Below are 57,671 nucleotides of genomic sequence, written 5' to 3'. Positions count from 1 at the left end.
CCCGCCCAACCACCCAAAATCGTTATGAGTTTCAATGAACTACTGGCGCAGTTGTATCACGCTCCGTTGATTCGTTGATTCGTTGATTCGCTTAATATAGGGCATCGCAACACCCCTCGCCATTATTTTAACCAATGTCACCTTGACAAATCCCACATGCAAAAGTATATTCGTACTAAATCTTACAGGGTCGTGCCATGTCCCTGAAACGTACACCTAATCCCGAGGAGGCCACGTATGGCACGAGGAGTCAACAAAGTCATCTTGATCGGCAATGCAGGCGCCGATCCCGAGCTTCGATACACGCCAGGAGGCACAGCCGTATCGAACTTCAGCATCGCCACCAACGAAAGCTGGACCGACAGCGGTGGTGAAAGACAAGAACGCACCGAATGGCACCGCATTGTGGTATGGGGTCGTTTGGCTGAAATCTGCAACCAGTATCTGCGCAAAGGCAGCAAAGTCTATATCGAAGGCAAATTACAAACGCGCAGTTGGGAAGGGCAAGACGGGCTAAAGCGCTACACCACCGAAGTGGTTGCTCGCGACATGCAACTGCTCGATGCCCGCGGTGAAATGGGCGGTATGGATGGAGGCTATGGCGGCGCGCCTCAGGGTGACGGGTCTCAGGGAAGATCACAGCCAACAGATTCTGCATCGGACGACACCGCCGCTTCAGAACCCCCTCCTTATTCCGCAGACGACGACCTGCCATTTTAGTCGCGATACAAACGACAAAGCCCGCACAGAAATCATGCGGGCTTTTATTTTTTCAACTCTATTTTTTAACGCCTTCCATCCCCATAAATCTCCTGTATAGCCTCAACCAGAAAATCTTCGGCAATCTGAAAAATCTGCTCGCCCATCTCTGCCGTCGCAGGGCGCGGATCTCCCGCCCCCCCGTGCGCGGTATTCTGATCAAATCGCTTGTACAGACGCAACCCTGGAATACTCTCCATGCGACGTTGAGCATCCCTGTATAACGCATCTGTCTTTACCAGATCGGGGTCAATCGCCATAATCATAGCTGTCTCACACTCTCCTGCATGCCCGGATCCCGTTGCACCCAGAGTCAAAACCTCATTGATCTTTTTATCTGCTGGCCCGGCATACGGCGTCGTCGTATAGAGATTGACATCTTCATACCCCTCCATAACGCGCTGGCGCAAAACCGAAATATTTGGCTCATTGCCCCCGTGGCTATTAATCAAAAGAAACTGTGTAAAACCGTGTTCAACCATACAAGCGAGAACATCATACATAATCGCCAGATGCGTCTCGGACGACGCAGAAACCGTACCGGGATACTTCATATGATGCTGCGAATACCCCAGCCACATAACTGGAAGTATCAGCACATCCCGGGACAACCGCTTCTCAACGCGAGTGACCACCTCTTGAAGAATCATCGAATCGGTAAAAACGGGCAAATGCAGACTGTGTTGCTCAAGCGAAGCCACGGGTATAATAACCACCAGATCCCGCGACAAAGCATCGACATCGGGAGAAGTCATATTGGCGAGAAACATAAAAACTCCTTAAAAATGCGAGTTAGAATATAGGACAGCATTGTTTATTCAAATTACTTTTTTTATATTACACAGACAACAAAATATCCTGGAGGAATCTATGGAAATAGAAAAAGCATTAAAACTCACGTATCAGGGCGAACCCCTGGGCCACTCGTCGGACGACTTTGGCGGCTTACGCAAATCCAATGACGCGATAGATGATCGCGACGAACTCCACCGCCGAATGACAGAGAATGGCTACTTATTTCTCAAAAATTTACTGAACAAAGACGAAGTATTAGCCGCTCGCCAGGAAGTCATGAACCGGATGATGGGCGCGGGAGTCCTGGACGAACGCTATCCGGCAATCGACGGCATAGCAGCTTCAAAAGAGAAAATTGACGGACGCGCAACCGGATCGTTCATGCCCTTACTCGCACGCAACAACCCCCCCCTGGACAAAGTAATCCACGAAGGCCCGATCATGTCGTTTTTCGACTTCTTTTTCGGCGGACCTGCGCGCTACTTTGACTACACCTGGTTTCGAGCCAAACAGCCCGGATTGCACACCGCCACCAATCCGCACTGTGACATCGTCTATATGGGCCGCGGAACAAAAAACCTCTACACCGCCTGGATACCCTATGGCGATGTGCCCTCCTACATGGGCGGATTGATGCTACTCGAAAACTCACACAAACTGCACCACCTGAAATCGGGATACGGCTCAACAGACGTCGATCTGTACTGTGAAAACAAAGGCGACGCCCAGGAAATAGTAGAACGCGCACGCGCCGAAGGGCGAAACCTGACCAATCAAGAGCGGGCTTCTGTAAAATGGAACTCGACCGGATCTTATTCCTCTAATGCGATAGCCACCCGCAAAGAACTGGGTGGACGCTGGCTGGTATCGGAATACGAAATGGGAGACCTGCTGATATTCTCGATGTACACCCTGCACTCAAGCTCCGACAATCACTCCAAACAATACCGCATATCATCCGACACGCGATATCAACTCGCATCGGACCCCGTTGACGAACGCTGGATTGGCGACGACCCACCTGCCCATGGGATTCGCGCAAAACGCGGGATGATATGTTGAATGAAACTCGAAAACAACGACATCATCATCGACGACGACTTTCCGTGCAGCAGCGCCGGTGAGATGCGGATAATAGAATCCGGCATAAGCGAAATCGGATACAAAATAGAAGAAATCCCGCAATGGTTCCAGGACCTGTTGGACGAATTATTCGACGGTGCAGGCGTACCCAAAGAATACATGGCCCATGTGCGCGTACGTCACCTCGGCAACCGCGCAAAACGGGTAATACTGCGATTCCTACTAAGCAAAAAAGGCGCAAACTACATGTATCCACCCTGGTGGATCTGGCGAGAAAACACGGGATGGGCGTGGGTACCATCTGAAAACACGGACTTTCACCCCGCAGAACACATCGACATATCCGTACACATCCAACCCGGAGAAACCCTCCGCATCGCATCTGCCCCCTATGAAGACCCATCCGTCGTCTGCGAAAAAGCGCGGCAACTATCCGAACAATACGACATCTGGACCTACCGGGAAATAGGTCACTCTGCCCGGGGAAGACCCATCTGCGTATTGGAAACCCAACCGCGCGACCTGACGCTACTCGTCGATGCCACAATGCAATCGTGCGAACCCGTATCCTGGGGCATCCTCCACGTAGCCCACAGCTTGACCATCCCAACCGCACGCACACAGCGATTATTAGACCACGTACAATTCTGCCTCATGCCCATCACAAATCCCGACGGCATTTGCGAAGGACGCAGCGTAACCAACGCCATGGGCGAAGTCCCAAAATTCGGAATTAACCACCTCGTAGAAGGCAAAAGCGCACCCAGAGAAACCGCGGCACTGTGGCAGTATTTCCTGGAAAAAAAACCAGATGCATCCATAGAAGTCCACGCCCACTTTACGCGGCCAGACTTCACTCGAAGCATTGGCATGCACGACAAAGCGTCCATGCCCCACCATCTACGGGCAAAAGCGGAAATTCTCGAACAAGCCATCTTCGAAAACTATCACGTCAAACCATTAAAAAATCGAAAAGTACTCATCGACCCCCGACAACCCGAACACAACGTCTATGGCGACAAACACATCTGCGAACAAGCCGGCACAATCCGCACCTTTTTACAAGCCATCCCCGACAGCATTGACGCGCACAACGCCGACGTAAAAGAAATGGTAGAAACCGTCGCCCACGCACTCATCAAATGGCGAGAAACTGATTCAGCGTAGAGGTATAACCTATTTACGGAGGAAAACCAATGGCAACACACCTATCCCCAGAAGAACAAGCGGAAGGATTCGCGCCCTTATTCAACGGCAAAGACCTGAACGACTGGAAAATTATCGGACCGGAAGAAGGTTGGGAAGTCCAGAACGGATTAATGGTATGCAATGGCGAAGGCAGAGGATGGATTCGCCCCAAAGCCATGTACACAGACTTTGTACTGCGCCTGGACTATCGAAACAGCGCGGGAGGAAACAGCGGAATATTCCTGCGAACAAGCGAAGAAGGACGCCCCGCCTATCAGGGAATGGAAATACAAATTTACGACGTACCACACGACCCACTCAACAATAAATCAAACGGCGCCATCTACGATGCAGTCGCCCCCACCGTTGATCCATCTCACCCGGCGGGAGAGTGGAACGCCATTGAAGTATCCTGCCAGGGAACAATGGTAAACGTCATCATCAACGGACGCGAAGTCATATCCTGTGACACAAGCAAGCATCCAGACCTCAAAAACCGCTTAAAAACCGGATACATCGGCCTTCAAAACCACCGCAGCCCCATTGACTTTCGCAATGTACGCATTAAGGCATAATATTCATGCCTTAAACGCCTTAAGCACCCGATCAAAAGCCTGAGCTGTCTGATCGATATCCGCATCGCTGTGAACAGCGGAAATCACACCACCGGGCCAGGGCATCACATCGACCCCCTCTGCAATCAAACCGCAGCGAAGCTGGTGAATCTGCCTCATCGAAATCCCGCCCTTGAGAACCGAATGGGGCACTGTACCATCGTAAATATCCGAACATGTGTACGTCTGATCCTCGGACAACGGCAAAAATTGAAACCCCGAAAACTCGCCATACACGACCCAGTTCACCCCGCGTCTCTGAATCACATCATTGAGCGCACTTCTCAACACCTCGCCATTTTGATTGGCGCAGTCAGTAATATCATTCTTCTCAATAATCTTAAGCGTCGTCAACCCCGCACGCGCTGAAACCGGATTCGAATTAAACGTACCCTGGTGTGGCACGCGGTATCTATTATTCCACGAAGCATCGTCGCGATACGTCATCACATCGAGCAAATCCGCGCGCCCCGCAATCGCGCCACCGGGAAAACCACCCGCAACAATCTTCGCAAAAAGAGCCAAATCCGGCGTCACCCCATAATATTCCTGAGCACCCCCGGGCGCCACGCGAAAACCCGTAATCACTTCATCAAAAATGAGCAACACTCCGTGTTCTCGGGTCACGGCGCGAAGCTGGCGCAAAAACCTACCCTGCGTGGGCACCCGCCCAAAACTCGCCCCTGTCGGCTCCAGAATAACCGCGGCAACATCGTCCCGACTCTCAAGCGCCTGTGTAACCTGATCGATATTATTCGGCTCACACAACACGGCATTCTCGACATGATCCTCCGTAATACCGCTCGGAGGCGTACCGTCAAAACTCGTCGAAGCGCCAAAAGCCACCTGATCGTGCCAGCCGTGAAAATTCGTCGTAAAACGCAGAATCTTCGGCTTATTCTGAAAAGCGCGCGCAACGCGCAACCCCAAAAGACTCGCCTCTGTCCCCGACGACGTAAAACGCACCTTATCCGCACACGGCACCATCCGAATAATCTGCTCTGCCCATTCCAATTCCAACTCGTGTGACGCCCCGTAATGCGTCCCCCTGCTCAACTGCTCCCGCACCGCCTCGGTCACCTCCGGGTGATTGTGCCCCAAAATCAGCGCACCGTGACCCCCAAAATAATCGACATACTCACACCCATCCACATCCCACTTGCGTCCACCCTGTGCCCGGGCAATCGAAAGCGGATAGGGCTTCAAATAGCGCGTATCGTGCGTCACCCCACTGGGAAAAGTCTCCCGCGCCCGCTGGTATAACGCACGTGACTTTGGCGTCTTCGCCATATATTTTTCGATCAACAAATCGCTCATCTCTTGTCCTTTCAGTTTTTCAGTATCTACATAATCTCCCACTATCGGTAAAAGATACGGTTCTAAGCATGTGCATGCAACTGCCACTTTACTCACACTTGCGCGCATTTATAAACCTTATTACCTTATATAACTGTATTTGAATAGGTCCAATCTGAAGGAGAATCCCATGCATCACGCGCTGGAAAACAAAGTCGCCATAATCGTGGGAAGCAGTTCGGGAATGGGAAAAGCGACCGCGCGATCTTATGCCCAGGCAGGTGCCAGCGTGGTACTGGCAGCGCGAAGCAAAGACAAATTAGACAACCTATCAGCAGAAATAGGAAACCGCGCAATCGCCTGTCCCACAGACGCGCGATATGTAGAACAGGTAAACCACTTAATCCAGACAACACTGGATGAATTCGGACAAATCGATATTCTCGTGTACGCCACGGGAACGAACATCCCGGACCGCAGCCTCGAATTATTAACCCACGAAACGTGGGAAATGATGATCGGCACAAATCTGACCGGCGCATTCAACTGCACAAAAGCGGTCTTGCCCACCATGCGAAAACAGCAATCGGGCCTGATCATCTATCTATCTTCTGGATGCGTACAATCGCCCGATGTCTCCGGCGTATCTTATCAAGCATCCAAACACGGCATGTCTGGCCTGGCGCACGGAACATTCCAGGAAGAACAGGAAAACGGCATTCGCACCACCGTAATCTTCCCCGGATTGTGCGACACGCCCATCGTCTTAAAGCGCCCCGTACCCACACCCCCAGAAGTCATGGCCAAAGCACTAAAGCCAGAAGACGTAGCCGACGCATGCCTGTATGTAGCGACCACACCCTCGCGTGCCCGAATACCCGAACTCATTCTTTTACCCGCGGGATTGTAATACCAATCTTCAAAAACTCTGGATATTCCCATGTCTATCTCCAAGCCAGAAGGCACAGCGCACCTCACGCAGGCGCAGGTCGCACAATTTGTCAATGATGGATTTGTCATCGTCCCGGGACTGGTCGATCCAGACCGCGTGCGCACGGGACTAAAAGAACTGAAAAATAAAACCGGCATCGTGCCCGATGAGTCAAAAACATGGCCCAAAGACAAAAATGGCATGCATGTGACTCAGGAAGGCATTGCGATTGATCGGACCCTGTGTATCTCGCCCAAATTGAAAGCGATCGTGCGTGAACTCGCCGGACCAGCTATCACCAGTGAGCCGGGATTAAGCCCCATATTGCGATTTCCGCAGCCGGGACCCAAACAATTTGAACCGGGCGGCGCGCATATCGACGGCACGCGCCAGGGCAATGGCCTCACCGTATATCCCACCCACTTTCTCCTCCTCGTCATGGCCTATCTCACAGACACGGATGCACACGACGGCGCATTCACCGTATGGCCGGGCAGCCCGCGACAGGTATTTTCGTGGGCTTATACCAACAACATCGACCTCGGAGAAAAGTGGCGCACAACCGGCAGCACAGGCGCGCCGGACATCCCGCTCAACGATCCAATCCCCGTCGTCGCACGGGCGGGCGACGTGGCGATATGCCATTATCTAATGGTACACGCCTCCTCCGCCAACCGGGGCGACCACGTCCGCGTTGGGTTTCACGGATGGCTGAGGGCAACCCCCGAATATCAATACGTCCCAAAAACGGGACCACCCCAAACGGACTGGACCCCGTTGGACTGGATATTGAGAACGGATAATTTACACTGAGAAAGGAGGCCTTCAGGGAATGAGAGTCGATAGATTTTGAAGAAAACCAAGTCGTCAGGCGGGGAAGTCATCCTCGTCAAAACCACAAACAAAGGAGTTGACACATGAAGCGAATGTGTTTGCTGTGTATCATTTCCCTTTGCCTGGTATCCCAAGCCTTTGCAGGTACCACGGGGAAGGTTGCTGGCGTAATAAAAGACGCCAAATCGGGAGAAGTATTGCCCGGCGCAAACGTCGTCGTGCTTGGCACCCGTCTGGGCGCGACAACAGACGCCGATGGCAATTATTTTATCCTCAATGTCCCCCCTGGTGTGCGGGAAGTACAGGCATCAATGGTGGGATATACAAAGGTCACACAGACCGACGTCCGCGTAAAAATCGACCAAACCACAAAACTCAATTTTGAACTAACCGAAGAAACCCTCGAAGCAGCCGAGATACTGGTCATGGCCGAACGCCCACCCGTAGAACTCGACCTCACGGGGAGCAAGCAGGCGATGACGACGATGGACCTGGAATTGAGTTGGGCCAATTCCGTGGAAGAGGCCGTGGAAACCCAATCTGGAGTGGGGGTTCGGGGAAGTATCCGCGGAGGATACGGCTTCACCGCCGCCTATATTATAGATGGTGTGGATGTGCGGGACGGCAATACCCAATCCAGCTTTGTCGTGACCAATACCGCGGCCATCCAGGAAATGGAAATACTCACGGGTGGATACAACGCGGAATACGGCCGGGCCAACGATGGGATCATCAACATCGTAACGCGATCAGCGCGAGACCGCTGGCACACGACTGCCAAAGCGCGCATGCGCCCGCGCGGGAAATACCACTGGGGCCGCAATATTTACAGCGAGGAAAATGTCGAGAACCAGGTAATCACCAAAGAGTTCTTCGATAAAAACGACATGGGAGCCTCCTGGAATAACTACTGGACAGAGCAGGGCCAAAATCCTACACCTGAGTTCAACTGGCAGAAATATCAGGAATTCACAACGCCGCCGGAAGACATGGGTAATTACGCAGATCTGAACCAGTGGGAGTGGGAAGGCGCTGCTTTCGGTCCCATCTCCTCCAATATGGATCTGTTGTTAACCGGCAAGTATTTGCGAGGTGTAACCAGGTGGCCGAGTGTTTTCAAATACAGCCCCGAATGGAGCGCGCTCGCCAAATTGAATTACAACCTGACCCAGAACACCAAAATCACGGCATCGTTCAACCACCAGGGCACCGATAACAGCGGTCAGCCCAGATTGTCTTACATGTCGTCCGACGATATGGGTGGTTCAATGGGGAATCTTCCATCGGGTGGAATCCGAACGCCTTTTCAGAGAGAGAAATGGAATTCGAACGGCAACAGCGTAATTACCGGCAATAACTCGCGCGTGCCGCCTCCACAGTATATTCGGACGAATGCGGCAATGTTAAAACTGACGCACGTCTTCAGTCCGCGCACATTTATGGATTTCCGCATTCAGCACTACCGAATGGATTACGACGCGCATTACGAAAACCTGGATACGAATCCCGTCTTATTCCAGGATCAACTCGATCGAACCCCGGCATTTTTGGAACCCACCTGGTTCCCCACCAGTCCGGTCAGCACTGGCGGACGGCGGTGGCAATGGCCGAGAGATAACGCCAAACTGTTCGCCAATACCTGGCGAACATCAATCAATTTTGATCTGACCAGTCAGGTCAACGAACACAATCTGGTCAAGGCGGGCCTATCATTCGATCCGCAGTATATCGATACCTGGTACGGTGGGCAATTTGGATCGGCTTCACAACCGTTTAACAAGGTGCCAAACAGGGATTATAGCCCCTGGGATTTCACCGCTTATGTGCAGGATCAAATCGAAGCCGAAGGCATGATCGTAAACCTCGGCTTGCGCCTGGACATGTTCAACGCCAACCGGAACGTGAATTACATCCTTTGGGATCCCTACGCGCTGTCGAGTATTACCGATGGCAATATTGCGGGCGGAATTCTGTCCTTTGATCCGGACGGCCCCCATGCCGCCAAGACACCGCTACAGGTCGCGATTTCACCCCGCGTGGGCATCGCGCATCCCATTACCGCGAGCACCGTATTGCACTTTATGTACGGACATTTTAACCAGCGTCCGCCCTGGGTAAAAATTGCCGGGAATAAGGCCATCTGGAACCGCGGGGCACCCTCTGATCCGAGCGTTCAACTGCCACCCAACTACGATGCAAATCCCAACGAGGATTACAACTATATCCACTGGTGGGGCACAGGTGGCAACCCGGAGATCGGGTTCGAAAAGATGATCCAGTACGAAGTGGGCTTTGATCAGGACATTGCCGGGGTGCTCGGTCTGGATGTAACCATGTATTACAAAGACGCCAAGGATCTGACAAGGCGAGGTTTCCGACAGGGACGTGAGGAAGAAACCGGCAACAGTTCAACGCTTCAATTCACTTTGTTTATGGATCCCAACAATCCGCAGAAGCAAACGCCTCAGAGTGGGTTTACCAACCGGGGCGCTTTCTCGATGGCGGGAGCACGCCTGGATGCACGCGGTCTGGAACTGGAATTGAGTACCAAGCGCTGGCAAAATGTGCGCCTCCAGCTCAAATACGATCTGTCCTATTCCAGCACGGGTGCCTATGGTCCCACGAGCCTCTACATTCCCATCCAACAACCAGACGGTTCGATCAAGCAACTCGGAAGGGATCGCTATCACGGATCCGGCGAGAACAATCTGGAGTTGTGGAACCCGCACAACACGTTTAAGCTCAATGCATTGCTCAGCACACCCAACAACTACGGCCCGGTGATAGGGAACTGGTTCTTGAACATGCACTACACCTACGCTTCGGCGCAGCGATACACCTATCATCCGCCCGGCGATACGAGCACTGAGCCGCTGAACCGGTCGTGGAAGCCCTATCACCGCACCAATGCGCGCCTCTCCAAGCGTTTTGAACTGGTGGGTGGAATGAAGGGCGAATTCGCAATAGACATACACAATGTCTTCAACAACAAAATCCTGAAACTGTTCGGCGGACAAGATTTGTTCAACTACATTGAAAAGGGTGAAATGCCCGTGATAAAAGCTTCCTATCTGACGCCAGATGGTGCTTCAGCCGAATGGGTAGAGCCGAATCAGTGGACGATTTACCGCCCGGACCTGAATCCGAGAGAGTTGTTCTTCTCGCTGTCGATTGATTATTAGCCAAATAGCCGGGTGTCGAGAAGAACGAACGATACCCGGCCTGCAATTCCCTTCTCAAACAACAAAGGAGTTTTAGATGAATGCAATACGCAGGCTTCTCCCACTCTGGGTGATGTGCCTCGTGCTGATGTTGCCGGAGGTTGTAAATGCTCAGGTGCCCGAAAGCCAACTCGTGGGCAACAACCCAATCGAGTTTACCGCCGGAAGATTGTGGTGGGGCACGAGTACCGCGGCGAATTACGCAGAAACGGCGATTCCCAATGTCGTTTCATATCCCGGCTATTATCAAGCACCGGATCACATGGACATGATTGCGCCCTGGATCTGGGTCAACAATCAGGGGCGGCGGGTCAAGATCAACTTAACAGAACGGAGCATTGTGTCTTTTGGCGGTGCCGTAACGCCCATGGTCAACAATTACAATTACAATTTTGTGGGACCAGGCGGTACCAACGAGGCCGAGCAATGGGGCGAAGGGGTTTTCCAGACGTTCAAAATGAATCCAGCCAGCCCGGCCGATCCAATGGGAGCAATGCAGATCACCACCAAGACAATGGTGTGGAGTGTGCCTAAATACGACGATTTTGTCATCCACAAGATCAAGATCAAACATGTCGATGACGTACCCTTTGAAGATTTCTACATGTGTTTTCCCGCTCAGGTTCAGTACAACAACGGTCAGCTCGTGAACAACGCCTTCAAGTTCAAGAACGACATGCAATTCGACTGGGATCCGGAACGGAAAATTTTCATATTCTACGACGATGTGCAGTGGCCGACCACTGAAAGCGCGCCCATTTCGTTTAACATATTCGAGCCGCCGGGAGACGTGACCGGCGATGGGGGTGACCCCGGCAATATCACCGAAGCCGGGTCTCTGGACCGCAGACTCTACGAACCAGAAGCCCGGGCGTGGGGCATTCTAAATCTGACTTACAACGGTCAGCCCGAAGAACCCCATTACAATATCCTCGCTGCGGCTGAATCCGCAACACGGACGGGCAACTTCGCGGGCAGGATGAGCGATGCGCGCGTACCAGCGCGCGAATCCGGGCGTTTGTGGGCCGGACAAAGCTGGGAACAGGATTTGCTGGCATTTTCACACGATCAGGAGCGGGCGAGTTGGATTGACCTCTGGAACGACCCATCCCGTCCCAAAGACGGATCGGTGGATGGCAATCTCTTCGAGCGATCCCCCATGCTGTATTCCTATATTGGTCCCTACAATTTTCAGCCCGGCGATGAAATTGAACTGATCATCCTCTATTGTTTTGGCGAGATGGACCGCAATGTGTCGCAACGCGGCGGATTAGAAGCCGCACAACGATACCAGGCAGAAGGTATTGCCGCGTTGAAGCAAAACTGGGATTCGGCTCTGGAACTGATCGCCAATAACTACAAGCTACCCGCCGATCAGTATCCGCCCCCTCTTGTGGGAACCCAGCCATTTGTCGAAGACGGATACCCCAAGCTGGAGGCTGAGCCATTTGCCGACGCCAGTACCGGGACACAGGGTTTCACCCTGGCATGGCAAGCCGTTCCGGACAATTACCAGGACCCGGGCACAGGTGAAAATGACTTTGCCGGATATCGGGTTTACCGATCAGAAATTCACATCACCGGTCCCTGGGAACTGCTTGAGGATATTTCCGCTTCAGAAGCCGCAGCTTATAAGCAGGGCGATAAGATCGTTTATCAAGCCGAGACAGACCCCGGTATCCCCTTTCGCTTTGCGGTGACCTCCTACGATAGGCACGGACTGGAAAGCGGCATAACGGCCTATACGTTTTTTGCTACGGAAGCCCCCAAAGCACCATCAGATGATATGACCCAGATCCGCGTCGTGCCCAATCCCTTCCGCCAGCGAAGCGGGTTGCTGGATGCATCTCAGAACAACCGCCTGGCTTTTGTAAATATCCCGGCCAAATGCACCATCCGGATTTACACGCTTGCGGGCGATTTAATAAAAATTATTGAACACGACGGTTTTGGAGAAACCACCTGGGGCAGTCAAGCCGATGGCAATTATCTCCAAACGGACTTTTCCGAAAGCCCGGCCGCGGGACTTTACATCTATCACGTAACCTCTCACGTAGCGGGACAAGAAGGCCAGTCCCACGTTGGGAAGTTCATGATCATTCGATAAGCGGAGGCTATAATGAAACGTTGTACATTCAGATGGACAATAATCCCGACCCTTTTGCTCGTGCTGGGATTTGCAAGTGAGGGGTTCGCACAGCGGCGGTTCGAGGCAGAGGTAGGCCCAGGCGTCGAGGCTCTGCCCTATAGCCGCGTGGGGCGATCGGGCTGGCAATTTGCCAAACTGCCCTCCTCGGCGCGCATGGCGAGTTTGGGAGGTATTGCAACGGTATTGAGCAAAGCGGATGCCAACGCCGCATTGACCAATCCATCTACTATCTCAGACGTAACAAATATCAGCCTTTCGGGCAGCAACATGAACTGGATTGCCGACATCACCTATTATTCTGGCGCTGTGGTCAAAAATTTTGACCAGTGGGGTGTTTTCGGCCTCAGTATCAGTACCCTTGATTACGGGGATATGGTACGCACGGAAAACCAGGAACTATTTGGTTCCGGTGGAGAAACTCTGGGCCGCACCCAGCCTGTTATAGAAGGCCTGGGCACGTTTTCTGGCGGTGACCTCGCCGTGGGCATCAATTACGCCCGGCGCATCACAGATCGCTTGCAGGTAGGCGGTACGGCGAAGTACTTCCAGGAAACCTTAGACGATGCCACCACCGGCAACTGGGCCATTGATATCGGCACGTACTATCACACCGGCATCAAAAGCCTGCGTATAGCCATGCTCGGTCAGAATTTCGGTCCCGATACCGAGTTCACCAAATACGACGAACAGATCCAAATACCGCCATCGCAAGTGCGAATGCCCATGGTATTCAAACTCGGTGCGGCTTTTGACCTGGTCGAACAGTCAGAGGATCAGCCCCATCTCCTCACGGTGGCAACCGAGTTTACGCATCCCAATGACGGCGACGAAAAAATGCACGTAGGCGCCGAATACGGATTGCGAAACCTGGCCTATATCCGCGGCGGGTACCGCTTCAACTACGACGAAGAGGGCCTCACCGCTGGCGGTGGCCTCAATCTGAAGCGCGATGAATACGGGATCAGCGTGGATTACGCCTATATTGAATTTGGCCGTCTGGGTTCAGTACATGTCGTGACGGTCGGATTTGACTTTGGACAGTAAGACCGCGTTTGCATCCGTCGTACACAGGCGCCTGGCGGAGTACACTCATCCGTCGGCGCCTATTTTTTTCTAAAAAATGCACGAGGGAAACGCATAGGAATGAACGCAATGAACAACGAACTGGACGAATATGGTGGATGGACCGGTATTCAGGGTGAAAAAACCGGCTTTTTTCATCTGGAAAAAATCGATGGGCGAAACTGGTTTATAACGCCGCAGGGCAACGTCTTTTTTCCCGTGGCACTCAGCCATCTGTTGTCGGGAGAAAGCGATGTAGCCTGCGAAAATATCTATGGAGGCGATCGGGAAGCATGGGTACGCGGCTCCCTTGCCAATGCCCGTGCAATGGGCTTTAACTGCGCCCTGGGCGGAGCCACAAGCCCGGAACGCAACCTGAATGGATTTGTCGATATAGAAGAATCAGAAGCAATATTTCGGGAAGAAAATTTCCCCTTTGCAGCAGGCGTAATCTTGCTGAAACACCCCTGGGAATTTGTCGAAGGAGAAACACTCCCGGATATTTTTGATCCAGAGTTTGAACAACTGATTGAATCCAGAGCCAAAGCGGCTTGTCCAGCCGCTGCAGATGACCCGCTCGTAATGGGCTATTATTATGGCTTCGGCGCATTTAACCATTCAGAACACTGGGTGAACCACCACCTGTCCCTACCGCCAGAAAGCCCCGGACGAAATGCCATCATCGACCTGCTCGCGCAACGGTATGACAACGACGTTCAAAAATTCAACCGGACATACGGCATTTCTTTGAGCCAGATTACCGACCTGAAACAAACGGAAATACTGGTTTACGACCAGGCCTTTGAGAACCGCAATTATCCGGCAATACAAAAAACACTGGACCCACGGCAACTGGATGACTTCGAAGCCATCCTCTCCTACATGTGTGTCACACTCTACAAGATCGCCCATACCGCCATTCGACGATGGGACAGCAACCATCTCATCTTCGGCTCTTTTATCAAAGAATGGGCTTTGACCGGAAAATCGTGGAAAGCAGCGGCGCCCTACATCGACATGATCGCACCCCAACATGTTAACCGCACAATTTCAGTCAACAAATTGGCCGATACCGCGGAATTGCCCATCCTCATGTCAGATGACTATTTCGGATTCCACTACCCCGGCGAAAAAGGCAAGCGTCACGCTGGTGTATCATCTCACGACGCACGCGGTGAAATATACCGCGCAAGCCTGATGAGACATTACAAAGACCCGCAGGTTCTGGGCGTCACGTATTGCGCCTGTATGTATGATCAGGGCGGTGACACACTCGCAAAAAACAACCAGAATGGCTATTACGACCTGCAGGGGAACCCGCGCGAAAATCTGATCCAGGCAGTAACCGACATCAACCGGACTGTCTATACACACACCCCACACCCCGGTACAGCCGAGGAACTTCAAACATTGGAACAGACACTCTTTGCAACCTGGGACAAATACCAGCGCGGAGACTGGTAGATCCTTTATTAATTCATGGGCCAATTACAAAGCATTAAAACGCCAGAAACAGAGAGCCGGGTGCGCAAAACAGCCGTATTGGCGATGGTAGGCACGCTGGTATTTACGTGCGTGATGTCAACCTATGTAGAATTGAGCACCCGATCCGGTCTCCTGGCAATGTCCAACCTGCCAATGACCGTATTATTGCCCTTTGTATTCTGGCTCCTGGGCAATTCCATATTAAAGCGTTTTTGGCCCCGGTTATCCTTGTCCGCAACAGAGATGCGGGTGCTATTTTGTCTCCTGTGGGTCGGCGGCTTGTTCGCCGGCTTTAACTGGGCAACGCAATGGGCCGGCATGATGGCCGCACCACGCTATTTTGCATCGCCGGAGAACCGCTGGGAAGAACTGTACTTTGACGATTTGCCCAACTGGATGCTGCCATTGAACAGTCCGGGTGTGGTAAATGGCTTCTATCAGGGGCTATGGTCTACCGTACCCTGGGGCGCGTGGTTGGGACCAATCTTCTGGGCGGGATCCATCGCCCTTGCAATCACGGCCGTTGGCCTGGGATTGACCGCATTATTTCAAAAACAATGGGCGCAACACGAACGCCTGGTCTATCCCCTCGCCGAAGTATCCCTGGAACTCACCGAAGGATTTGATCAAAAACCGGGCTGGCCCGCCTTTATGCAAAGCAAGGCATTTTGGGCGGGATTTTTTATCGCAGCCATCCCCCTCTTGTGGAACATCGGAGAATACTTCATCCCCGATTTTCCCCGCATCTCAATTTTTGACCCCATGTTTGGACGCGGGGGACGACGCGGCGTCCAGCTATCGCGACACCTCTCACCCTTCGCCTTTTCCTACCGCATTTTGCCCACATTAATAGGCTTCACATTTTTATGCGACCTGAATATTCTATTCAGCATCTGGTCGATGTTTGTGCTGGGAATGGGCGCGCAGTACGGAATGAACCGCGTTGGATTTACAATCGGGTTAGAAGGCCAGACAGCGGATGGCAGTGCCATTCTCAGTTTGTTCTCAAACGGCGCAATGGCCGGTCTGGCAATTTGGGGCCTGTGGGTGGCGCGAGGACATTTGAGACAGGTCTGGCATCAGGTGCGAAAACCCGTTCAGAGAACGCCATCTGAGACGGTGATTCTATCGCCGCGAGGGACGGTATTGGCGCTGGGATGCGGATTATTGTACATGGCATTCTGGCTGTATCAGTCGGGCAATGGTCCAGTGACACTGGTACTGTGGATGACCGCGTTCTGGATCGGCATTTTTGTATCTATGAAATTGCTGGCGGCTGTTGGCTTTGCGTATTTATTTCCCTTTTGGGCAGGTGGAACAACCATACTGGGCGATATGTTTGTAGGCACGCGCAATATGTCAACCGCTACGCTGGTAAGCACGCATATGGTGAACCACCGCTTGCTGGCAGGCTGGCGCGTACCAACGGCATTGCCCAATATCGATCGGGTAATGGCGAGATCGACAAAAACCAATCGCTTGATCTGGGCGGGTGTACTCCTCGGGGTGATCATCGGCGCCTCTTATACGGTCTGGCTGTGTTATACCTGGGGCGGTGCCAGCTTTCATTCCTGGGCATTGGAGGGTTCGGCGCGTGAACGCTACAATATTATCGCCGGAGAGGTTGCCAATACAGATCGGACGGTTCCAGACACTGAAAAAATCGGCACATACTTATTGGGCACCGCAGGTGCGCTACTATTTGCCGCACTTCAATCGCGCATTCCCTGGTGGCCCATACATCCCATGGGATTGATGGTGATGTATAGCTGGCAGATGCGCATCTATATCTTTAATATCTTCCTCGTCTGGTTAGCCAAATTACTGGTCTTGAAATTCGGTGGAATCCTGCTCTACCGGCGGGTGCGCCCGTGCTGTTATGGATTAATCGTGGGATTTGTCTTCGCAATAGGAATCGCATTCCTCGTAGATGTAATCTGGTTTCCAGATCAAGGGCACGGGATTCATGGGTGGTAATTGGTCTAAGGGGACCGGATGACTGGTCCCCTTTTTTTATGACTTCAATGCAAAAGACGGAATCGAAGGTCCCGAAAAGCCGTGTTGCTTTCCCACACATTCAGCGCAATTGGTCCCGATTGATAACTAAAATCGGTCACTTGATTGACCAACTTACCGTCAATATATGAAGTAAGAGACGCGCCCCGGGCGGCGATTTGCACATCGTATTCCTGTCCGTGCTCAATGGGATAATTAACCACACTGAGCTTTGTCAGCCCCTCGGGACTAACCTTGCTAATGGCGACAGCCTGCCAGCCCAATAAGAAATCCAGCAAATACCAGCACCGTTCGTCCTCGGACATTCGGAAGAAAACCTGAGCATTGCCGCCTGAAATAGGCGTAATGAGAAGCGACAGTTCATAACTTCCCCAGGAAGAATCACCGATGATAAGCGGAGAATCGTTGTCACTTGAGGGTCCTGCTTCACCCAAGATACCATCTTCCGTGCGCGTCCAAACGCGATGCAAAGACGCTTCGGTATGTCCTTTTGCGGGACGCCAGTCCGTCAACCCATCGCTCTGGATCAACTTCTGCCAGTGGATAACCCCTCTCATTCCACCAATAACTCTGCGCCCGTAATCTTCCTGATTTTCATGATCTACATGTGTTTCATTTCCCATGACTAAAAGCCTCCTTTTCAGTTGTTTTCGCGATCTGTGTAACCGACTCTTGACAGTACCCACCGGAATACCGAGAATACTGGCAATCTGACTCTGATGTAATCCGACCAGATAAAACAGCGTAGTGACCATCCGATCCGCCGGAGAAAGCAATTTGAAAGCCCGCTTCAGAGCAGATGCGTACTGTAACTCCACCGCTTTCTCAGGATGCACAAACTCAAGCTGTTGATATTCCTGCACCCTTGATAATCCCCGTGCCTCAAGGGTTCGCTTTCTCACCCATTTGAGAGCCACGTTGCGCGCAATTGTATAAAGCCAGGATGAGAACTTGCCAACATCATCGAGCTGGTCGAGATTCCGATAGGCGAGAATAAATGTTTCTTGCGTGGCATCTTCGGTATCATCAGCATCTTGCAGCACAGCCCATATAACCCCAAACACCAGAGATCGGTGCTGGTTAATCAGGTCGGCAAATACTCTCTCATCGCCACCACAGGCTTTATCGACCAGGATCTTGTCGCCCGGTAATGAATCATTCATCAGAGTACTCCGATACGCGCGTTCATACAATAGATACAGTTTTTGGCATAAGGTTCACGAATTTTTCACAGCTAACGTTTCTCTACGATCAAGTGTCCATTTTCGGACACCACTGTATCAAAATCGGACACTTTATAAGACGCTAAATTCAGATAATTTTCATAACTTATTGTAATTCAAATATTTGACTTTTCTGGCATAGTTTTTGCTTAATATATCGTATAACCCATAGTACTTACCTCTCAATAGAGACGGAGGCCCGATATGCTCTGGAATTACCTCACCGTAGGATTCAGAAATCTGCGGCGGCACGCCTTCTATTCCCTGCTGAATATCCTGGGACTGGCTGTGGGCATTGCGTGCATGTTGCTGGCGGTATTGTATGTGGGTTATCAGTTTCGTTTTGACCAGCACCACGAAAAGAACGACCGCATTTACAGGGTCATCCGAAAAATCAAAGATGTCAGCGGCGAGCGCTACGACCTGGGAACAAAGCCCGTTGCCTCGCATCTGCGCGGTAAATTCCCCGAAGTTGAGGCAGTGACCCGAATGCTGGTCAGGGAAATGTGGGCATCTAACGAGGAGCACGGTTTCAATACGCGCGTTTGCATAACCGATGCGGAGATGTTCGATGTCTTCACGCTTCCAATGGTAGTCGGCGATCCCAAAACCGGACTCAACGATCCCCATACCGCGTTTCTCTCCCAGACATTGGCTCACAAGCTATTCGGCGAGGAAGACCCGATAGGTCGGACCGTCAACATTCACTACAAGTGGTTTAAGGGCGATTTCACAATCACCGGTATTCTGAAGAACCAACCAAAGACATCAAATGACAAGCTACAGTTCGATTTTCTCACCACCACATATCCACAACCATCGGAACAATATCCAGAAAACGGATGGCGACGACTGGTGTGGGACGAGTGGCCCTCAAATTGGTTTATCGGACCATTGCGGACTTATGTACTCGTGCATCAGGGAGCCGATGTTGCTGAACTGCAAGAAAAACTACACGCTTTTGCAGCCGACCACCAGCTTGCCGGACCTGAACGCTATGATTTCTATTTACAACCGCTCGACCGCATCCACCTGTACTCGATGCAGGATTACGGCACAGCGGAGATCAATGCCGGGGATATCACGCGCTGTTATACGCTGCTATTCATTGGACTACTCGTGCTGTTGATCGCCTGCATCAATTACATCAACCTGATAACGGCGCGGTCAGCCAGCCGGCTGCGCGAAGTTGGCATGCGCAAGGTCGTGGGCGCAACACGGCTGCAATTAATGGGTCAATTTTTGGGCGAGTCCTTGATCATCGTCTTATTAGCAGGCGTGCTGGCGGTATTATTTGCCTCCGATGCACTGCCCTTTTTTAATGACTTCATGGGCGTTGATCTGCATTTGATCGACGCTGGCTCAGTATTCGTCCTGGCGCTTTCATTATGCGTATTATTGGGCACGGGCCTGCTCGCCGGGAGCTACCCGGCATTTATCTTATCGGCATTTGAGCCGGTTCGCGCGTTAAAAGGCACGCTGCAATCTCGGCACATGAGTTTGAACCAACTGATGGTCGTGCTGCAATTCGGCATATCTGTGGTCTTGATTATCACGACACTGGTGGTGCATAACCAGCTTACATTCGTGCGTTCAAAAGAACTGGGATTTGAAAAGGAACACACCGTCATAATGCCGTTCTTCTTGCGAGATCGCGGACTGCGGCCAAAGGCAGAAACCATCGTCAATGAATTTCGCGCACAACCGGGTGTGTTGAAGGCGTCGGCATTTCACACGCCGCCTGGACAGATCGGTCCGGATAGACGCATTCTGCACGCCGAAGGGCATGGCGATGCGACATTCAAGCTGTACTGGAACGGTATTGATGACAACTATCTCGATCTGTTCGGATTGTCCATTGTATCAGGCAGGAGCCTTGTTGGTATGCCTCCCTTTCGCCAAATCGACGAAAACAAATGGGAAGTTTCCGCATTGATCAATGAGACAGCTGCACGGGAACTCGGATGGGACGATCCCGTGGGTAAGTCTCTTTTTTATGCCAATGGTCGGGTTCAGGTGCAGGTAATCGGCATGGTTAAGGATTACCACAACCAGTCGCTGCACCACGGCATTGCACCCCTGATATTGGAAAACTCACCCAGTTTGCATTGGGTCGCCGTACGCCTATCACCTGGGGACCTGAGGACACAACTCGCCACGCTGGAAAGCGTGTGGAAGCAGTTTTTGCCGGACCGGCCCTTTGAGTATAAATTCTTCGACGAAGTGCTCGATGCGTATTACCAGTCGGAGATAACGCTGCAAAAAGTGTGCGGAGTTTTTGCAGCGCTGTCCATCTTTATCAGTTGTTTGGGAATGCTCGGATTGATCGCGTTTGCCACACAACAGCGCACCAAAGAGATCGGCATACGCAAAGTACTCGGTGCATCAGAGGGCAAAATCATTCTATTGCTGACCCGCAAGTTCCTGTGGCTAACTGTCATAGCCAATGTGATCGGATGGCCAGTGGCGTACTATCTCATGTCCTCCTGGCTCAATGATTTCGCCTACCGCATCGAACTGGGACCACTCATGTTCATTGCCACAGGGCTATTGACACTGGGAATTGTAATTGTGACCGTGTGCGGACAAGCCTGGCGTGCGGCCTGCGCCAATCCAGTTGATGCGTTGCGGGATGATTAAGGAGATATAATGAAACACACATCACACCAGACCACTCTAAGAGACGATGCGACGTACGGACTTGGAGAAATCACGCTTCAACACCCTCCCGAAACGTCTCCTATTACCCCAGCCACTCGTATCTCAATCGAGGCAATCGGCGTACACAAACACCTGCTTCACGGCATTGGCATCGATTGGGGATGCGGCGGCGGATGTCTCTCCATCGCTGCCAGTCGGATTCCCGAAGTGAACCGCATAATTGGATTCGACATCACTGAAGACAATGTGGCGACAGCCAGCGAGAACGCGCGATTGAACAGGGTCGAAGCCAAGACCAAATTCATGCGCTCCAACTCCTTCGATCCATTTTCCGACACGGACCGCCGCGAACTGGAAAGCCTGAAAGGAAAAGTGAATTTTATCCTGGCCAACCCACCATCCAGCGAGAACGATGACGGATTCGAATACAGAAGAATCGTCCTGCGCGGTGCCAGAGAATTCCTGGTCAGCGGGGGTTGTGTATTCCTCAGCATCTCCTATCAGTACGGCATGCCGCGGATCACCAACCTGGAGAAAGATGTCCCGGGATTCCATCACGAAGGCGTTCTGGCGACCACGGATTGTGTTCCATTTGATCTTGCGCGACCAGACCTGATGCACTGTTTGGAATCATACGCGCTTGAAGAAGACAGAGGCGGACTCGAATACACCTTCTGCAACCCGTTGCAGCCATCTGAAAGCCTGGACGCTCGAGCTTCTTTGAAGCTGTTCAATCAAACGCAACACAGCCCCTTATCGAGATGGCAAACCCATCTATTCAGGTATTCCTGATCAACCTTTTACAGCAAGGAATAAATACCAATGAGCAGTAAAGACTATTTTGATCGCGTTGCCCAGGACTGGGACGAAATGCGCGAAAATTTCTTCTCCGATGAAGTCAGGGAAGAAGCACTTTCTACCGCTGCTGTCCAAAAAGGCAAAATTGCCGCTGATATCGGGGCGGGCACAGGCTTTATCTCTGAAGGCCTGATACAGGCGGGACTTCAGGTCATTGCGGTGGATCAGTCTGAAGCAATTCTAAAAGAAATGAAGAAAAAATTTGTGGACATTGAGACGATTGACTATCGCGTTGGACAAGCCCAAACCTTGCCCATTCCCGATGCAACAGTTGACTATGCTTTTGCCAACATGTATCTCCACCACGTTGAATCCCCGCCAGAAGCAATCGCAGAAATGGTCCGAATCCTGAAGCCCGTTGGTAAACTGGTGATCACAGACCTGGACGAACACGAATTTGACTTCTTGCGAGAAGAACACCACGACCGCTGGATGGGTTTCAAAAGAGCAGATATCGAGAAATGGTTTCAGAGCGCGGGACTGAGAGACATAGATATTGACAGCATCGGCACATGTTGCGAAGCGCAGTCGAGTTGTGGCAGCGAGTTTGCCAGCATCGGGATATTCATAGCTTCGGGTGGGAAATAATCATTGACTATATAGCGCGAAAAAAAAGCAATATTCTCACGCTTCAGGATGGGGGACAAAATGATCTTGAGTTATCTCCGCACATCTTTCCGCAATCTTTTTCGGCATCGCCTTTACACGCTCGTCAACATCCTTGGCCTTGCCGTGGGAATGGCCGCTTGTATCCTCGTCAGTCTGTTCTTGCAGCACGAATTCAGCTATGACGCCTATCATCGGGACATAGACCGCATTCATCGCGTAATGCGACTTGTACACCCATCAGGTGGCGGCCTTCCATACTATCCATTCGGCACTCAATATCGGGCTGGCCACACACTTGTCGATGAAATACCCGAAATTGAGGATATGACCCACTTTATCACGCGGCCCATGTGGGCTGGTCTCGAAGATCGCGGCTTTGATGTGCGCGGTACTGTGGCCGATCCCAATTTCCTGCGCTTTTTCACCTTTCCATTAATTGACGGAAGCCAGCCACCCGAATTAACACCTGGATCTGTCTATATCACAGAAAGTTTTGCACAAAAGCTCTTTGGCACCACAGACGTTATCGGGAGAACGCTCAAGATTTACTACAAGTGGGTGGAAGGCGACTTCTACATCGGCGGTATTCTCGGCGACCAGCCAGCTACCACATCGGGTGAGTTTGTGTTTGACATTTTAATCAATTATGAAGGGACCACGGGACCCATAACAGGTTCACCATGGAATCGAAGGCAATGGTCTCCCACAACAAGATTTCTCGTTCTAAAAACCTTTGTTCGACTCGCGCCTGATGCTTCCCTGTCATCTCTTCGCCCCAAGCTCCATGAATTTGCACGCCGTCATCTGGGCAATGGCGCAGACCCGCGTGACACCTACGACCTTATGCCCTTGCGTCGTCAGCATTTATATGCCCGACGCGATTTTCAATTACAGATGGATGTGTTGGACCAGCAGGACGGTCTTGTGCAGGGGGACATCAACCGCTGCTATACTTTTGGCCTTGTAGGAGCAATCATTTTGGCACTGGCATGTGTCAATTTCGTAAACCTATCCACAGCACGGGGAGCGAACCGCGCCCTGGAAGTGGGTGTGCGCAAGGCCGTGGGATCCACACGCGCTCAGCTTGTCACCCAGTTTCTCGGAGAGACGGTTCTCCTCGCCGGGATATCGGCTATTTTGGCACTTGCTATTGTCGAACTTGCCCTTCCTACAGTCAACAGCCTGCTAATTTCTTCTTTACAGCTAAACGCCTGGTACATCGTCGGTACTGCATTGCTCGCACTCTTTGTCGGCCTAACCGCCGGTGTCTATCCAGCGGTATTTCTATCATCTTTTGCTGCTGTGCAAGTTCTAAAGGGATCAGGACAGAAGATCGGCGGACGGTCCCAACTCCGTCGGAGTCTGATAACTTTCCAATTTGCCATTTCGGTGGTCCTCGTCATTGGTACGCTCGTTGTCTGGCAACAAACAAACTACATTCGCACACGCGACCTCGGATTTGTGAAAGAAGGCTTGATTACCATGCCCCTGCTCAAAGAAGACCGACGCTTGCGCGAGCACTTTGAAAGCATTCGAGACCGTTTTGAAGCAAGCCCCGACGTTTTGGGCGCGACTGTTTCTCTGGCTCCGCCCGGTTATGAAAATAATATTGATCGCTCGCTAATCAGACGGCTGGACCAGACGGATTCCGTGAATGTCCACTTCTTGTCGGTGGATCACAAATTTACCGAGGTCTATGACATCCCCATCCTTGAAGGCAGGCCATTGGCTTTAACTGACAAAGACCAATTCAAATTGCTCCTGAACGAAACAGCCGCTCAGGCACTGGGCGGTGTAAAACCGGGTACAGTTCTGAACTTCTTTTGGCTGAGGGATTTCAATTTCACTGTAGTAGGTATTTTCAAAGACTTTCACAACAGCAGTCTGCACAATCCCGTGCGACCCCTGATGCTTATATATCATCCATGGTACGATTATGTCACCGTCAAAGTGCGTATGGACAACCTGCCCAAAACACTGGACTTTCTCGCATCAGTCTGGAAGGATTTTGTACCGGCTCACGCCTTCAAATTCCTCTTCGTCGATGATTTTTTAAACAACTTCTACCAGAGCGAGATGCGTACCCAGAAAGCCTTCACCTATCTTTCTGGCCTGGCCATTTTTGTCGCCTGTCTGGGGCTTTTCGGCCTGATTGCCTATACCACAGAAGTTCGCACCAAAGAAATCGGTGTTCGCAAAGCCCTTGGGGCGTCGTCTGGCGATATTCTAATTCTCCTACTGAAAGAATTTGCGGTACTCATTACCATCGCAAGTTTGCTGGCATGGCCTGCCGCATATCTCTTCACCCGTTCCTGGCTAGATCGTTTTGCCTACCGAATTGATCTGGATCCGAGCGTATTTCTCGTCGGAAGCCTGCTGGTGCTTGTGATCGCATTTTGCACCATCAGCTTTCAAGCCATCCGCGCTGCACGCGCCAATCCAGTTGACGCGCTGCGTTACGAGTGATCGGAGATCGCTTCATGCTGAAGAATTATATCGCAGTCTTGATTCGATACCTGCTGAAAAACAAGCAATATGCTGTACTGAATATCGCGGGACTTGCCATAGGAATGACCACAGTGATGCTTATCGCGCTCTTTGTCCAGCATGAGTTTAGTTATGACCGCTCTCACAAAGATTCTCATCTGCTCTACCGCGTCTTACGGGAGACGCGATCCGAACAGGGTCAATCCACATACTCAGAGCGACTGTCTGGCGCGCTTGGCCTGGTTATTCGGGAAGAAATGCCAGAAGTAAATCAAGTCGTCCGTCTGCATCGGCGTGACGCCTGGATAAAATATCAAGACAGGGTGTTTGAGCAGATCTTATGTCTGGCCGATGAAGGGCTTATGGAGATGTTTCACTTTCCCGTACATACTGGGGGACCAGCCCAGCGAGTGCTCAGGGAACCGGGATCAATCCTGGTAACGCAATCCGCAGCTCAAAGATTCTTTGGAAGCGAGAACCCCATCGGTCAGGTCCTTTCAGTAGAAAACTACTTATTCGGAGGGGAATACCGTGTGGCAGGTGTTCTGAAGGATATCCCGAATACATCTACGATCTTTTTTGATTTTCTCGTCTCTCCGGAGAGTCTGAGGAATGAATTCAGATACTGGAACACATGGCTTCCACGGGGAGCCGCTCGTATTGAGATCTATTTGCGCCTTTCCGAAACCGCCTCTTTGAAGAGCCTTGAAGCAAAGCTGAATGACGCAATGCTGAGACATATGGGCGAGGAGATTGCGAGGACCAATGCCTATCATCTTCAGCGTGTGAACGACATTTACCTGCTCTCGGGAGACCAATTCGGCATTCTCAAACAGACATTCAGCTATATCATCAAACGGCCGTATGGGAGCCTGAGGACCGTGGAGCAAGCCTCGCTCATCGGAGTCCTTATTCTCGTCATTGCCGCAATGAATTTCGTGAATCTATCTACTGCTCTGTCGATCAGCCGAAACAGAGAGGTCGCACTGCGAAAGGTTGTAGGAGCAACCCGGGGCCAACTGATCAGGCAATTCTTAGGGGAGTCCCTGCTGCTGTCCCTGCTTGCGCTACTGGTCGCCTTTGTTCTAACTGTGCTCACGCTACCTGTATTCCGATCCTTTATCGACCGACCTCTGTTCATCAGTTCAGGAGACTTCCCCTCGATTGCAGTTTCGTCACTCGGACTGGCTTTGATTGTCGGCCTTACGGCGGGACTCTATCCGGCCATTTTCCTTTCTGGCTTCCAACCGGCGAGTACCCTCAAAGGCGGCTCTCAGCTTAGATCCAGCAGAAGGGGTCGATTTCGAAAAGTGCTGGTCATTCTTCAGTTCTCAATATCCAGTATTCTGATTGTGGGGACCCTGGTGATATCCAGCCAGCTATCTTTCATCCGCACGCAATTTGGGTTCAATAGAGACCATATTGTCCTGTTGCCAATTTTCCAGGTAGCCGGTAGCGTCGAAGAGCTTGGACCACTCGGAACCCAGTTAAAAAAACGGTTTCAGACGATAAAGCAGGGCTTCCTCGAGCATCCCAATGTTCTGAAGGCTTCAACGTCGCGATTTTATCTACAGGACTGGTCAGCACACTATAAATTCAGAACGCCAGAGATGGCTGAATTTTTGGAGATGCGGACATTTCCAGTGGATGAGGATTTTTTCGATTTATATGAAATTCCGTTCGTGGATGGGAAGACGTTTCCAAGGGAGTACACGGCCATCGCACATCGAGAACGAATCAGGACGGGACAAGAGGAGTACTTCATTCTCAACGAAGCCGCCGTAAAGCGTCTGGGATTGGCGCATCCCGTCGGACAGTTATTTGAATGGGCAGGACGAACGAGAGGAACGATCATCGGCGTTGTGAAAAACTTTCATTTACGCACGCTTCATGAGGAAATCGAGCCAGCCGTGTTCACAACAGAACACTGGAATATGAAAATCCTACATCTGAAGATCGCATCAGAAGGTGTGCCCGAAACCCTGGAATTCCTCAAAAAAACCTGGCATCGTTTTCTCCCTCAGCGTCCGTTCGACTATGAATTCCTCGATGCGCGTTTGGATTTTTACTATAGAGAAGAAATACGACTGGGCCAGATCTTCGGCACATTTTCTTTAATCGCCATCTTCGTTGCTTGTTTGGGACTCGTCGGTCTCTCATCCTTCATGATTCAACTTCGAACCCGAGAGATCGGCGTACGAAAGGTCCTGGGCGCCTCTGTATCAAACATCGTACTATTGCTCTTCAGCGAGTTTTCGAAGTTGGTCATCGCTTCAAATCTCATTGCTTTGCCGATCGCATTCTATCTCCTGGGCCGCTGGCTCGAGAGCTTTCCTTACCGGATTCAATTGGGCATCGAGCCGTTTCTTTTGAGTGGAATCATTACGATCATCGCTTCTCTCACGACAATCGGTTTCCAGACTTTCAGAGCAGCGACAACCAATCCGATAAACGCATTGCGGACAGAATAGATTTTGTAGTAGCTTATTTGATCATTTACTACTTGAAAGGGATAGAATGAAAAGAAAAAATAATGTCTATGATCAGCTACCATATTCAAATCGTTTTGATTGGGGGCTGAGAGGTGTAAGAAATGCCGTAGATCGTGGAGATATTGTTGTTATAGTTGATGTATTGAGTTTTTCTTCCACGGTTGTATCTGCTATTCAACATGGGGCGATAATTTATCCATTCCCAATGAAAGAAGGTGCTGACGAGTTTGGTCGACTCGTCAAGGCGAAGGTCTTGAAGGGAAGAGCAGAATCGTTGGTAAGTGGTGGAGCCTCTTTATCTCCTATTTCATTTAGTGAAAAGGATAAAGATTGTCGATATGTGTTGACATCATTGAATGGTGCTCTGTGTTCAAGACGAGGACGACAGGCACCCACTCTTTTGATTGGCTGTTTGCTTAACGCGCATGCGGTAGCCTCTGCTATTGAAGAAGAACGAAAAAAAAATTACTCCGCCGTTAGTGTGGTCGCTTGTGGGGAACACTGGTCGGATCCTGAAGAAGAAGAGAATTATTTGCGTCCTTGTATCGAAGATTATTTGGGGGCTGGTGCTATTTTAGCCGGGTTAGATGGATCAAAGTCCCCGGAAGCTCAGGTCTGCGAAAACGGATTCATAGCATCTAAATCACATATTCAACAGTTAATCGAGAAATCCAGTAGTGGGGTAGAATTGATCGAGAAAGGCTTTAAAGAGGATGTGGCATTCGCTTCACAACTTAACCAATTTTCCGAAGTACCAATCTTAGTTGATGAACATTTTAAAAAATGGACAAAAACTTGACAGCCTGCACCGTTTATGGAGGATGTGATGTTCAAGAATTACTTCACAACTGCGTTGCGTAATTTCTCGCGACAGAAGACGTATTCGCTTATCAACATGGCGGGACTTTCTGTAGGGCTGGCCTGTAGTTTTCTGACCTTTATGTGGGTAAAAAATGAGATTACGTATGACCGATTTCATGAACAGGGCACGCAGATTTATCGGGTGATGCGTAATTTCTCTACAAATGACAAAATTTATACCTGGTCTGCTATTCCCATGCCACTGGCCAACGTTTTAGTAGAAGAATACCCAGAGATTACCCACGCTATTTTAATAACCCCCCGGCAAAAACTTCTCCTATCTAAAGACAATCAATTATGCTGTCCAGAGAGTTTATCAAGTTGGTGGTGATTGCGTTTGTATTGGCCATACCTTTAGCCTATTACTTTACGACAATGTGGTTGAACGCGTTTGCCTATCGCATCAATATAGGGTTAGAAGTCTTTGTTTTCGCAGGCGGGGCATCATTTATTATTGCCTGGTTGACTGTGAGCTATAAAGCACTCAAAGTGGCCTCTGCCAATCCTGTCGATGTCCTACGCAATGAATGAAAAGAGAAATAACAAGAGACATTGTCAAATGTTATCGCTTCGTGATACCGAGTGTGCCAAGTTTCAAACCGCCACAAACTCAAAAGGAAATTTCTATGACTGGGCATTGGGACGTTAAGCTTATTATTCTTCTACGAAATGCAAAGCTTCTGCTTTTAATGCAGCACTGATATAGAACCCTGTATCATCCAGATTTTGAAGTACAGGCTTGACGGTGGACAGAATACCTCTTTGCTTGGCGAGAATCAAAATACCTACTGTTCCTATAACCCTGAGGCCCATATCTTGCCCCACACGACGCGCCTGACGATCATCCAGGATAATTCGACACTTCTGCTCTTGAGACAAAGTAATCGCCTCTGCCTCTCCATCATCAATCATCATTTTTAATGCAACAGCCAACGCCCGGTCAGAAAGTCTTTCTACCTTCAGCCAGGGTAAGGAGATTCCAAATTCTTGTGCCACAGCCGGTGGTATTAATACAGACTCAAAAAGGGCCGGCAGAATCTCGATTTGACCGATGCGTTCAAGCGCAATTAAGCATGTGCTATCCGCTACGACGCGCTCACTCACTGATTGATCTCCTGCCGCAACTCTTCAGGAGGATAATCAAAGACAGGAACCTGGTAGTGTCCAAGAATCTCCATAAAGGCGCGTTTGGAGTGTCCAGCAATTTTCGCTGCCTGACCAAGCGACACTTTACCAACTTCGTAGAGTTTTATGGCAAGAAAAGTTTTTGCCTCATCTCCGGAAAGACTTGAAGGAAGCTCGACTTTTAGATTAACTGCGCCCATAAAAAATATCCTTAGATTTTATAGAAGCACAAAACATAATAAGGCCCATATCCATCGCTGATTGGAAATATAAGAGACTTTTTCTTAAAACGCAAAAGGTTCGGGGGAGAGGCCAAAAAATCTGGCGCTCTGGCGGTGATCATGCGATCGTTTACGCGGCCATTCCGAAGAATGACAAACCTGTTGCTCAAGTGAACGAGGTTTTAGATGTTGGCTATTTCAATCCAGATCAGTTGCCCGAACCGTTTACGTGGTGGCATCGTCGAAGAATTGATGATGCCCTGCGTGGGATCACGGGCGTTTCTTGCGTACAGGACAGAGTCTGGACACTGGACCCAAACCTGAGTCGCCGAGAGATATACGACATGTTGACCCGTTCAGGTTTATCGCCCAGTGACTTTTATGAACAGTATTTCACTGAAATAGGACAACCCGGAGAGAAAATCGAAGTTGACGGTGTTTCAATTGGGTAATCAAACACTTTCGGGAGTGGCTAACTCTAAGTGTGAGAATCAGCAATTTTTAAGTTGACACGCTGCGTTATAAGTGAACGGAGAGGCTAAGACTTCTTTGAAGATTGAGTCCCGCTACCCCAGGCTAAAAGGGCTATTTACACATGGAAGAACACCAATGCTCAAAAACTATTTAACAATCGCCATCCGCATCTTGTTTCGGTACAAGGGATATTCGCTCATCAATATATCGGGATTGGCTATCGGCATGGCGTGTGCTGCGCTGATACTGCTTTACGTTCAAGATGAACTCAATTTTGACACACATCACATCAAACGCGACCGCATTTACAGAGTGCTCCGCGAGTTGAAAAGCGGAGATAACAGCATATTCAGCTATCGTACATCGGGTGCCCTGGCACCTGCTATTTTACAAGACATTCCTGCCGCTGAACAGGCCATTCGAACCTTCTGGTTTAAAACATTTGTTCGTTATGAAGACACACTGTTCGATCTCCAATATTGTATTGCCGACCCTGAAATTCTAAATGTATTCACCATTCCCTTTCTCAAAGGGGATCCAAAAACAGCTTTGCAAGGTGCAGGGACGGCGGTTTTGACAGCATCTGCCGCGGCCAGAATTTTCGGCAGGGTTGATCCCATCGGCAAGCAACTTCGGATCGATGGAGACCGAGACGGCACCATCTACACCATAACGGGCATTGTCTCAGATCCCCCCACAAATAGTTCATTGCATTTTGAATTGCTCACAACACATGTCTCGCGCATTATACCTAATTTTCTCAGGTATTGGACAGAGTGGCGCCCTATGTCACAGTATCGCGCTATTGAAACCTATGTTTTGTTACGTGAAAAAGCAGACCCAGTAGCATTTCAAATGCAACTTGCAGAAATTATGAAACGCTACATGGGCGATACAGTTGCGGAAAACAATGCGTATCACTTGCAGGCAATGAACCGGATGCATTTGTATTCAGCACAGGATTTTGGCATGCGCGATCACCTCTCGCAAGACGCTGGCAGGCCAGCCTATGGCGACATTAATCAAATTTATCTGCTATCCATTATTGCTCTGATCGTGCTCGTTATTGCCTGCGTTAATTTTATCAACCTGACGACATCGCGAGCGATTTCTCGGGCAACCGAAGTCGGCGTTCGCAAAGTAGTAGGCGCGCATCGAGGATTGTTAATATCTCAGTTCTTTTTTGAGATCATGCTCTTAACATTGATAGGCAGCATCATTGCTCTTTGTCTTCTGGAACTGATACTGCCCGGGTTTAATGCCTTTGTTGCCAAAGACCTCACCCTGAACCCACAACGCAATCCAATCCCCTATGTCATCGGACCTGTAGTCGTATTGATAATAGGCATCGTGGCCGGCGGCATCCCGGCGTTTTACCTGTCCGCCTTTCAACCGATCCAGGTACTTTCGGGAAAATCTCCAGCTGGACTAAATCAAAAATCCAGATTTCGACAAGGACTGGTGGTCTTTCAATTTGGATTAGCGGTAATTCTAATCGCATTTACCTTTATCGTTCACAAGCAACTCAAATACATGCAAATGAAAGACCTTGGATTTCTCAAAGAACAGGTGATTGAATTAGATATATTCTGGAAGGCGCGAGATGTACAGGGCAGGGATTTAGTGGCTCGCTACCAGGAAGTGAAACAGATCTTTTTGCAACATCCAAATGTCCTATCAGCCACAGCAACGCGGTTTCCACAGGACCGTCCTGCGCCCTTAAATGTATATCAGGCCGAAGGCTTGTCAGAAGAATGGCGATTTGGAGAGTTTGACATAGACGAATCGTATGTTGACTTTTTTGGGGTAGATATCGTTCAAGGCCGGAATTTGTTCATAGGGGATCGCTATCAAGACAGGGATTTACCAGTCAAATATTTGCTGAATGAAACCGCCGTGAAAATGATAGGCTGGGATCAACCTGTCGGCAAGCGATTTGGCCGTGCAGGCAGAATAGACGGTGTAATTGTGGGCGTAATCGATGACTTTCATTTGGGTAGCTTGCATCAGCAAATTCCGCCCCTGGTCTTCCGACAGGGTTCGATAAAATTTTTGTATCTCAAAATTACCCCTCAAAATATGCCAGAAACCCTTCAATTTATCGGACAAATGTGGAAGGAATTATTACCCGAACGACCTTTTACCTATGCATTTTTAGACGAAAAACTGGACCACACAAACTATGCGAAAGAAATTCAGTTGAGTCAGGTTTTCAGTGCATTCTCTGCACTGGCCATTCTCATCTCTTGTTTGGGGCTACTTGGCCTGGTCTCATTCATGGTTGAGCGACGCACAAAAGAAATTGGAATACGCAAGGTATTGGGTGCATCCGAGTACGATATTCTGCGCTTATTCTTAAAAGAATTTTTATTCCTGGTCGTTATATCAAATGCGATTGCGCTCCCCATCGCCTACTGGGGCATTCACCAATGGTTAGAATCATTTGCCTATCGAACACAAGCGGAAATCACCATCTTCGCAGGCACGGGATTGTTAACCCTGTTCATTACCGGGATCACCGTAGGATTTCTCATCTTAAAAAATGCGCGCAGAAATCCGGTTGACGCGCTGCGTTTTGAATGAACGGAGCGACAAAGACTTTGAGGACACTTTTTCCCACATGCTCGAACAATAAAAATTATGCGTGATGCACCTGCCCACTTAAGAGTAATTCTCATCGGCGGCTCATCCCACTCCGGAAAGTCGGCTCTGTCCGAGTCGATAGCTACAAACCTGGGATGGAACCGAATCTCCACAGACACACTTGCCCGGCATCCTGGCCGACCATGGCGGTCCGCACCAGAAAAGGTCCCAGACCATGTGGCGGAACACTATCTCTCCCTATCAGTTGATGAACTGATCGTGGATGTACTCCACCACTACAGGGTCAATTTATGGCCAAAAGTTGAGAAAATTGTCGCGTCTCACATCAATGATCTTTCCCGAGGGGGATTAATCATAGAAGGATCAGCACTATGGCCCGAACTTGTAGCAACCCTTGACTCCGAAAATATTGCTACATTATGGCTTACAGCGAGTGAGGAAGTTTTTCGGCAGAGGATTCGCGATGAAAGCCTGTATCATTCAAAGTCGCTTCGGGAACGAAGAATGATCGATAAGTTTCTGGAACGCACGCTCGTCTATAACGCACAGATGATCGAGATTGTCAACCGGCATGGTTTCATTCTCGTAGATGTTCAACAATCCAATTTAGCAGAGCTAACCCAAAGGTGCTTATCAATACTCAGGAGTTCCCGCTGGATAGTCTTTTTAGCGGGAATCTTTTATTATTAAGAGACCTGTCGGCTAACATCTCAACAAACAAAAGGAACAGAAAATGATTTTAGAAGTTGCAATATTGGACGTTAAGCCAGGGCGCGAGAAGGAATTTGAAACTGCTTTTGGCGAGGCGCAAAAAATTATATTGCGTAAGGAGAAAGGTCATGTATTCAAGATTCATCCTGAGAACTCTGGGAAGTTTTTCAATTCTCTTTTTTTGTAATACACAAAATATAATGGGGAGTGAGTTGAATATAGCGGCAGAGATCGGAGATACCACAAAAGTAAAAAACTTACTTAAAAAAGGCGTAGATACAAATGAGCGGGATAGATTTGGACGAACACCTCTCATTTATGCAGCTCTGAATGGTCATGAGCACATCATAAACATGCTGCTCGAATCTCATGCTGATATTCATGCCAAAGATCATTTCGACCAAACGGCATTGATTGCAGCAGTCAATAAAGGACATGTGAACAGTGCTAAAATTTTGCTAAAAAATGGGGCTAATCCATCGGCTCCCAATGGTGAGGACATGCTTCCTATATTTATAGCCTTTGAACGGGAAGACTTCGAAATGGTAGATTTATTATTAAAGTACGGAATCAAAATCAACACTATAGACAAAAAAGATAGGACCGTTCTCCAGAAAATTATTGAATCAAATCAGGTAGAACTCGTGCGAACAGTTTTAAGACGTGGTGTGGATGAAAGATATATCGTACATCTGGCTGCCAGTGTAGGCGACACAACATTGTTAAAGACATTCTTAAAAAATAAAATAGATATTAATCAAAAGGATCCATTGGGAAGGACGCCCTTGCTATTTGCGCTATTATATGATCGCACGCAATGCGCTGAAATGCTATTGGATCATGGCGCAGACCTTTCGCTTGTCGAAATCAACACTATAGATGAAAGAGGAAAGACCGTTCTTCAGAAAATTATTGAATCAAATGATGCAGAACTCGTGCAAAAAATCTTGAGACGTGGTGTGGATGAGAGATATATCGCACATCTGGCTGCTGGCGTGGGCGACACAACATTGTTAAAGACATTCTTAAAAAATAAAATAAATGTTAATCAGAGAGATCCATTGGGGAGAACGCCACTGCTATTTGCCCTATTATATGACCGCACGCAATGTGCTGAAATGCTATTGGATCACGGTGCAGACTTTTCGCTTGGCGATGAACAGGGCAAAACCCCATTAATGGTGGCTGCAGAACGAAGAAATATCGAAAATCTGAAACTCCTTTTGCATGCAGGAGCAAGTGTATTCGCACACGATAAACAGGGTCTGAATGCTTTAGAATACGTAACATTTGGTAATATTAATAGGCATAATCAGGATAAGTGTATAGAACTGCTCAAATCTGTTACGGAGGACAGAAGGATTAGATAGGAGAACTCACCCAGATATATGCAATTGGTTCAGTTGAATAATCAAACAGGTAGCTCATTCCGTCGGTGACCCGTTGAACGAGCATACACAAAAATCTGTTGACTCAGAATTTCTCTTGATGATTTTGATTCATAATAGTACACTTTGATAGGATGGAAAAGGAGTGTAATGCCTGAGATTTCCCGATTTTTCGGTATCATAATACGTATGTATGCTGAGCCTAATGCACCTCATCACCGACCTCATTTTCACGCTTATTATCAAGGAGACGTTGGGGTATATGCCATTGATACCATTGAGTTGATTGCGGGTCAACTTCCACGGCGCCAGCAGCGTCTAATTGAGGCCTGGATAGAGTTACACCATGAAGAATTACTGGCAGATTGGGAACGATTACAATCAGGTCGAGCACCTTTCAAAATTGATCCTCTTCAATAAAGGAGATCAACATGCACCATCCCATATATCGCGTGATATTTTTTGAAATACAGGCACCCTATACACTTCGCGTTTGTTTTGACGATGATTCGGAACAGATTATCGATTTCCGCGCCGTATTAGAAGGTGAATTATTTGGGCCTCTTCGGGATTTATCCTTATTCAACCAAGTGCGGATTGATCCAGAGGTCCATACTCTGGTATGGCCGAATGGAGCTGATTTTGATCCAGCTACTTTACACGATTGGCCTGAGCATCTTCCTGAACTTAAGCGCATGAGCGAGCGCTGGTCTCTCGTTGAGACGGAGGACTAACGCAGAGGAACTCCAATGTGCTTATCAAAAAAAATACGGATTCCCGCTGGATAGTCTATTTAGCGGGAATCTTTATTATTAAGCCTTCGCAAATGAGGAGGTTTCTGTGGAAGTCAATTCCCGTGCAAAAACCGCCTATGTAAAGATACCTGCTGGCGAGGGACAGCTCACCATCTGCTTGAGTCCCCTTGTAAACCTCTTTATTCACACCCTGAATTTGTATGATCTGCTCGGCGGACATGGAAAGCAATACACCCTGCGCAAGAACGTGCAGGCCAGGAAAGCCATCATATCTGATTTGCACTCACAAGTAACCGGGAAAGACCGATATTTCACACGCGGAGATTTGCATATCTATGAAACCAGCATGCAGAAGATCATAGAAGAAAATCTCTACCTCGAAAAGGTAGCACCACATCTTTTGGATCAAATCAGTCCCAAGGCATTTCCCTCCGCTCTGGTCAACAGTTGGAAACGATTTTATGAGGATTACTGGACAGGAGAATTCGACCGGCTCTTGACAATATACCAAAAGATAATTGAGGACATTGATTGGACTAAAACTATCGATCAGATGGCGGAATTGTCACAATCCTCATTCCATGGCCAGATGCTGTTATTCCTCGTAGAAGCCACTGCAGAAAGTGCGCTAACATTTGGTAAAAATACTTGTATTGGCACACTTCAAGTGGGCAGTGACGGCGGTTTTGTACATGAAGGACTTCATCTTCTTCTCGACGAAAAATGGGCTGATAGTCCACGAATAAATGCCCTCATAGAAAGCAAAGGATTTACGGATCCATTTTGGAAGAATTGGCAGAACAAGTACGAGCAAGCCCTTGTTGTATCCCTCGACTGCCACATTCAAGGTTTCGCCGATGACCTCAATCGCGTCCGCAAGTATTTCCGTGGATGCAGAATAGAGGACTTGTATCCAACTGTTTGGCCGCTCGTTTCCAGATATGCCCAGGAGCGGGAAGGAACCATCGAAGAACTGATGTATCGCGTGATCGCAGAGAGTCTGTAGTCCAGATAACTATGAGGAGTAATCAGATAATGATAAGAATCATCACATCAGAGGACCTGGGAGATTGCGCGCGTCTGTACGTGAAGGTTTTCTCCGAATGGCCGTACGAGGAATCGTGGAGCATTACCCAGGCTCACCACTACCTCAGTCGATTCTGGAAGTTCGACCCCGAACATTGCCTCCTCGCCCTCGACAAAGATGATGTGATTGGCGCGATGTTCGGATACTGCTATCCCTGGCAAGACCGAATCAACTACTACATGCAAGAACTCTTTGTTGATCCTGATCAAAGGCGGTCGGGCCACGGACGAAGACTGGTGCGTCATCTCCTCGACAAACTCGGAGAATCGGACGTATCCATGTCCCTGATTGCCAATGAAGCAACGCCCGCAGCCGCGTTCTACGAGGAATTTGGATTGCGGCAGCACAGGTACTACAAATTCTATTGTGGCACCTTGAAAACGGGCGTGAAATAAACCATCTTATACCACAGCAATCGCCATGCAAATTGAGAATATCAAGCACTACCTTGACGCCATTGATACATTATCAAAGGCACAATTTGAACTATGGGGACCTCTTACAGGTCGAAACACGCTGGCGGAATATCGCGAGTTACTCCACTTCGCAGCCGAATCCGAGAGCCTGCCCACCACGCTCGTTGCCGTAGAAAAAGCAACCGTTCTCGGCTCTGTAAACATACTCGAAAACGATCTGCCACTCCGTCCTGATATTGCGCCCTGGTTAGCGCAATTATTTGTCTTTCCAAATTTTCGACGCCGGGGTGCAGGCGCATTGTTAATTGCGGGTGCGATTGCAGAGGCCCGAAAGCTGAACAGATCAATACTCTATTTGTACACGTCTGGAACGCTACCGAGTTATTACGAGCGACTTGGATGGTCTCGCCTGGAGGAAATTGCGTACCTGGGCGAGCTCAGAGTGATAATGACCTATCCCATCCACGACATCAAAAAAGCCTTCCGACCCATCCCTCCCGTGTAATACAGAAACCCTTTGGTAGATAGAACTGTCAAAAGATTGATCCTCCATTGTAAGACGCTATCTATCAGGGAGTAATCATGACCATCATACGATATCCGGGAAAAGCGGTTGGTCGCAGTGAATCTGTCGAACACAATGGCATCCTTTATACAGCCGTCATTGCGCCGGACCTATCAGCAGATTTCAGGAGCCAGACCCGGCAGACACTCGAACAGTTGGACACAAATCTCGCCGAAGCCGGAACTGATAAGACCTGTCTCCTCTCCGTCACGATCTACATCACAGATATGGCAAAGAAACCCATCCTGAACGAAATTTGGGACGCCTGGATCGGTCCCGACAACTGGCCCCAGCGTGCCTGTATAGAAGCCAAGCTCGAAGGAAATACGCTTGTAGAGATAGTCGTGATCGCTGCAAAATAGCATTAAACTGAAGGGAATGGTCACAATGGATACACAGATTAGAGTCAGCACAAAAGCGCTCATTCTTCGAGACAACGCCATTCTGCTCGTAGAATACGATGACGAATCGGGCCTTCACTACAACATGCCGGGAGGCGGTGTAGAGCCGGATGAGACTTTGGAAGAGACACTTAAAAGAGAGGTACAAGAAGAGACCTGCGCCGAAGTCGAAATAGGTCGCCCACTCATCATTACGGAATACGAGCCAAAGAGAAACGCATTCTGGGGAGGAACGCGTCACTCACTCACAGTAATCTTCGAGTGTAAGCTTACAGGTGATACAGAACCCCAAATGCCACAAAAACCGGACCCCAATCAGACAGCGGTCAAATGGATTCCCCTTGTTGATCTCGACAAAGTGGAATTGCTCCCACACGTCACAGATCACATTCTAACCTACGCGAACAAACAGGGAAACCACTACCCAATCTATCTCTGCGAACCCATCAACCCCGACAAAGTGCAGAAATACCTTTGATGTGCTCAGAAAACTAAAGAACGGATTAGACTATGGCAAAATTTGAAGAATCCAGGTGGGGCGAAACAGAATATGCCCAAGAATATCAAGATCATTCGCAACACTTTTTACCGGAACGAAATACGCATTTCGAGATACTTGCTTCATTCTACCAGTATTTTGTTCAGAAAAAGCGAGTACTTGATCTTGGATGTGGCGACGGAATTATAAGCGAGAGACTATTCCTTATAGATCCTCATATCCAACTGGTAGCGGTCGATGGCTCTGAAGAAATGCTTTCAGCTGCCCAAAAGAGGCTTGCCGTATATGACGTGGAAAACTTCATCAAAATGCCTTTCGAAGACATAATCGAAGGTAAAGCAAACCTGGGCACTTTCGACTTCATTGTCTCTTGCTTCGCCATTCATCACCTGGAGAAATTACAAAGACGAGGGCTATTTGAAAAAATTCTGAATATGTTAGCGCCAAACTCGTACTTTCTGAATATCGATATTGTTTTACCCACAACTGAACCTCTCGAAAACTGGTATTACGACCTCTGGAGAGAATGGATTCAAAAGCATGAAGCGCGAGAAAATCTCTCTGAATCCTTTTCACATATTCCCGATGAAGCGCGTGTTCGTCCAGAGAACTTTTATGATACTCTCGAGAGCCAACTTGAGGATTTGCAGATCGTCGGCTTTAAAGAAGTCGCCTGCCATTACCGATATGGGCTTTTTGGAATATATAGCGGGAAAAAGCTATAAAAAATAAACGAGAATCCGTTTTCATTTTAATTCGGAGACATTGTCAAATATGGATCCATCCATCCTCAATTACTACGGAACCTATTATAATGAAATTGACCGATTCAATGACGGCAGCGGTCACCTGGAATACATACGCTCGAAACAGATTCTGACTCGGTACTTACCCCAAACTTCCGTCAACATCCTCGATGTCGGTGGTGGTCCAGGCGCGTACGCGTCCTGGCTCGCCGAGAAAGGACACAAAGTCCATCTGATTGATCCCGTCCCTCGACATCTCAAGGAGGCGGCAGAACGCGCCAGAAAGCACCCTCTAAAAAGCATCCAGAGAGGCGATGCGCGTAGCCTGAAATGGTCAGACGAAACCATGGACATCGTCTTGCTCATGGGGCCACTATATCACCTTACGAAGGCCGAAGATCGAAAAAAGGCACTTCGCGAAGCCAGAAGAGTTCTAAAACCTGGAGGACGCCTATTTGCAGCCGCAATCACGCGATTTGCATCTCTACTTGACGGCATAAGATCCGGGGCGATCCTCGATCCAGCCTTCCGAACAATTGTAGCGCGTGACTTAAAGGACGGTCAACATCGCAACCCCGACGAAAACAAAGACTACTTTACCACTGCCTACTTCCATCGCCCAGAGGAACTAACTGTCGAAATCACTGAATGCGGATTCGCCCAGTGCCAGACACTTGCCGTAGAAGGTGCCGCCTGGTTGCTCGGAGATATAAAAGAACAATTAGAAGACCTTGAACGCCGCGAAATACTTCTCGATGCAATACAGAAACTTGAGGCAGAGCCTTCTCTACTTGGCGTTTCTCCGCACATTATGGCAGTGGCTCAGAAACCTTGATTACTTTCCCTCGATACACCATCATTTTTCAAGAAGACCATCCCTAACATTCTTTAGAGATCAACAAAAATGCCTTTAGACAAAAAAAGCGGCGATATAGACCCGCGGCTTGCATTGGCTTTGTCCGAAATAGACGCCATTGTGCAAGCAACGTCCAATCTAACACTTGATGAAGACTACTTACCCGGGTTTCCAGGAGGAACGAATACAGCTCTTTTTGGCCATCTGAATGGCAAACCCATCGTTTTTAAATATTTCCATAACAAAGACAGGAAGGACCATGAGGAAAAAGTATTGAAACTCTTCCAGAAAACTGGCTATGTCCCTCAACTTTATCCGATCAGAAACGACTCTGTCCTCATAATCGAACGATTGCCTGGACTGCCGTTCTTCATGGTAGAAGAGAATGTAAGTTTGGAGGAATGGAAAGGACTCTTCAATCAACTGGGACAGGCAATCGCGAGAATTGTCAAAATTGCTCCTGGATCTGATTTGGCAACTTCTGGAAGACAAGACCTGCCGCGCGAGCCTGGTTTTGACTACAAATTTTACCGTACTGCAAATTTAGAAACCTTCTTTGACACAGTTATAGAAATATCCGCTGGCGTCTTAGAAACGTGCGATTTACCACATCAGTCCCTCTTAGAGAAGTCTCTCAACGATCTACGGACAAATAGAGATGCGATTCTGGCATATCCCAGTTTTATTTTTTTAGACGATTTTCACTATAGCAACATCATCGCCCAGGGTCCCACTCTGCAAGGATTCATAGATCTGGAGATGTCGCGTTACAGCAACGAAGTCCTGGTCCTCGGATCTGTTATGGCGTCAGTTATACCCAGCCAATTAGAACGCTGGTCCTGGATTAAAACGGGATATGAAACTGTTCGCGGAAACAGACTTGATCCCGAAACAATCTACCTATCAGAAATTGTTGCACCATTCAACCGTTGGATTCGGTTTATGTGGTATTGGGGCTGTGACGAGATACCTACCTGGGTCCAGGAAAAGAATCTCCGAATGTCAGTCATTCAAGACATTAAGGATGTCGTAAATATCATTGAGTCGTTGAAAGCTATATCCTGATATGCTACTGGATCGCAATCCGACATGGCACGGCTTGATAGGTGGGAAAATGCCCCCTTTCCCGGCAGCAATTGTGCAGAATGTCCTCGCTCGTTTTGAGATTGAGAACCCAGCCAGATTAAAAGCATGGCCTTTCGGCCCATTTGACATTATAGCTGCCTTTGAATATCGCAACACCCCCTATCTCTTAAAGGGTCGCCACATCGAACAAAGAGGTGTCAAGTCACTGTTTCAAACGCAGGACATACAAAAGCAACTCCTTCGACTGGGCTTCCCCGTATCAGACTTTATAGCCAATTCTTCCGGCGAAACACTGGCACAAGGTCCCGACTGGCAAAACGAAGAAAACATCTTTTATGAAATTCAGACCATTCTCCCCGGCGTGCCATTTTCTCCTGATACGCACACAGCTCTCTTAGCGGGGAAATTGCTCGGACAACTCCACCTTATCGGACAGGAAGTTCATTCGGATCTCCTGAGCAAGTTTTACTACATTGATACGTTCGTAGATAGATTTCCCAATCAGTTACAGATATCCCTTCAAGATGATAGAGATTTACAACGCGGAGAAAGCCAGGAGATCAAAGACTCTATATCGCGATTATCGGATGCTTCGACACGTTTCTCACTTACGCATCGCCTGACACACGGCGACTTCACGCCCGATAATCTCTTGATGAACCAAAACCAGCTTTTCTTGATCGATAATGATGAACTTGGATTTGGCGTTGCGGCGGTCGATATCGCGTGGGGGCTAACCTATTTGTTTGGACTGAACATCGGATTGGGACAGATCTTTCTGAATGAGTACATAAAGCACGTTCCCGAATTTGCCGAAAACGATCTTCTGGCTGTTAAAGACTACCTCCTGGCCTTAAACATACAAGCGTACAATGTGTCAGAATTGTTAGATATCCTGCATACATTGCTCTCTATTTAAAGGTTACATGACATGAGAACGAACTCGGCTGACCAATGCAGACTGAAGACATATCATGCCTAACTTAGACCGCATTGAAATCAATCCCAAGGTGATGATGGGAAAACCCGTGATGAAAGGGACGCGCATTCCAGTCGATCTGATTTTGAGAAAATTGGGGGAAGGAGCATCAGAAGACGATTTGCTCGACGCTTATCCTCGGCTCACATTAGAAGATATACGCGCTGCATTGCATTATGCAGCGATAGTCGCCTGATTTTACCTCATGTAAGGGACTTCTTGCACAAAAGAACGGATTAGACTATGGCAAAATTTGAAGAATCCAGGTGGGGCGAAACAGAATATGCCCAAGAATATCAAGATCATTCGCAACACTTTTTACCGGAACGAAATACGCATTTCGAGATACTTGCTTCATTCTACCAGTATTTTGTTCAGAAAAAGCGAGTACTTGATCTTGGATGTGGCGACGGAATTATAAGCGAGAGACTATTCCTTATAGATCCTCATATCCAACTGGTAGCGGTCGATGGCTCTGAAGAAATGCTTTCAGCTGCCCAAAAGAGGCTTGCCGTATATGACGTGGAAAACTTCATCAAAATGCCTTTCGAAGACATAATCGAATGCCATTATCGATATGGGCTTTTTGGAATATATAGCGGAAGAAAGCTCTGACGGCAAAAGACAAGACTGAACACCTGATGAAAGGATAAACAAATATGTGGACGCCAGTTGAGACTCAATTTTACGCCAAACAGAATCCCGTTGGCATAATATGCATCGGCGACTTTGAAGAAGCGCATACAATCCGAATATTTGCCGAACGTCTAAATCTGGCAGTTAGATTCTATAGAATCGGAACACCGGGTGATTTTCTGAAGGTCATCAGTCGTGAACCTGAATTGCCTCCCTGTATCATTATCTGCGGTCATGGGGATGAAAATGGGATTGTCTTTGGCGATTACATAGAGGGCATTGATACATCAATGCTAAAGGACGAGAGCATGCCGCCAGAGAGTATTGAAAAACATGCAAATCTGACTGATCGAATTGTTGTGAATACGTGTTGTGTAGGCGGGACAGACGCAATGGCAAGCGCATTTTTGAAGAGTAAGCCGAGATGCTACATCGGATCTCTGGATTACCAAAATGCCGCGTCAACGACCATCTTCGTGACATTATTTCTGGATCAGTTATTGAAAAAAAATAAGCCAGTACTGGAAGCGTGGAATCGGGCAGCCTCTTATGATGGTGAAACACGTCACTTTGCTTTTTATGATTCCAACGGACGTCAAAAAATCGAATAAGTTTCATTGCAAACTGCGAAAATGTTATACCCTACCGAGCAATCATGGACACAATACCCCGCATAATCAGGATAGAGGCCGATGATCCCTACTCTGCCGGCGTCCGTCTTGGCGAGAGTCTCGGCCGTAGTTTTGGGGCCTACCTTGAAAATTACCTTGCTACCCGAATTCTGGCAGCGAAGAACTACGCTAAACCTTCGGAAACGCATGCTGTAACGTGGATCAGTTCTCTACCCGAACATATATATGACAGGTTTCGGGGTCTCTCTGAAGGGAGTGGGATACCGTTCGGGCGCATAGCATATTGGGGTTATCAGGAAATGGCACTCAGTCAGGGCTGTAGCAGTATCATCTGTCGGTCCAAAGGCAAAGTCTGGATTGGTCACAACAACGATACTTTCGTACCCGAACTATGGGGATACATCACAGTCATGGAGATCAAGGATCGCATCCCAACCATGTGCTTTGGGCTTGCGGGAGATATCTGGGCGACCGCTGGCATCAACAAGGCGAAGCTATGGCTACACGTTGACCACTTGAAGGCGACTGATAAGCCAGACAGTAGAAAAGCCGTCCTGCCGACGTATGGCTTCATTGTTGAAGCTCTGGAGACGTGCGAAACCATTGATGATGTGCGGGGGCTTTTGAACGAAATTGACAGAACAGAAGGTATGATCCTAATAGCTGCGGATGGCAAAACAGATGAAGCAGCCATCTTCGAATGCTCATGTTCCAAATGGAGACTGGAGAGAGTCAAAACGGATTGGGCTGTGAGAACAAACCACGCCATGATAGGACGAGAAAGCAGAAAGAAAGGAAAGCAACCACTCGACACATGGAGCAGATACAATCGCCTGGCGCAACTTCTCGAAAACAGCTACAACAGCGGCGGGACCCCAACACCAGCAGATTTGAAGACATATCTCGCTGACGACGGAGTTGAGCGAAGAGACAATGAGTTCGCAACTGCGTATTCAGTCGTCGTGTGCCCCGCTGCCAGCAAGACTGAATTCACCTTGGGCGGGCAACCAGCAGCCAGTTGTGGGAACTGGTCTCATATTGAGTGGCCCTGGCACTAAGAACTTGTCAATGATTTACCAACTTCAACCTACTCCCAATATCGCGGGCAGGTCAGTCAATGAACTGATTTCGTAATCTGCCTTGATCCCCTCCTCTTAGTGTTCATTTTCGGACACCACTGTATCAAAATCGGACACTTCTTAAGACGTCCATTTCGGGCAATTTTTCATAACCTATTGTAATATCAATATTTGACTTTTCTGGCACAGTTTTTGCTTAATATTTACATATAGGAACTGGTCTCATATTGCGTGGCACTAAAGGCTTTCCTATGATTTGTCAATGGAGGTCTCTCCATGTGGAAAAATTATCTCACCATAATCATACGAAACATCCGCAATCACAAACTTTATTCACTGATTAACGTAGTAGGATTAGCGGTGGGTCTGACGAGCTGTGGCCTGATCCTCCTGTGGATACAGCATGAGATAAAATACGATCAACACCATCTCAACGGAGACCGCATTTACAGAGTATTGAGACAGGTCAAAAACAAAACGACCGGGAATTCCTACTTCAGCAATGGCACCCTGGGTCCTTTAGGCCCTGCTCTCAAAGCCGACTTCCCCGAAATCGAGGCGATGACCCGAATCTTTACCGGTTCTTCCTGGGTTCAGTACAAAGATAAGGGATTCCGTGAGAGATTCTGGGTTGCCGATGGTAGTTTTTTGGATGTATTCACATTTCCTTTGCTAAAGGGCGATCGTCAGGCACTTCTGAAGCACCCTTCTTCTGTGGTTGTTACAGAAACAGTTGCACGAAAGTATTTTGGCAATGAAAATCCTATCGGCAAAGTGATTACTGTAGAAGATCGTTACACGGGAGGAGATTATGAGATTGTAGGCATCTTGAAAGATTTGCCGAGTCAATCAACACTCCGATTTGCCTTTTTGACGTTTACAGTTTCTTCTTCACCATTTATGCAACATGTTTGGGAAGTATGGCGCAAATCTTCCTATCGTCCTATCAAAACTTATTTATTGCTTTCTGAAGGTACTTCCCCCGCTGATTTAGAGCGTAAATTACCTGATTTTACCACCCGCTACTTTGATCTCGAAACGCGTGCGAACACAACGTATCACCTGCAACCTTTTCGTCGGATCTATCTCTACTCATATTCAGACTACGGTATAGCAGGTGGTGGAGACATTACTTATGTCTATTTATTTGCTGCGATCGGAGCTCTGATTCTCCTGATCGCTTGTGCGAACTTTATGAATTTGGCAACCGCGCGTTCAGCCAAAAGAGCGAGAGAAGTGGGCATTCGCAAGACCGTCGGCGCACACAAACTTCAATTAATCAACCAATTTTTCAGTGAATCGCTATTCATATCACTCCTATCTTTGCTATTTTCAATTTCACTGATTGAGCTTGTCCTGCCAGCATTTGAACAATTTGTGGGCATAGACTTGCGTTTTGGCGTCTCTGAACTTCTCATAATGATCGCTCTTACCGTACTGATGGGCTTCATCGCTGGAAGCTATCCCGCTTTCTTTTTGTCAAGTTTTCAACCCATACAGGTATTAGGTGGCAAGGACTCAAACGCCTTAAAAGGTGTTCGCATGCGAGAAATCCTGATCATCTTTCAATTCTGTGTGTCTATCGCCCTCATAATTTGCACTGGCGTGGTCTATCAGCAACTGAATTATATCAAAAACAAAAAACTGGGCTTCAACAAAGACATGGTGGTCATGATGCCGCTATTTGCAAGAGACCGATCTCTTACAAGTAAGTATGAATTGATCAAGCAGGAATTTCTCAAACATCCCAATATTCACCGTGCAACTGCATCTCAAACCACATTCGGGTATGGCGGAGGACGTGAACTTGTCATTCCAGAAGGAATTGAGTACGAAGAGGTCAGAATGAGACGCATGGCAGTAGATGAAGACTTTTTGGACACATTCGAAATCAATGTGATAGCTGGAAGAAATCTGAATAAGGATATTGCAAGTGACTCGACCAACGCGTTTATTCTCAACGAGACGGCTGTTAAACAACTCGGATGGAAAAATCCTGTTGGAAAGCAATTTACCTGGCCTCTTACTGATCGTCGCGGAACAGTAATTGGGGTCGTGCGCGATTTTCATCTGCGGTCTCTGCACGGAGAGATAGAACCAATTTTCATTTTTAAATGGCAGGAAAAATGGAACTGGCTATCGGTCAAAATTGGACCGGAGAACGTCTCATCAACGATAGATTTCATGGCGTCAAAGTGGAAGCAATTCATTCCAAACCGGCCTTTTGAAAGCTGGTTTTTAAACGAATATCTCGAAGAATTTTATCTAAAGGAAATCGAGATTTTCAGTGCCCTTGAAATCTTCACGCTTCTCGCTTTGTTTGTCGCTTGTATGGGATTGTTTGGCCTTGCAAATTTCAGTGTTGAACAAAGAATCAAAGAAATTGGAATCCGCAAAGTACTGGGTGCAAATCTCGCAGATATTTTTACATTGCTTTCAAAAGAGTTCCTGAAGTTAATCGCGATCGCTTATGTATTGGCACTTCCCCTCGCTTATTATGCCGGGGAGCAATGGCTGCAAAATTTTGCATACCGAATAAATCAGAGCGTGGTCGTTTTTATTATCGGAGCAGTCTCGGGCATCATTGTCACCCTATTAATCGTGGGCTATCAAGCTGGCAAAGTCTGGTCTGAAGACCCCGTTAAAATGCTCCGTCAGGAGTAACCGACGACCCATCTGATGCAGGTTTAATCGCTATATAAAGAAAGGTTACACAATGATCGGTAAATATCTTGTCATTGCTTTAAGGCGAACATTCAGAGATAAAACCTTCTCTTTGATCAATCTAATCGGGCTTTCTATTAGCATGGCAAGCGTAATACTCATTATGGTATTTATGTATAATGAGTTGACCTTCGACACCTTTCATAAAAACTCTGATCGCATATTCAGAGTATTGAGAGAAACTGAATCTTTAGCAGGAGCACCCCAGATTTCACCAGGGACTTCCGGTATGTTGGGACAGAGTTTGGTGGCAGATATTCCTGAAATTGAGAAAGTTACTCGTTTTTTTGAAATGAGCCAAAACTGGGCAACCAACGAAGAGAAGGGATTTTTTGTAGCAGTTTGTGCTGTTGATCAAGAATTTTTGCAGACATTTTCTTTTCCTCTCAAAATTGGCGATCCAAAAACCGTTTTGAAAGACAAATTCTCTGTCGTTATAACAGAAGAAACTGCACAAAAATTTTTCCCCAATGAAAATCCCATTGGTAAAACAATCTCTGTCGATGGCAGGTATTTTGGCGGAGATTATTTTGTCTCCGGCGTTTTAAAAGATATACCTCGAAACTCCTCTCTGCATTTTGACATATTGACATCTACTGTTCACAATGAAATACCATTGACCGCCTGGGAGAGATGGCAACCAAATACATCCTGGCGACCAATCCAGACATTTGTCCTGTTGTCCGATGCAGCGTCTCCAAAAAACATAGATACCAAACTTCAGGACCTTTTAAATCGCTATATGGGACCTGATGTAAGTGAACGCAATCGATATATTCTCCAGCCTTTGGAAAGAATGTATTTGTACTCTCACCTTGAATATGGAATTAGAGGTGGTGGGGACATTACATACGTCTATATTTTTTCGGCAATCGCAATATTTATCGTACTTATTGCCAGCTTTAACTTTGTAAATCTATCTATAGCGCGATCTTCTGCCAGACTAAAAGAAATTGGCGTGAGGAAAACCGTTGGTGCCCATAAGAGTAGTCTCATCTTTCAGTTTATAGCCGAAGCTGTTTTTACGGCATTTTGTTCTTCACTTCTCGCCTTTAGTATTGTAGAAATCTCTCTTCCCTATCTGGATAGCTACATAAATCAAGAAGGCAAATTGGAATTCAGCGGACACCTTTTATTTGGTATAACATTTCTTACAGCCCTCGTTATAGGCACTCTATCTGGACTTTATCCCGCACTTTTCCTGGCATCTTTTCACCCCGTCCAAATACTAAGACGTGAACTCCAGTTTAATAACTCTGGAAAATGGCTGAGAAATGGCTCTTTAATTTTTCAATTTGCGGCTTCTGTCGTGCTAATCATCAGCACAATTGTTGTTTATAAACAAATGGCATTTATTCAAAACAAGGCGTTGGGATTTGATAAAGAGCATATTGTCGTATTACCTCTTTTTACAACTGACCGCTCTCTAAATGAGCGATATCGCGTTATTAAGCAGGAATTTTTGAAACACCCCAATGTGATCTCTGCATCTGCGTCCAATTCTACTATCGCCTGGTTTGGTGGCGCATTTCATACAGTCTATCCCGAAGGTTTTCAGGGTAGCGAATGGCAGATGAGAATATTGGGCGTTGACGAAGACTTTATAGATCTGTATGGGATAACACTGTCAAAAGGTCGGAACTTTTCCGTGGAGATTCCGGGTGACGCAACCGATGCTTATATCCTAAATGAAACAGCAGTTGAGCAACTTGGGTGGCAAAATCCGATAGGAAAACAGTTCGAATGGGCATATTGGAAGCGCAAGGGCGTTGTGATTGGTATCGTTGAGGATTTTCATAACCGATCTCTCAAAGAACCCATCAGGCCAATTGCACTATGTATGTGGCAGCCCAAGTATAATCTTCTTTCTCTAAAAATTAGAGGTGAAAATATCAAAGATACAATGGCTTTTTTGGAGGATCAATGGAGGCGATTTATTCCTGACAAACCATTCAAAGCCGCCTTTTTAGATGAACACCTGAACCAGCTATATCAAAATGACATTAATTTCGGGCGTATATTTGGCGTATTTGCATTGCTCGCCATTTTTATAGCCTGTTTGGGCATGTTGGGCATGGTATCTTATGCTTTGGAAAGAAGAACTAAAGAGCTTGGAATCCGGAAAATTCTGGGTGCTTCGGCCTGGCACATTATTGTCCTGATTTTCTCCGAGTTCTTCGGCATCCTTGTTGTTGCTAATTTATTTGCGTGGCTAATTGCATTTCTTTTAATGGATAATTGGTTGCTTTCATTTGCTTACAAGATCGAACTGTCACCTCATACTTTTGCCCTGGGAACGCTATTTGCAATTGCAATTACTTTTGCAACTGTAGCCTGGCATTTGATACAGGCCGCCTCAAAAAATCCCATTGACGAAATAAGGTATGAATAGACCGAGAATCAGGGAAAACGACATAATGGAGTCGGTTTGACTGTACTTTTTCAAACGCGGAGGGCGCATTGATGTTCAAAAACTATCTCGTCATCGCGATTCGCAATTTGCTCAAATACAAAATGTACTCAGCGATCAACATTGTTGGACTGGGTATTGGCATTGGGTGTGTCATATTGATCGGTCTGTTTGTACAAAACGAATTGGCTGTTAACACCCAACATCCCCATACAGATCGCTTATATCGGGTCATTGGTGAGTATCGGTCAGAAAATGGTCAGAAAACATACGACTGGCGCATTTCGGGTGCAGTTGGTCCCACTCTGTCACGCGATTTCCCCGAAGTTGAAATCTCCACACGCACAATGCTTCGCCAAGCCTGGGTGCAGCATGAGGACAAAGTCTTGAATCGGGTATTTTGTCTCGCGGATCCGAATTGCCTGGATATGTTTAACTTTCCAATGATACAGGGTGACAAGTCCGCTCTTTTACAGCATAATTCTGTTTTTATCACCGAATCTATGGCACGCGATTATTTTGGCGATCAAGACCCCATAGGCAAAGTGTTTACGATCGAAAGTGGCTTTATTGGGGGCGATTATACTGTCGCAGGTGTACTTAAAAATTTGCCCAGGCGATCCTCGATTCGTTTTGATATGCTTTCAGCCTCTGTCAGGCCTGCTTTTCTGTCTCGATACTGGAATGCCTATTTGCCAACAGCACATTGGAGAGGCTCAATCACGGTCCACGTACGGGTAAAAGAAAACACGTCAGTTGAAAAATTGGCTTTAAAAATGCCCGCGATGGTGGAACAGTATATGGGACCAGAAATGGTAGCACACACGACGTATCACTTCCAGCCCATGGATGAAGTGCATTTATACTCACGACGCGATTACGGGCTTCGAGACGTATCCGACCTTGAAGGGCCAGTGACGTATGGCAATATCGCACATGTCTATGCTGCGTCTGCTACAGCCATTCTTATTTTTTTAATTGCGGGCATCAACTTCATCAATTTGACCACAGCACGATCAGCTAACCGGGCGCGTGAGGTGGGATTGCGAAAAGTGGTCGGCGCGCATCGGGGACAACTCGCTTTGCAATTTTTGGCCGAGTCGATGATTTTCTCTGCATTGAGTTTGATTGTGGGGGTAGTTGTTGTTTCTGATTTCTTACCACATTTCAACGACTATACGGGCAATTCTTTGACATTGGATATCACGAGCAATATGGTGCTTGCTCTGGTTGGATTATCTCTGATAACAGGACTTATTACGGGGATTTACCCAGCATTTCTTTTATCGCGGTTTCGGCCTGTTGAAGTGCTCAAAGGCACACTCGCAGCAGGTGCCCGCGGTGGGTTACTGCGAAAAGTGCTGGTGATTTTTCAGTTTAGCACATCTATTGCACTGATTGTAATCACATTGGTTGTGTTTAATCAAATGTCGTATATCCAGAATAAAAACCTGGGATTTGACAAAGAGTACGTCATTGAGTCTCGTCTCTTGTGGGAATCTCGCAATTCTCGTTTGTATGAAGATCGCTTGTGGGAACGGTACAATGTTGTCAAAGATGCGTTTTTGCAGCATCCCAATATTACGGCTGCAACGATTTCGCGCTCTTCACACGGACGCACTGCGCCACAAGCGACCTTTAGTGCTTATGAACCGGGCAAAGAAGAATTGCGTATGGGCAGGAATGAAGTAGATGAAGATTTTCTGAGTTTCTTCAATATTGAGCTTGTTGCGGGTCGAGACTTTTCAGAAGACGCAGCGAAAAGGTATGACTCGGAATCATTTGTGCCCCGAGATCAGTTAGACCAATTGAAAGTTCACGGTCAGGCAGAATACATTCTCAATGAAACCGCTGTTAAAATGCTGGGCTGGACAGACCCCATTGGCAAACCATTTGGTGTAAAGGGGCGAAGACCGGGGCGTGTTATAGGCGTAGTTAAAGACTTTCACGCGCGCACATTGCACGAGCCACTGGGCCCCATGGTTTTATATGCGAACAACGCGGTGCCCAAGACAATTTATCTGAAGGTAAGCCCTCATAATTTCGATGAAACCGTTGCACACATGGAAAAAGTATGGAAACATTTTTTGCCGATTCGCCCTTTTGCTTACACGTTTATGGATGACAATCTGAATCAGCGATATACACAGGAGCGACAGTTGAGCCAAACGATGAGCGTTTTTGCTGCTCTGGCTATTTTTGTTGCGTGTCTGGGCCTATTGGGGCTGGTCTCATTTTTGACCGAACAGCGCAAAAAGGAAGTGGGTATTCGCAAGGTGTTGGGTGCATCTGCAGGTCTTGTTGTAGGGCTGTTCTTGAAAGAGTTTATTCGCCTGGTATTGGTATCCTGTTTATTGGCATGGCCGATTGCCTATTGGGCAACCAATGAATGGTTACAGAATTTTGCCTATCGCATTGAGATTTCGGCACTGCCGTTTTTAGTAGGTGGTGTGTGTATGGTTGTCCTGACAACAATAACAGTAGCGTATAAGGTGATCAAAACAGCCCAGGCAAATCCAATAGAGGCCTTGCGGCATGAATGATTATAAAACAGTCTGGTATAACCGTGAGGGCATCCTAATCACCCGCTCCTGAAGACCGCACATACAACGCCTCGAAGCGATCCTTCGCCTCCCATCCCAACAACCGCTTCGCCTTATCGGGCCGATACTTATCGTGCGGCAACCGCGCACAAATGAAAAAATTCTCATAAGGCGACGGCATCTCGGGCGCTCGCAGCCCGCACAAAAACGCCGCGCCAGTATCCTCCCACGACGTCGAATAGGGATGTGCGCCGCGCCCATATTCTTCGGGCAACACCTCTCCTGGTCGAAACTGCGTATAAACATAAGCAAGCACCTCCAGACCCTCGCGCTCGGCAAAAACGCGCGTCACATGCCCGCCCAGATACTTGGTCAGCGCGTAGAGATCATCGCCCGGATGCAGCGGAATATCGGCATCCAATTGAAAATCGTGCCAATAATCGGCATTGTGATCCAGCGAAGTGTGAAAAGGTCCCGTGTGAATCAGCCGCTTAATCCCACATGCCACACAGGCTTTAGCCACATTGTAAGCACCCACCATATTCACCTGAAAAGCCAGCACCGGATGCGGCCGAATCACAGACACATTGATCGCCGCATCCATACCCTCGCACGCGGCCAGCACCTGCTCGTAATCCGTAATATCCACAACCCGATTCTCGTGCGGCGGACCCAACACCTCTGGAATCGGCGCCCGGGGACTCTGCGGCGGAGATTTCGCTATCTCTGTCATAGGGCGAAGATCTGTCACCCGCAAAGTATAATGGTCTTTAAGCGCAGAAATCGCCGAAGCACCCACCGGACCACCCGCCCCAAACAACACTACATTGCCCTCATTTACAGTCGCCATAACATTTCCCCTCAAGCAAAACGACCACTCGACGCCACATGCGCCAGCGACCAGTGGTGCCCCTCGCGCTCGGCTATAAGCGCATCGCGCACCGCCGCCACCGCATCCTCCACCATCGTCTCCACACCCGGCGCACCAAGACGCAAACAACGCACTTCGATCTGACCCGTACGCGCAATCTCGCGCACCACCAACTCAGCCATAAACGGTGCCAGCGACTCAGCCTCAGCGCGCGGAATCGCATTCCACCGCGGATCAACGATATATTCCTCCGGATAATCCCGCACCAAATCCAGACAACTCAACAGCACCACCTTCTCAACACCGGCGGCACAGGCGGCCGTCAGCGCCACATAAGTACCCCGCGCCGCAGCATCGAGCAGAACCTGTTCGCTATCCCCTATCGGATCGCTGGCCGCCGCGTACACAACAGCCTCTACACCTCCCATCACCGGATCTAACGACGCCCGCTCAAGCAAATCAACCTGTCGGTACCCGGCAAAATCACGGGCATCTTCCGAACCGATCGCCACCACCTCAAAACCCGCGCCCAACCCGGTCGCCAGCAACGCACCCCAGGGGCGATCTGCGCCAATCACTACCACATTCATAATATCTCCTCCTTGATTGTCCCGCAATATACGCGATACGCTCCGCGGAACGCAACCTTCAAAAAGCGCGAACATCTATTTGTCTTGCACCTGCATGTCAAAGGCTATATTTTGCCATCAATTGAACTGCATCACCCACCATCTATTCTTTCAAGGAGAACCCGGACATGGACCGCGAATCTATGACCAATGAAGAGAATTACTTCTTTGACACCGAAGGCTATATCATCGTCCCCGGTGCCCTCACCTCGAAAGAAGTCGATACCCTCAATAACACCCTCGACGACGCCGGACCCACCGATAATCTCTTGACACTATCCGCTCCGCTGCGGGACCCCTTCCGCGACCTTCTGGTCCATCCCGTACTGGTCTGTTACCTCAACCAGATCTGTGGCCACGGCTTTCGCCTGGACAGAGCACCTCGCCTGATCGGAGAAGCCGCTGGCGACGATCCCAACGCCCCGCTACAGGGCAACAACGAACCCAGAGACACGGCCCGGGCCTACTACTTTCAGAACAACTACCGCGTCTGCCACGGCGCGCGCGTCATCTGGGCACTCTGCGATGTCAACGCGGACGACGGCGGCATGGTCCTGGTTCCAGCCAGCCACAAAAGCAATGTAGAAGCACCCGAAGACCTCCTCACAGGTGCAGACGACATGGACCTGGTCGAACAACCCGTACTCAAAGCTGGCGACCTGCTCATCATTGGCGGCACCACCCTTCAGGGCCTTCGCCCCTGGAAAGGGCACAATCCACAGCGCCTCATCGCCTGCGAATATGCCAACCGCGCTGTCCTGCAATCCAACGGGCCAGGAGCAAAAATAGAACCCAGACCGGAATGGATGGCCAATCTGCCGCCCGAACATGTGGCCGTCCTCTCCAACCCCGGATACAAAGACACCACCGACCCGCCGCCAACCCTCAATACCGATGGCAAAAAGACCTGGCTGGAAAAATCGCCGGACATTATACACCCCTCGTTTTACAAACCCGACCCCGACGCTGGCATTGACCACAAAGAACTCTACTTCTGGGATCTCACCGGCTACCTCATCGTGCGCAATGTCATGGACGAAGAATGGCTGGCACGGGCCAACGAAGCCATCGACAAATTCTCCGATCGCATTGTCGTGGGCGAAGAACTCGCCCGGGGATCCAAAAGCCTCCGGGGCACTGGACGCCCCACGCTCAGCGGCCTTCTCCACCTGCCTGAACCCTATTGCGAACCCTTCCGCAAAATGCTCATCCACCCGGCCGTCATCGGTCGCCTCAACTGGATGATGGGCAGCGGATACCGGTGCAACGGGGCCACCGCCTTCTGTTCGGTCAAAGGCTCTACCGGGCACTCCCTCCACGGCGGCAATGAACCCCTCATACCCTCCCGAAGCTATGTCTTCCAGAACGGCCGCAGCCATGCCGAATTTGTCCGCGCTGTCTGGCAATTGCACGACACAACCCCTGGCGGTGGTGGATTCGTCTGCGTCCCGGGAAGCCATAAAGCCTATTATCGCATGCCCGAAGGCATCCGCACCAGCGACGACGACATGGGCACCATCCGCCAACCGGTCCCAAAAGCCGGCGACATCCTCTTCTTTATGGACACTGTCCTCACCCACGGAGCCTGGGCCTGGAAATCCGACATCAGCCGCCGGTCCATCTTCTTCAGTTACTATTCCCGCCACCACTCCTACCGCGGCGGCGTCATCGAACCCGAAGACCGCTGGGGAGAAGATATAGTCGAAGGCATGACCGAAGCCCAATTTGCCGTCATGCGCGGTTCCACCCGCGATGCCCGGAGCAGAAACACGCCGCGCCTCGTTGTAGAAAACGGCCAGCTAAGTGTCTCCTACGACGCCAGGGGAGACCGTTATGAATACCCGGTGCGAAAACCGGGTGATAAGAGAAAATAAAACACGCGACACACCAGCAGAGGTGCTGACGAATCATGACAAAAACGACGATACAAGTAAAGAAAGCAGTTGAAATCTACTTCAATGACCTGCAACGGATTCGCACGTTAGGTGGGGGAACTGGAGAGCGGTCATTCTACGGGCCGCTTGCCAACCTGCTGAACGCCATAGGGGACACGCTCAAGCCGAAGGTGTCTTGCGTGATCGAGTTAGCTGATCAAGGCGCGGGTCATCCCGATCTTGGTCTTTATGCGGCACGCCAGATGCAAAAGGGCCGACCACGCGAAGGGCAGATACCAGAATGCGGTGTGATTGAAGTGAAACCCGCGGGCGATGACACATGGATGGTCGCAGCGGGTGATCAAGTGAGTCGTTATTGGGAACGCTATCGCCTCGTGCTGGTGACCAACACCCATGACTTTATATTGGTTGGCGATGATTTTGCAGTAACAGCAGGGTGGGGACATTTCGGGTCGAGCGGTGCTGTGATGCCGGGTAAGGGTCGAGCTATTGAACGCGACTGCACGCGAGACGAGCGCATTGCGCTGGGTGATGCCATACCCACGCTTGGCGAATCCACATTCGATATCTACCTGAATGACCGCGCCTACTGGCGCAACATCCCCGCCGCGATTTGGGACTACAAGCTCGGCGGATATCAGGTGCTCAAGAAATGGCTATCGTATCGGGAACATAAAGTTCTTGAACGGGCACTATCACCGGAGGAAGTCCAGTACTTTGCGGATACAGCGAGAAGGATAGGAGCGATATTGTTGATGAAAGCGCGAGTGCAAAACACAGGAAATTATGGAGCTTGAAGACCATGTCCAAAAAATCTTCAATGGGGCGCAATTCTTTCGCTATCAAAGATATATGTGCCTTCTGAGTAACTGATGTTACGCAGTGTCCTGCATCTCGTCGAGCTTATAGAAATCACGTCACGCATCGAACACGCGCTGAAATGCCTCGAGATTTGGCACCTGTATCGCCGCACGGTGCAACTGCTTCAGACGTTGCAAATCGTCAATCGCGGCAATGCGAGGAGATAGGGGGTGTGTTTCGGGCATATCAAATCGAATCTCCAATATTTCGAGAATATCTTCAATGGCGCGTTGCCTGCCCCCTTGCTCAATACCTAATTGCTTGATGTATTGTGCAGACGATGATTCGCGCATAATGGCATCCATAAGACCCTCCTGTAATAGAATACGATTGATCAGTAGCGGATCATACTCTAACCCACTCAATATCATCAACCGACCCAAAAAGTCAACCTTTATTGACTCATCCACCGGCAACCCATTCGTCTCGTCAACACAGTGGCGAAACCACGCATCCGAGTCCATCCTATCAGGACGTTTCATCAAGGTGGTAAACGGAAACAACCCCGAAGGTCCGCCATCTATAATATCCTGTCCCTCTATCTCACTCAGCCGAATCACGCTGTATTCTATTACAACGGGACGGCCAGATATTTCCTGAATAAAGTGCCCCGGATCGCGCCGACCTGCACTGCGCCGTAAGTAGATCACACTGGAATAAATCGGCAGGTTGTGTTGCTCTATCGCACGTATCATATAGCCCGCCATGCGCAGCGGCATAGAGGGATCGTCCGTCGTCTGAAACTCGTGATGTATCAACGCCTCCTGCCCTGCGATAAGGACGCGGATGAGGCTGTCGGTGTGTCGTGTTTCAACGGTGTTTTGCTCTGTGTCGAGGATGTCGAGGACTTCTAC

The 57,671-nt window shown here is 48.9% G+C and carries 50 protein-coding genes and 1 pseudogene; 43 read left to right on the top strand and 8 right to left on the bottom strand.

Going from position 1 to position 57,671, the window contains the following annotated elements; translation table 11 throughout:
* Nucleotides 1-237: 237 nt before the first annotated feature.
* On the top strand, nucleotides 238-720 hold the full coding sequence (locus OXH16_05490; GenBank protein ID MCY3680828.1) for a single-stranded DNA-binding protein: 483 nt from the start codon (nucleotides 238-240) through the stop codon (nucleotides 718-720).
* Nucleotides 721-785: 65 nt separating this feature from the next.
* Here the strand turns inward: OXH16_05490 and OXH16_05485 are convergent, their stop codons facing one another.
* Nucleotides 786-1,529, bottom strand: a complete 744-nt coding sequence (locus OXH16_05485) for a creatininase family protein (GenBank protein MCY3680827.1) — start codon at nucleotides 1,527-1,529, stop codon at nucleotides 786-788.
* A 100-nt stretch (nucleotides 1,530-1,629) separates the two neighbouring features.
* Here OXH16_05485 and OXH16_05480 point away from each other — a divergent pair, with 100 nt between their 5' ends.
* From OXH16_05480 to OXH16_05470, 3 genes are read left to right on the top strand one after another with little or no spacing between them, the layout of a single operon-like run.
* The gene (locus tag OXH16_05480; GenBank protein ID MCY3680826.1) at nucleotides 1,630-2,616 is read left to right on the top strand and encodes a phytanoyl-CoA dioxygenase family protein; all 987 of its coding nucleotides are present in this window, start codon (nucleotides 1,630-1,632) and stop codon (nucleotides 2,614-2,616) included.
* Nucleotides 2,617-3,804 (top strand): M14 family zinc carboxypeptidase, encoded by a 1,188-nt coding sequence (locus OXH16_05475; protein MCY3680825.1) that lies wholly within the window; start codon nucleotides 2,617-2,619, stop codon nucleotides 3,802-3,804.
* 29 nt (nucleotides 3,805-3,833) lie between these two features.
* Entirely contained in the window at nucleotides 3,834-4,400 is a 567-nt protein-coding gene (locus tag OXH16_05470; GenBank protein MCY3680824.1) for a DUF1080 domain-containing protein, read from the top strand.
* A gap of 3 nt (nucleotides 4,401-4,403) precedes the next feature.
* Here OXH16_05470 and OXH16_05465 read toward each other — a convergent pair whose 3' ends face one another.
* Nucleotides 4,404-5,756 (bottom strand): aspartate aminotransferase family protein, encoded by a 1,353-nt coding sequence (locus tag OXH16_05465; protein MCY3680823.1) that lies wholly within the window; start codon nucleotides 5,754-5,756, stop codon nucleotides 4,404-4,406.
* 169 nt (nucleotides 5,757-5,925) lie between these two features.
* Between OXH16_05465 and OXH16_05460 the strand changes: the two genes are divergently transcribed.
* The 7 genes from OXH16_05460 (at nucleotide 5,926) to OXH16_05430 (ending at nucleotide 17,394) form a co-directional block, all read left to right on the top strand.
* A complete protein-coding gene (locus OXH16_05460; protein MCY3680822.1) occupies nucleotides 5,926-6,645 on the top strand; it encodes an SDR family NAD(P)-dependent oxidoreductase in 720 nt (239 codons plus the stop codon).
* Between the two features lie 30 nt (nucleotides 6,646-6,675).
* Nucleotides 6,676-7,479, top strand: coding sequence for a phytanoyl-CoA dioxygenase family protein (locus tag OXH16_05455; protein ID MCY3680821.1), 804 nt, complete (start codon nucleotides 6,676-6,678; stop codon nucleotides 7,477-7,479).
* A gap of 104 nt (nucleotides 7,480-7,583) precedes the next feature.
* Nucleotides 7,584-10,682, top strand: a complete 3,099-nt coding sequence (locus OXH16_05450) for a carboxypeptidase-like regulatory domain-containing protein (GenBank protein MCY3680820.1) — start codon at nucleotides 7,584-7,586, stop codon at nucleotides 10,680-10,682.
* A gap of 76 nt (nucleotides 10,683-10,758) precedes the next feature.
* The gene (locus OXH16_05445) at nucleotides 10,759-12,828 is read left to right on the top strand and encodes a hypothetical protein (GenBank protein ID MCY3680819.1); all 2,070 of its coding nucleotides are present in this window, start codon (nucleotides 10,759-10,761) and stop codon (nucleotides 12,826-12,828) included.
* 12 nt (nucleotides 12,829-12,840) lie between these two features.
* On the top strand, nucleotides 12,841-13,914 hold the full coding sequence (locus OXH16_05440; protein ID MCY3680818.1) for a PorV/PorQ family protein: 1,074 nt from the start codon (nucleotides 12,841-12,843) through the stop codon (nucleotides 13,912-13,914).
* Between the two features lie 108 nt (nucleotides 13,915-14,022).
* A complete protein-coding gene (locus tag OXH16_05435) occupies nucleotides 14,023-15,396 on the top strand; it encodes a hypothetical protein (protein MCY3680817.1) in 1,374 nt (457 codons plus the stop codon).
* Between the two features lie 15 nt (nucleotides 15,397-15,411).
* Nucleotides 15,412-17,394, top strand: a complete 1,983-nt coding sequence (locus OXH16_05430) for a hypothetical protein (GenBank protein MCY3680816.1) — start codon at nucleotides 15,412-15,414, stop codon at nucleotides 17,392-17,394.
* Nucleotides 17,395-17,438: 44 nt separating this feature from the next.
* On the opposite strand, the gene OXH16_05425 is transcribed toward OXH16_05430, so the two are convergent.
* A complete protein-coding gene (locus OXH16_05425) occupies nucleotides 17,439-18,596 on the bottom strand; it encodes a sigma-70 family RNA polymerase sigma factor (protein MCY3680815.1) in 1,158 nt (385 codons plus the stop codon).
* Nucleotides 18,597-18,860: 264 nt separating this feature from the next.
* Here OXH16_05425 and OXH16_05420 point away from each other — a divergent pair, with 264 nt between their 5' ends.
* From OXH16_05420 to OXH16_05390, 7 genes are read left to right on the top strand one after another with little or no spacing between them, the layout of a single operon-like run.
* Nucleotides 18,861-21,296 carry an ABC transporter permease gene (locus OXH16_05420; GenBank protein ID MCY3680814.1) on the top strand — a complete coding sequence of 812 codons (2,436 nt, stop codon included), beginning with the start codon at nucleotides 18,861-18,863 and terminating at the stop codon, nucleotides 21,294-21,296.
* A 9-nt stretch (nucleotides 21,297-21,305) separates the two neighbouring features.
* The gene (locus OXH16_05415; protein ID MCY3680813.1) at nucleotides 21,306-22,109 is read left to right on the top strand and encodes a methyltransferase; all 804 of its coding nucleotides are present in this window, start codon (nucleotides 21,306-21,308) and stop codon (nucleotides 22,107-22,109) included.
* 30 nt (nucleotides 22,110-22,139) lie between these two features.
* Complete coding sequence (locus OXH16_05410; protein ID MCY3680812.1) at nucleotides 22,140-22,763, top strand: class I SAM-dependent methyltransferase; 624 nt, start codon at nucleotides 22,140-22,142, stop codon at nucleotides 22,761-22,763.
* Nucleotides 22,764-22,823: 60 nt separating this feature from the next.
* Nucleotides 22,824-25,250 (top strand): ABC transporter permease, encoded by a 2,427-nt coding sequence (locus OXH16_05405; GenBank protein ID MCY3680811.1) that lies wholly within the window; start codon nucleotides 22,824-22,826, stop codon nucleotides 25,248-25,250.
* A 14-nt stretch (nucleotides 25,251-25,264) separates the two neighbouring features.
* Nucleotides 25,265-27,742, top strand: coding sequence for an ABC transporter permease (locus OXH16_05400; protein ID MCY3680810.1), 2,478 nt, complete (start codon nucleotides 25,265-25,267; stop codon nucleotides 27,740-27,742).
* Between the two features lie 46 nt (nucleotides 27,743-27,788).
* Nucleotides 27,789-28,562 (top strand): 2-phosphosulfolactate phosphatase, encoded by a 774-nt coding sequence (locus OXH16_05395; protein MCY3680809.1) that lies wholly within the window; start codon nucleotides 27,789-27,791, stop codon nucleotides 28,560-28,562.
* A gap of 27 nt (nucleotides 28,563-28,589) precedes the next feature.
* Nucleotides 28,590-28,955 carry an ABC transporter permease gene (locus tag OXH16_05390; protein ID MCY3680808.1) on the top strand — a complete coding sequence of 122 codons (366 nt, stop codon included), beginning with the start codon at nucleotides 28,590-28,592 and terminating at the stop codon, nucleotides 28,953-28,955.
* A gap of 323 nt (nucleotides 28,956-29,278) precedes the next feature.
* Here OXH16_05390 and OXH16_05385 read toward each other — a convergent pair whose 3' ends face one another.
* Nucleotides 29,279-29,728, bottom strand: coding sequence for a DUF3368 domain-containing protein (locus OXH16_05385; GenBank protein MCY3680807.1), 450 nt, complete (start codon nucleotides 29,726-29,728; stop codon nucleotides 29,279-29,281).
* Nucleotides 29,725-29,949, bottom strand: a complete 225-nt coding sequence (locus OXH16_05380) for a UPF0175 family protein (GenBank protein MCY3680806.1) — start codon at nucleotides 29,947-29,949, stop codon at nucleotides 29,725-29,727. The genes OXH16_05385 and OXH16_05380 overlap by 4 nt, the downstream gene beginning before the upstream one ends.
* Before the next feature lie 191 nt (nucleotides 29,950-30,140).
* Here OXH16_05380 and OXH16_05375 point away from each other — a divergent pair, with 191 nt between their 5' ends.
* From OXH16_05375 to OXH16_05265, 23 genes and pseudogenes are all read left to right on the top strand, one after another.
* Nucleotides 30,141-30,422, top strand: coding sequence for a hypothetical protein (locus OXH16_05375; GenBank protein ID MCY3680805.1), 282 nt, complete (start codon nucleotides 30,141-30,143; stop codon nucleotides 30,420-30,422).
* 157 nt (nucleotides 30,423-30,579) lie between these two features.
* Entirely contained in the window at nucleotides 30,580-33,027 is a 2,448-nt protein-coding gene (locus OXH16_05370; protein ID MCY3680804.1) for an ABC transporter permease, read from the top strand.
* A 57-nt stretch (nucleotides 33,028-33,084) separates the two neighbouring features.
* Complete coding sequence (locus OXH16_05365; GenBank protein MCY3680803.1) at nucleotides 33,085-33,738, top strand: 2-phosphoglycerate kinase; 654 nt, start codon at nucleotides 33,085-33,087, stop codon at nucleotides 33,736-33,738.
* 43 nt (nucleotides 33,739-33,781) lie between these two features.
* Nucleotides 33,782-33,868, top strand: a pseudogene (locus OXH16_05360) (antibiotic biosynthesis monooxygenase).
* A 19-nt stretch (nucleotides 33,869-33,887) separates the two neighbouring features.
* Nucleotides 33,888-35,129: an ankyrin repeat domain-containing protein gene (locus OXH16_05355; GenBank protein MCY3680802.1), complete on the top strand. Its 1,242-nt coding sequence runs from the start codon at nucleotides 33,888-33,890 to the stop codon at nucleotides 35,127-35,129.
* A gap of 168 nt (nucleotides 35,130-35,297) precedes the next feature.
* Complete coding sequence (locus OXH16_05350; protein MCY3680801.1) at nucleotides 35,298-35,567, top strand: DUF4160 domain-containing protein; 270 nt, start codon at nucleotides 35,298-35,300, stop codon at nucleotides 35,565-35,567.
* An 11-nt stretch (nucleotides 35,568-35,578) separates the two neighbouring features.
* Nucleotides 35,579-35,881: a DUF2442 domain-containing protein gene (locus tag OXH16_05345; GenBank protein ID MCY3680800.1), complete on the top strand. Its 303-nt coding sequence runs from the start codon at nucleotides 35,579-35,581 to the stop codon at nucleotides 35,879-35,881.
* Between the two features lie 106 nt (nucleotides 35,882-35,987).
* Nucleotides 35,988-36,908: a hypothetical protein gene (locus OXH16_05340; protein MCY3680799.1), complete on the top strand. Its 921-nt coding sequence runs from the start codon at nucleotides 35,988-35,990 to the stop codon at nucleotides 36,906-36,908.
* Nucleotides 36,909-36,937: 29 nt separating this feature from the next.
* Nucleotides 36,938-37,384, top strand: coding sequence for a GNAT family N-acetyltransferase (locus tag OXH16_05335; protein ID MCY3680798.1), 447 nt, complete (start codon nucleotides 36,938-36,940; stop codon nucleotides 37,382-37,384).
* A 25-nt stretch (nucleotides 37,385-37,409) separates the two neighbouring features.
* Complete coding sequence (locus OXH16_05330) at nucleotides 37,410-37,910, top strand: GNAT family N-acetyltransferase (GenBank protein MCY3680797.1); 501 nt, start codon at nucleotides 37,410-37,412, stop codon at nucleotides 37,908-37,910.
* A 77-nt stretch (nucleotides 37,911-37,987) separates the two neighbouring features.
* Nucleotides 37,988-38,332: a RidA family protein gene (locus tag OXH16_05325; protein MCY3680796.1), complete on the top strand. Its 345-nt coding sequence runs from the start codon at nucleotides 37,988-37,990 to the stop codon at nucleotides 38,330-38,332.
* Nucleotides 38,333-38,357: 25 nt separating this feature from the next.
* Nucleotides 38,358-38,849: an NUDIX domain-containing protein gene (locus OXH16_05320; protein MCY3680795.1), complete on the top strand. Its 492-nt coding sequence runs from the start codon at nucleotides 38,358-38,360 to the stop codon at nucleotides 38,847-38,849.
* Between the two features lie 32 nt (nucleotides 38,850-38,881).
* Entirely contained in the window at nucleotides 38,882-39,595 is a 714-nt protein-coding gene (locus OXH16_05315; GenBank protein MCY3680794.1) for a class I SAM-dependent methyltransferase, read from the top strand.
* Between the two features lie 49 nt (nucleotides 39,596-39,644).
* The gene (locus tag OXH16_05310) at nucleotides 39,645-40,451 is read left to right on the top strand and encodes a methyltransferase domain-containing protein (protein MCY3680793.1); all 807 of its coding nucleotides are present in this window, start codon (nucleotides 39,645-39,647) and stop codon (nucleotides 40,449-40,451) included.
* A 69-nt stretch (nucleotides 40,452-40,520) separates the two neighbouring features.
* Nucleotides 40,521-41,537 (top strand): hypothetical protein, encoded by a 1,017-nt coding sequence (locus tag OXH16_05305; protein ID MCY3680792.1) that lies wholly within the window; start codon nucleotides 40,521-40,523, stop codon nucleotides 41,535-41,537.
* Between the two features lie 49 nt (nucleotides 41,538-41,586).
* Nucleotides 41,587-42,477 carry a phosphotransferase gene (locus OXH16_05300; protein MCY3680791.1) on the top strand — a complete coding sequence of 297 codons (891 nt, stop codon included), beginning with the start codon at nucleotides 41,587-41,589 and terminating at the stop codon, nucleotides 42,475-42,477.
* 55 nt (nucleotides 42,478-42,532) lie between these two features.
* Nucleotides 42,533-42,733: a DUF433 domain-containing protein gene (locus tag OXH16_05295; GenBank protein ID MCY3680790.1), complete on the top strand. Its 201-nt coding sequence runs from the start codon at nucleotides 42,533-42,535 to the stop codon at nucleotides 42,731-42,733.
* 47 nt (nucleotides 42,734-42,780) lie between these two features.
* Nucleotides 42,781-43,152, top strand: coding sequence for a methyltransferase domain-containing protein (locus OXH16_05290; protein ID MCY3680789.1), 372 nt, complete (start codon nucleotides 42,781-42,783; stop codon nucleotides 43,150-43,152).
* A gap of 44 nt (nucleotides 43,153-43,196) precedes the next feature.
* Nucleotides 43,197-43,784 (top strand): hypothetical protein, encoded by a 588-nt coding sequence (locus OXH16_05285; GenBank protein ID MCY3680788.1) that lies wholly within the window; start codon nucleotides 43,197-43,199, stop codon nucleotides 43,782-43,784.
* Nucleotides 43,785-43,828: 44 nt separating this feature from the next.
* Nucleotides 43,829-44,863 carry a C45 family autoproteolytic acyltransferase/hydrolase gene (locus tag OXH16_05280; protein MCY3680787.1) on the top strand — a complete coding sequence of 345 codons (1,035 nt, stop codon included), beginning with the start codon at nucleotides 43,829-43,831 and terminating at the stop codon, nucleotides 44,861-44,863.
* Between the two features lie 297 nt (nucleotides 44,864-45,160).
* The gene (locus tag OXH16_05275) at nucleotides 45,161-47,548 is read left to right on the top strand and encodes an ABC transporter permease (GenBank protein MCY3680786.1); all 2,388 of its coding nucleotides are present in this window, start codon (nucleotides 45,161-45,163) and stop codon (nucleotides 47,546-47,548) included.
* A gap of 52 nt (nucleotides 47,549-47,600) precedes the next feature.
* Entirely contained in the window at nucleotides 47,601-50,000 is a 2,400-nt protein-coding gene (locus OXH16_05270) for an ABC transporter permease (protein MCY3680785.1), read from the top strand.
* A gap of 71 nt (nucleotides 50,001-50,071) precedes the next feature.
* On the top strand, nucleotides 50,072-52,561 hold the full coding sequence (locus tag OXH16_05265; GenBank protein MCY3680784.1) for an ABC transporter permease: 2,490 nt from the start codon (nucleotides 50,072-50,074) through the stop codon (nucleotides 52,559-52,561).
* A 34-nt stretch (nucleotides 52,562-52,595) separates the two neighbouring features.
* On the opposite strand, the gene OXH16_05260 is transcribed toward OXH16_05265, so the two are convergent.
* Together OXH16_05260 and OXH16_05255 are read right to left on the bottom strand one after the other, a co-directional pair.
* Nucleotides 52,596-53,411 (bottom strand): NAD(P)-dependent oxidoreductase, encoded by an 816-nt coding sequence (locus tag OXH16_05260; protein ID MCY3680783.1) that lies wholly within the window; start codon nucleotides 53,409-53,411, stop codon nucleotides 52,596-52,598.
* An 11-nt stretch (nucleotides 53,412-53,422) separates the two neighbouring features.
* The gene (locus tag OXH16_05255) at nucleotides 53,423-54,022 is read right to left on the bottom strand and encodes a hypothetical protein (protein MCY3680782.1); all 600 of its coding nucleotides are present in this window, start codon (nucleotides 54,020-54,022) and stop codon (nucleotides 53,423-53,425) included.
* A gap of 167 nt (nucleotides 54,023-54,189) precedes the next feature.
* Here OXH16_05255 and OXH16_05250 point away from each other — a divergent pair, with 167 nt between their 5' ends.
* Nucleotides 54,190-55,935, top strand: coding sequence for a phytanoyl-CoA dioxygenase family protein (locus tag OXH16_05250; protein MCY3680781.1), 1,746 nt, complete (start codon nucleotides 54,190-54,192; stop codon nucleotides 55,933-55,935).
* 35 nt (nucleotides 55,936-55,970) lie between these two features.
* Nucleotides 55,971-56,753 carry a hypothetical protein gene (locus tag OXH16_05245; protein ID MCY3680780.1) on the top strand — a complete coding sequence of 261 codons (783 nt, stop codon included), beginning with the start codon at nucleotides 55,971-55,973 and terminating at the stop codon, nucleotides 56,751-56,753.
* Nucleotides 56,754-56,873: 120 nt separating this feature from the next.
* On the opposite strand, the gene OXH16_05240 is transcribed toward OXH16_05245, so the two are convergent.
* On the bottom strand, nucleotides 56,874-57,671 hold a 798-nt coding region (locus OXH16_05240), incomplete at its 5' end, for a hypothetical protein (protein MCY3680779.1).

It is taken from the genome of Gemmatimonadota bacterium (assembly GCA_026705765.1).
Lineage (GTDB): Bacteria > Latescibacterota > UBA2968 > UBA2968 > UBA2968 > VXRD01.
The sequence above is the reverse complement of the archived record's forward strand: the minus strand, read 5'-3'. Positions and strand labels throughout refer to the sequence as shown.

Coding starts and splice junctions, on each gene's coding strand:
- OXH16_05325 (MCY3680796.1), top strand. CDS start 37,988: ATGACCATCATACGATATCCGGGAAAAGCGGTTGGTCGCAGTGAATCT.
- OXH16_05445 (MCY3680819.1), top strand. CDS start 10,759: ATGAATGCAATACGCAGGCTTCTCCCACTCTGGGTGATGTGCCTCGTG.
- OXH16_05370 (MCY3680804.1), top strand. CDS start 30,580: ATGCTCAAAAACTATTTAACAATCGCCATCCGCATCTTGTTTCGGTAC.
- OXH16_05400 (MCY3680810.1), top strand. CDS start 25,265: ATGCTGAAGAATTATATCGCAGTCTTGATTCGATACCTGCTGAAAAAC.
- OXH16_05260 (MCY3680783.1), bottom strand. CDS start 53,411: ATGGCGACTGTAAATGAGGGCAATGTAGTGTTGTTTGGGGCGGGTGGT.
- OXH16_05455 (MCY3680821.1), top strand. CDS start 6,676: ATGTCTATCTCCAAGCCAGAAGGCACAGCGCACCTCACGCAGGCGCAG.
- OXH16_05295 (MCY3680790.1), top strand. CDS start 42,533: ATGCCTAACTTAGACCGCATTGAAATCAATCCCAAGGTGATGATGGGA.
- OXH16_05280 (MCY3680787.1), top strand. CDS start 43,829: ATGGACACAATACCCCGCATAATCAGGATAGAGGCCGATGATCCCTAC.
- OXH16_05320 (MCY3680795.1), top strand. CDS start 38,358: ATGGATACACAGATTAGAGTCAGCACAAAAGCGCTCATTCTTCGAGAC.
- OXH16_05250 (MCY3680781.1), top strand. CDS start 54,190: ATGGACCGCGAATCTATGACCAATGAAGAGAATTACTTCTTTGACACC.
- OXH16_05270 (MCY3680785.1), top strand. CDS start 47,601: ATGATCGGTAAATATCTTGTCATTGCTTTAAGGCGAACATTCAGAGAT.
- OXH16_05490 (MCY3680828.1), top strand. CDS start 238: ATGGCACGAGGAGTCAACAAAGTCATCTTGATCGGCAATGCAGGCGCC.
- OXH16_05265 (MCY3680784.1), top strand. CDS start 50,072: ATGTTCAAAAACTATCTCGTCATCGCGATTCGCAATTTGCTCAAATAC.
- OXH16_05300 (MCY3680791.1), top strand. CDS start 41,587: ATGCCCCCTTTCCCGGCAGCAATTGTGCAGAATGTCCTCGCTCGTTTT.
- OXH16_05345 (MCY3680800.1), top strand. CDS start 35,579: ATGCACCATCCCATATATCGCGTGATATTTTTTGAAATACAGGCACCC.
- OXH16_05315 (MCY3680794.1), top strand. CDS start 38,882: ATGGCAAAATTTGAAGAATCCAGGTGGGGCGAAACAGAATATGCCCAA.
- OXH16_05245 (MCY3680780.1), top strand. CDS start 55,971: ATGACAAAAACGACGATACAAGTAAAGAAAGCAGTTGAAATCTACTTC.
- OXH16_05380 (MCY3680806.1), bottom strand. CDS start 29,949: ATGGGCGCAGTTAATCTAAAAGTCGAGCTTCCTTCAAGTCTTTCCGGA.
- OXH16_05285 (MCY3680788.1), top strand. CDS start 43,197: ATGTGGACGCCAGTTGAGACTCAATTTTACGCCAAACAGAATCCCGTT.
- OXH16_05255 (MCY3680782.1), bottom strand. CDS start 54,022: ATGAATGTGGTAGTGATTGGCGCAGATCGCCCCTGGGGTGCGTTGCTG.
- OXH16_05485 (MCY3680827.1), bottom strand. CDS start 1,529: ATGTTTCTCGCCAATATGACTTCTCCCGATGTCGATGCTTTGTCGCGG.
- OXH16_05390 (MCY3680808.1), top strand. CDS start 28,590: ATGTTCAAGAATTACTTCACAACTGCGTTGCGTAATTTCTCGCGACAG.
- OXH16_05480 (MCY3680826.1), top strand. CDS start 1,630: ATGGAAATAGAAAAAGCATTAAAACTCACGTATCAGGGCGAACCCCTG.
- OXH16_05465 (MCY3680823.1), bottom strand. CDS start 5,756: ATGAGCGATTTGTTGATCGAAAAATATATGGCGAAGACGCCAAAGTCA.
- OXH16_05395 (MCY3680809.1), top strand. CDS start 27,789: ATGAAAAGAAAAAATAATGTCTATGATCAGCTACCATATTCAAATCGT.
- OXH16_05355 (MCY3680802.1), top strand. CDS start 33,888: ATGTATTCAAGATTCATCCTGAGAACTCTGGGAAGTTTTTCAATTCTC.
- OXH16_05310 (MCY3680793.1), top strand. CDS start 39,645: ATGGATCCATCCATCCTCAATTACTACGGAACCTATTATAATGAAATT.
- OXH16_05405 (MCY3680811.1), top strand. CDS start 22,824: ATGATCTTGAGTTATCTCCGCACATCTTTCCGCAATCTTTTTCGGCAT.
- OXH16_05435 (MCY3680817.1), top strand. CDS start 14,023: ATGAACAACGAACTGGACGAATATGGTGGATGGACCGGTATTCAGGGT.
- OXH16_05410 (MCY3680812.1), top strand. CDS start 22,140: ATGAGCAGTAAAGACTATTTTGATCGCGTTGCCCAGGACTGGGACGAA.
- OXH16_05350 (MCY3680801.1), top strand. CDS start 35,298: ATGCCTGAGATTTCCCGATTTTTCGGTATCATAATACGTATGTATGCT.
- OXH16_05420 (MCY3680814.1), top strand. CDS start 18,861: ATGCTCTGGAATTACCTCACCGTAGGATTCAGAAATCTGCGGCGGCAC.
- OXH16_05450 (MCY3680820.1), top strand. CDS start 7,584: ATGAAGCGAATGTGTTTGCTGTGTATCATTTCCCTTTGCCTGGTATCC.
- OXH16_05425 (MCY3680815.1), bottom strand. CDS start 18,596: ATGAATGATTCATTACCGGGCGACAAGATCCTGGTCGATAAAGCCTGT.
- OXH16_05305 (MCY3680792.1), top strand. CDS start 40,521: ATGCCTTTAGACAAAAAAAGCGGCGATATAGACCCGCGGCTTGCATTG.
- OXH16_05335 (MCY3680798.1), top strand. CDS start 36,938: ATGATAAGAATCATCACATCAGAGGACCTGGGAGATTGCGCGCGTCTG.
- OXH16_05365 (MCY3680803.1), top strand. CDS start 33,085: ATGCGTGATGCACCTGCCCACTTAAGAGTAATTCTCATCGGCGGCTCA.
- OXH16_05415 (MCY3680813.1), top strand. CDS start 21,306: ATGAAACACACATCACACCAGACCACTCTAAGAGACGATGCGACGTAC.
- OXH16_05470 (MCY3680824.1), top strand. CDS start 3,834: ATGGCAACACACCTATCCCCAGAAGAACAAGCGGAAGGATTCGCGCCC.
- OXH16_05330 (MCY3680797.1), top strand. CDS start 37,410: ATGCAAATTGAGAATATCAAGCACTACCTTGACGCCATTGATACATTA.
- OXH16_05440 (MCY3680818.1), top strand. CDS start 12,841: ATGAAACGTTGTACATTCAGATGGACAATAATCCCGACCCTTTTGCTC.
- OXH16_05290 (MCY3680789.1), top strand. CDS start 42,781: ATGGCAAAATTTGAAGAATCCAGGTGGGGCGAAACAGAATATGCCCAA.
- OXH16_05430 (MCY3680816.1), top strand. CDS start 15,412: ATGGGCCAATTACAAAGCATTAAAACGCCAGAAACAGAGAGCCGGGTG.
- OXH16_05475 (MCY3680825.1), top strand. CDS start 2,617: ATGAAACTCGAAAACAACGACATCATCATCGACGACGACTTTCCGTGC.
- OXH16_05460 (MCY3680822.1), top strand. CDS start 5,926: ATGCATCACGCGCTGGAAAACAAAGTCGCCATAATCGTGGGAAGCAGT.
- OXH16_05275 (MCY3680786.1), top strand. CDS start 45,161: ATGTGGAAAAATTATCTCACCATAATCATACGAAACATCCGCAATCAC.